Origin of the sequence: Burkholderia sp. Bp8984 (genome assembly GCF_003853755.1) — a bacterium.
In the GTDB taxonomy this organism is placed as follows: Bacteria; Pseudomonadota; Gammaproteobacteria; order Burkholderiales; family Burkholderiaceae; genus Burkholderia.
Map to the genome: position 1 here is coordinate 1 of NZ_QTQN01000019.1, position 56245 is coordinate 56245.

The window sequence follows — 56245 nt, forward strand, 5'->3', positions numbered from 1 at the left end:
AAGATGAACGACATCGGCCGCGTCGCGCTGACGCTGCAGAAGCCGATCGTCTGCGACACCTACGATGCGCACCCGGGCACGGGCGCGTTCGTGCTGATCGACGAGGCGACGCACCACACGGTCGCCGCCGGCATGATTCGGGCGTTCTCGGCGTAACGGGCTTAACCGGCGGTCAGCGCCGCCCTCGCGGCGGCGCGGGCCGGCCGGCCGTCCGCACGAGCAGGACCCCAAGCGAAGCGACAAACATGGGCAAGGTATATCTGATCGGAGCAGGGCCGGGCGCCGCGGACCTCATCACGGTGCGCGGCATGCGACTGCTCGAGCAAGCCGACGTCGTGCTGCACGACGCGCTCGTCGAGCCGGCGATGCTCGACTACGCACCGAACGCGCGCAAGATCGCGGTCGGCAAGCGTTGCGGGCAGCGTTCGACCGCACAGCATTTCATCAACAAGCAGATCGTCGACGCGGCGCGCGAGCACGCGTGCGTGGTGCGCCTGAAGGGCGGCGACCCGATGCTGTTCGGTCGCGCCGAAGAGGAAATGCGCGCGCTCGAAGCGGCGGGCATCGATTTCGAGGTCGTGCCGGGCATCACCGCGGCGCTGGCCGGCGCGGCGACGCTGAAGCGCTCGCTGACGTTGCGCGGCGTGTCGCGCAGCGTCGCGTTCGCGACGCACAGCCGCGCACCGGGCAGCGACGAGATTCGCGAGGCCGCGCGCGCCGATTCGATCGTCTACTACATGGGCCGCGACAGTGCGCCGGGCATCGCGCAGGAACTGATCGACGCGGGCCGTGCGAGCGCGACGCCGGTGGCGATCGTCGAGGCTTGCAGCACCGCGCGCGAGCGCACGCTGACGCTGACGCTCGGGCAGATGGCGGCGGGCGGCGCGCAGGCGTGGCTCGACCCGGCGGAGCCGAGCCTGCTGATGATCGGCGATGCGTTCGCCGAACGCGTGCGGCACGCGAAAGAGGGCGCTGCGTTGCAGGATGCGGCCTGAGTCGAACGTGCGATCCGCAGGCAAAAAAAGCGCCGGCTTCCGAAGCCGGCGCTTTTTCGTTTGGGCTCGCCGCTTCGATCAGCGATTCGCTTACGCGTCGCGGCCGAGCTGGTCGATGCAGTAGCGCGCGATCGCATCGAGCACGCCGTCGTCTTCCCCGACAGCCGTCGCGCAACGGATCTCGACGCCCGGATGCGTGGCGCGGCACGCGTCGACGAGCTGCGGCAGGTCGCGGCGGACGTGCCCGCCCTGACCGAAGAACACGGGCACCACGGTGATGCGCGTGCAGCCGGCCGCGACTTGCGCGGCGACGGCCGTATCGAGCGACGGCGTCATCAGTTCGAGAAACGCGAGCGACACGTGCGGAGCAGGGGAGCCGGCCCCGCGCAGCCGCGCGGCGAGCCGCTCGAACGGCTCGGCCCAGCGCGGATCGCGTGCGCCGTGGCCGAACAGGACGATGCCGTGCGAACTCATGTCGAAGCCTCCGTCGTGACCGCGCTCAGTGCCGGTCGACCCACTTGAGCGCGAACAGGCCGAGCGCGAGATAGATGAGGCCCGGCGTCGCCGCGGTCAGCGGCGCGGGCCACGTGTTCAGCGTGCCGATGTGCGAGAACAGCGTGTTGAGCAGCTGGAAGCTCATGCCGAGCATGATGCCGCCGAACACCTTCACGCCGACCACGCCGGCACGCGTGTGCAGGTACGCGAACGGCAGCGACAGCACGAGCATCACGAACACCGCGAACGGGTAGAGCAGCTTGCGCCACAGCGCGATGTCGTAGCGCTGCGTGTCCTGCTGGTTTTCGCGCAAGTGCTGGATGTAGCGGAACAGGTTGATGAGCGACATCCGTTCCGGCGACACGAGCAGCACCGACAGGATCTGCGGCGTCAGGTCCGAGCGCAGCCGGTATTCGGGCAGCGTCACCTGCTGCGACCGGTACACGGGGTTCAGCGCGTCGGCCGGTTCGCCGCCGATTGGCTTGATCGGCGTCAGTTCGGTTTCCGTGACGCCCTTGAGCAGCCAGTGGCCGGGCGGCTCGTAGCGGCCCGTCTGCGCGATCCGCACGTTCTGCAGCTGGAATTTCGAGTCGAACTCGTAGATGCGCACGTTGCTGATCGTCGAGTCGGGCGACAGGCTGCCGACGTTCACGAAGCGCGTGACCTGCTCGCCGTTCTCGCGGGCCGCGAGCGTGTCCTTCACCCACACGCCCGACTGGAAGTTCGACGACACCGACGCGCCGAGCGCCTGCAGCCGCACGCGTTCGGACAGCTGGTCGGCGTACGGGCCGACGAACTCGCCGATCAGGTAGGTGATGATCACGAGCGGGACGCCGATCTTCAGCAGCGAGCGCAGCGCCTGGTTGGTCGCGAGGCCCGACACGCGGAAGATCGTGAATTCCGAGTTCGCGGCCATCTGCGCGAACACGTAGATCGCGCTGATCAGCGCGGCGACCGGGATGATCTCGTAGAAGCGCGACGGGGTCTGCAGCGCGACGCGCAGCACCGCGTAGCCGAACTTGTAGTTGCCGTGCCCGACCGAGTTCAGTTCGCTGATCAGGTCGAAGAAGAAGAACAGGCCCGAGAACGCGAACAGGATGAAGATGAACGTGACGTAGATCTGCCGCGCGAAGTATTTTTCATAGAGCCGCATCGATCATGCTCCCGAGCGGCCGAACAGCGCGCGTGTAAACAGCGGACGATTGCGCACGCGCAACCAGAAGATGAACGCGACGATCGCCGCGACGACCAGGTGCAGGCCGACGAGGCCGACGCCGAACGACATCTTGCCCTGCTCGATCTGTGCCTGCACGACGTTCAGCAGGTTCGAGTACGTCAGGTAGATCAGCACGGCCATCACGAGGTTGATCGTGCGGCTGCGGCGCGGGTTCTGGTACGACAGCGGAATGCCGAGCACCATCAGGTTGATCGCGATCAGCGGCAGCCCCGCGCGCCACGCGAATTCCGCGAGGTTGTCGCGCGTCGGGTTGCGCAGCAGGTCCGGTGTCGGCGTGCTGTTGGTGGTCGGCACGTTGGTGACCGGCGTGCTCGTGATCTTCACGCCGTAGCGCTGGAACTCCATGATCTTGAAGTTCGGCTGGCCGGGCGTGCCGTCGTAGCGGCGGCCGTCTTCCAGTACGACGAAGCGATCTCCGTCCTTCGTTTCGGTATGGCCGGTGTGCGACACGACGACGTTGACCTTGCCGTTCTCGGTCGACGTGACGAACACGTTCTGCACCTTGCTCTGGTCCGGCGACATCTTCTCGATGAAGAACACGCGATGGTTCGAGGCCGATTCGCGGAACTGGCCCGGCGCGAGCAGCGAGATCTCGTCGCGCTGCTGGAAGCGCGCCTTGATCATCTTGCTCTGCTGGTTCGACCACGGCCAGCCGACGAACGCGAAGAACGCGATCAGCAGGACGATCGGCGTGGCGAACACGCCGATCGGCTTGATCAGGCGCGTGAGGCTCACGCCGGATGCAAGCCAGACCACCATTTCGGAGTCCCGGTACCACCGGGTCAGCACGAACAGGATCGACACGAACAGCGTGACGACGAGCATCACGGCGAGGTAGCCGATCACGGTCAGGCCGATCAGCACGAGCACGTCGCGCGGATCGATTTCGCCGGACGCGGCATAGCCGACGATGCGGATCATCATCGTCGTGAGCATGATCGTGAGCAGCACCATGAACACGGCGCCAGCCGTATACGCAAGCTCGCGCTGGAGGGAGCGTTCGAAGATCATTCTTGATGAGAAGAGGGCGGGAGGCTGCGCACGCGTGGTGGAGCGCTCGCGCCGCCACGGGAAAAATAGCGGATAATTGCGGCTTTCATCCTTAGCCCAGATTTTATCCGAGGACAAGCGCGATGGACTTTAGCATAAAAGGCTGTGATTGGAGCAAAGGCGAGGCCAAGGGGTTCCTGACCGGGAAGTCCGACTGCATCGTGCTCGGCATCTTCGAGGCGCAGACTCTCTCGGGCGCGGCGCTCGACATCGACACGGCCACCAAGGGGCTGATCTCGCGCGTGGTGAAGGCCGGCGACATGGACGGCAAGCGCGGCAAGACGCTGTTCCTGCACGAAGTGTCGGGCATCGGCGCATCGCGCGTGCTGCTCGTCGGCCTCGGCAAGCAGGATGCTTTCAATCAGAAAGCCTACAACGACGCAGTGACGGCCGCATGGCGCGCGCTGCTCGCGACCAAGGTCGGCCAGGTCACGTTCTCGCTCGCGCAACTGCCGGTCGACGAGCGCGGCTCCGACTGGGGTGTGCGGGCGGCGATTCTCGCGCTGCGCAACGAGACCTACCGCTTCACGCAGATGAAGAGCAAGCCGGAACCGGCGTCGCACACGCTCAAGCGCGTCGTGTTCAGCGTCGATCCGGCCGATGAGAAGGCCGCCAAGCTGGCGGTCAAGCAGGCCGTCGCGCTGGCGAACGGGATGGATCTCACGCGCGACCTCGGCAACCTGCCGGGCAACGTGTGCACGCCGACCTATCTCGGCAACACCGCGAAGAAGATCGCGAAGGATTGGGGTCTGAAGGTCGAGGTGCTCGGCCTGAAGCAGATCCAGGCGCTCAAGATGGGCTCGTTCCTGTCGGTCGCGCGCGCGTCGGTCGAGCCGCCGCAGTTCATCGTGCTGCACTACCAGGGCGCCGCCGCGAAGGCCGCGCCGGTCGTGCTGGTCGGCAAGGGCATCACGTTCGACACGGGCGGCATCTCGCTGAAGCCGGGCGAGGGCATGGACGAGATGAAGTACGACATGTGCGGCGCGGGTTCGGTGCTCGGCACGATGCGTGCGGTCGCCGAAATGGGCCTGAAGATCAACGTCGTCGCGATCGTGCCGACCTGCGAGAACATGCCGGGCGGCAACGCGACCAAGCCGGGCGACATCGTCACCAGCATGAAGGGGCTGACGATCGAGGTGCTCAACACCGACGCCGAGGGCCGCCTGATCCTGTGCGACGCGCTCACTTATGCGGAGCGCTTCAAGCCGGCCGCGGTGATCGACGTGGCGACGCTCACGGGCGCCTGCGTGATCGCGCTCGGCGCCCACAACAGCGGCCTGTTCTCGAAGGACGACGCACTCGCTGGCGAACTGCTCGACGCATCGCGCGAAGCGAACGATCCGGCATGGCGCATGCCGCTCGACGACGAGTACCAGGATCAGCTGAAGTCGAATTTCGCGGACATCGCGAACATCGGCGGGCGTCCGGCCGGTGCCGTGACGGCGGCGTGCTTCCTGTCGCGCTTCACCGACAGCTATCCGTGGGCGCACCTGGACATCGCCGGCACCGCATGGAAGGGTGGCGCGGCGAAGGGCGCGACCGGCCGTCCGGTGCCGCTGCTCGCGCAGTTCCTGATCGACCGCGCCGGCCAGTGATGGCAGGTCTCACGACGATGCGGGTACGCGGGCAATGACGCGAATCGATTTCCATTCGAACGTCGGCGATTCGCTCGCATACGCATGCCGGCTGCTGCGCAAGGCCTACCAGGCCGGGCAGCCGGTCGTCGTGCTCGCGGAGCCCGCGCGCCTGCGTGCGCTCGACGAGCGGCTCTGGACGTTCTCGCCGCTCGATTTCATTCCGCACTGCGGCGTCGACAGCGCGCACGCGGCCGGCACGCCGATCGTGCTGGCCGCCGATCTCGACCAGGCGCCGCATCATCATGTGCTGCTGAACCTCGGCGCGGCCGTACCCGCGCAGTTCGCCCGCTTCGAGCGCCTGCTCGAAGTGGTCGGCAATGCGCCGGACGAACTGGCCGCGGGCCGCGACCGCTACCGCTTCTATCGCGATCGCGGCTACGCGCTGAACAACTACAAGCAGGGCAGTTAGCCGAAACCGTCGACGGAGCGTTCCCGTGACACAAGCCGAATCCTCTTCGATCCCGACGCTGACCGACGTGCTGGTGCCGGGCAAGCCGGTGCCGGCGCGTTCGTCCGCGGCCGATGAGCTGCCGCACGACGTTGCCGCCGTGCCGGTGCTGACCGACGTGCTGGTATCAGGCCATCCGGCCCGGGCGTCCGCCGCGCCGGAGCAGCCGCGCACCGACCCCGAATTCGTGGTGGTCGAGCCGGTGCCGACGCCGGACATCCCGACCGTCGAATTGCCGGGCGACAGCGATGCGCCGGCGCAACCCGGTGCCGCCGGGCACGTCGTCGCCGAGGAGTCGGCCGCGGCGCAGGCGCCGCTGCGCTCCGCGCTGGCCGCCGACGACGCGCAGCAGGCCGGCGTTGCCGCGATGCCGCGCGATGCTGGCGAAGCGATGCTGTCCCACGCGATTGCACCGGCTGCCGGCGGGCTGGCTACCGCTCAACTCACCGGCGCGCATCCGGACGCGCATGTAGCCGCCGCGCTGACGGTGGAGGACACGCAGCATATCGCCGAGCGTCTGCGCAATCGGCTGACGAATTATCTGACCGGGGAAGGGCGCGAGGCCATCGAGGCCCGCTGTCGCGACGCGTTGCACGACCATACGGCCTGGCTCGTCGGCCAGATCACGCGCGAAGTGGCGCTGGCGCTCGAAACCGAAGTGATGGAGTGGGTTCGCGACGCGGTCGATGCGGAGATCGCCCGCCGCCGGACCGGTCATTCAGGCTGAGCCCGCCGCACGTTTCGTGCGCAGGGGCCGCGGGCGCGGCTCCAGTCATCGTCGCTGACGATTGCCGGCCGGTTGCAACGACAAGCGCGGAACGCTGCCGGGCGCAAGGCGCGGCGCGCGGTGCACGCATCCGGTCATCCGGTTCAGCGCAGCGACAGCACCCATTGCGAGAGCGTGTGCGCTTCTGCGCTCGTCAACTGCGTATTGGCGGGCATCGGCACGCCACCCCACACCCCGACGCTGCCTTTCACGATCGATTGCGCGAGGTAATCGACGGCGTCGGTGCGCGCCACGTACTTGCCGGCGATGTCGTGGAACGACGGGCCCATCAGCGGCTTGCCGACCGCATGGCAGGCCATGCAGTTCTTGCGCTGCGCGAGCGCGAACCCGTCGCCGGCCGAGTCGGCGTGTGCCGCCGCCGCGCTGCCGGTCAGCAGCGCCACGAGCAGCGCGCGCAATATCGTCTGTTTCATGCGGTTCTCCGCCGGCGGAGACGGCCGGCTTCACGGTCCGCGCATTATAAAAGCAAAGGGAAAGCGCGTTTTGCGCGTTTCCCCGGCGGCCGTTCGCAATGGGGTCGCATGCCCCGCGCGCCGCATCAGCCGGTGACGGCGCCCTGGTTCGCCGGACGCGCGAGCGCCGCGAACTTGGCGAGCACGCCGCGCGTGTAGCGCGGCGCCGGCTGCTTCCACGCGGCGCGCCGGCGCGCGAGTTCCGCATCGTCGACGTTCAGCTGCAGCACCAGCCGGTGCGCGTCGATCGTGATCGAGTCGCCTTCCTGCACGAGCGCGATCGTGCCGCCGACGAACGCTTCGGGCGCGACGTGCCCGACCACCATCCCCCAGGTGCCGCCCGAGAAGCGGCCGTCGGTGATGAAGCCGACCGATTCGCCGAGCCCCTTGCCGATGATTGCCGACGTCGGCGCGAGCATTTCCGGCATGCCGGGGCCGCCTTGTGGGCCGAGATAGCGCAGCACCAGCACGTCGCCCGCGCGGATCCGGTCGCCGAGGATCGCGTCCATCGCGCTTTGCTCGTCGTCGAACACGCGCGCCGGGCCCGTGATCACCGGGTTCTTCAGGCCGGTGATCTTCGCCACCGCGCCGTCTTCCGCGAGATTGCCCTTCAGGATCGCGAGATGGCCTTCCCTGTACAGCGCGCGATCGATCGGGAAGATCACCTTCTGGTCCGCGCGCGGCACGCCCGGCACGTCCTTCAGCTCCTCGGCGATCGTGCGGCCGGTGATCGTCATGCAGTCGCCGTGCAGCAGCCCCGCATCGAGCAGGATCCGCAGCACCTGCGGGATGCCGCCGGCCTGGTGCAGGTCGGTCGCGACGTACTGGCCCGACGGTTTCAGGTCGCAGATCACCGGCACGCGCTTGCGGATGCGCTCGAAGTCGTCGATCGTCCAGTCGACCTCGGCCGCGTGCGCGATCGCGAGATAGTGCAGCACCGCATTGGTCGAGCCGCCGGTCGCCATGATCAGCGATACCGCGTTCTCGATCGACGCCTTGGTGATGATGTCGCGCGGCTTCAGGTCGCGCTTCACGGCCTCGACCAGCACGCGTGCCGATTCGGCGGCCGAATCGACCTTCTCCTGATCGGGGTTCGCCATCGTCGACGAGTACATCAGCGACATGCCGAGCGCCTCGAACGACGAGCTCATCGTGTTCGCGGTGTACATCCCGCCGCACGAGCCCGACGTCGGGCACGCGTTCTTCTCGACCCCTTCGAAATCTTCCTGCGACATCCGGCCCGCGGTGAACTCGCCGACCGCCTCGAACGACGACACGATCGTCAGGTCGCGGCCCTTCCAGTGGCCGGGGCGGATCGTGCCGCCGTACACGTAGATGCCCGGCACGTTCAGGCGCGCGAGCGCGATCATCCCGCCCGGCATGTTCTTGTCGCAGCCGCCGACCACCACCACGCCGTCCATCCACTGGCCCTGTACGCAGGTCTCGATGCAGTCGGCGATCACCTCGCGCGACACCAGCGAGTACTTCATCCCCTCGGTGCCCATCGACATGCCGTCCGAGATCGTCGGCGTGCCGAAGATCTGCGGGTTGGCATCGGCCGCCTTCACCGCCGCGACGGCGGCATCGGACAGCCGCTGCAGGCCCGAGTTGCACGGCGTGATCGTCGAGTGGCCGTTCGCGATGCCGATCATCGGCTTGTCGAAATCGTCCTTCTGGTAGCCGAGGGCGTAATACATCGAGCGGTTCGGCGAACGGGCCACGCCTTGCGTGATGTGCTTCGAGCGACGGTTGTACGGCATGGGGGACTCCATCGTTGTATTGGCGACGCCCGCGATCGGCGCACCGGTTCGGATCAATCAAGCATGGAGTTTCCGGTTTGGGATGTCCAATATATTATTTGTCGCTTATTAAGTCGTTTTACGAATGAGTGAGACATGGCCGAACCGACGCCGGACCTGCGCCAGTGGCGCTATTTCGTGACCGTGGCCGACGAGCGCCATTTCGGCCGCGCGGCCGAGCGCCTGTCGATGACGCAGCCGCCGCTGTCGCAGGCGATCCGGGCGCTGGAGGACACGCTCGGCGTCGCGCTGTTCGCGCGCACCAAGCGCTCGGTCGCGCTGACGGCGGTCGGTGCGGCGCTGTTGCCCGACGTGCGCCGGCTGCTCGCGTCGGCCGACGCGCTGCCGCCGCTCGCACGGCGCCTCGCGCGCGGCGAAGCCGGTTCGCTGTCGCTCGCGTTCGTGTCGACCGCCGATTACGGGCTGCTGCCGTCGCTGCTGCGCGCGTTCGGCGCGCGTTATCCGCAAGTGCGGCTGCAGCTCGCGGAGGCGACGAGCGACGTGCAGATCGACGAACTCGTCGCGGGCCGCATCGACGCGGGGCTCGTGATTCCGCCGGTGCCGCCGCGCCACGCGGCCGGGCTGTCGTACCTGCCGGTCGTGCGCGAGCCGCTGGTGGTCGCGATGCCGGCGGCCGCGGCGCACGGCGTGTCCGAAGACGAACCCGTGCATCTGGCCGACCTGGCCGCGCTGCCGCTCGTGATCTTCCCGCGTCGTTTGGCGCCCGGCTTTTATGACATCATTACGGGCTGCTACGGCGCGGCGGGGGAAACCCCGCGCATCGGCCAGGAGGCGATCCAGATGCAGACGATCGTCAGCCTCGTGTCGGCCGGCATGGGTGTCGCACTGGTGCCGCAGTCGCTGCGTAACCTGCGGCGCACCGGCGTGGTCTACCGCCCGCTCGCCGGCGATGCGCCGGTCGTCGAAACCGGCCTCGTGTGGCGCACGGGCGACGTCAGCCCCGTGCTCGCCGGCTTCATCGACGTCGTGCGCGCGCAGGGGCTGGCCACGTGACGCGAACGATGGCGCGCCGGCGCCGTCCAATGCGCGGTGCGGCGCCGGTGCGAGCGCCGTACCGCATTCGAAAACTTCATCGCTAACCCATGATCATTCACCCGAATTTCGACCCCGTAGCGATCCACCTCGGGCCGCTGGCCGTGCGCTGGTACGGCCTCATGTATCTCGTCGGCTTCATCGCGGCGATCGTCGTCGGCCGGATCCGCCTGAAGCTGCCGCACGTCGCGGCGCAGGGCTGGACCGCGAAGGACATCGACGACATGATGTTCTACGGCGTGCTCGGCACCGTGCTCGGCGGCCGGCTCGGCTACGTGCTGTTCTACAAGGCCGACTTCTACTTCTCGCATCCGCTCGACGTGTTCAAGGTGTGGGAAGGCGGGATGTCGTTCCACGGCGGCTTCCTCGGCGTGACGCTCGCGATGGCGCTGTTCGCATGGCAGCGCAAGCGCCACTGGCTGCAGGTCACCGACTTCGTCGCGCCGATGGTGCCGACCGGGCTCGCGGCCGGGCGGCTCGGCAACTTCATCAACGGCGAGCTGTGGGGCCGCGTGACCGATCCGAACGCGCCGTGGGCGATGCTGTTCCCGGGCGCGATGCGCGATGACGCGGCATGGCTGCCGAAGCATCCGGCGCTCGTCGAGAAGTGGCATCTGGCCGACGTGTTCATGCAGTACCAGATGCTGCCGCGCCATCCTTCGCAGCTCTACGAAATCGCGCTCGAAGGCATTGCGCTGTTCTTCGTGCTGTTCTTCTTCTCGCGCAAGCCGCGGCCGATGGGTGCGATCTCCGCGCTGTTCCTGATCGGCTACGGGCTCGCGCGTTTCACGGTCGAATTCGCGCGCGAACCGGACGACTTCCTCGGCCTGCTCGCGCTCGGCCTGTCGATGGGGCAGTGGCTGTCGCTGCCGATGATCCTCGCGGGCGTCGCGTTGCTGGTGTGGGCGTATCGCCGTCGCGCGGCGAATGCGGTCGCGTGATGTCGCGGCGTGATGCGGTTGCGTCACGCGCGAGTCGTGTGATGCATGGCACGTGATGCGTGATGCCTGATGCGATGCGGACGCGCACGATCGGCGTGCGCGTCGATCGCAGGATCGCAAACGAAAAACGCCGGCCCGAGGGCCGGCGTTTTCACATCTGCCGCGTGTTGCGCAATGCGCGTTACTTCATCTGCACCGAGCCGTTGACCGTGACCGACACGGTCGCCTTGCCGCCTTCGACCGAAATCGGCGCGCTCATCTTCGCGCTGTCCATCGGTGCGGCGGCCATCGCCATCATGCGCGGGTACGGCTGCACGTTGCGGCTGCCGCCGACGTTCACGTCGCGAATCGAGTAGCTGTTGTAGCCGAACGCCTTCGCGGCTTCGTCCGCGCGTGCGCGGAACGACTTGATCGCTTCGGTCGTGAGCTTCTGCTCGGCCGCGCGCTGCGCTTCGGGTGACAACGAGAACTCGACGTTCGCGATCTGCATCTGGTTCGACAACTGGCCCGCGAGCTTCGACGCCGCCGCGAAATCGCGCGATTCGAGCACGACTTCGGTACGACCGCGCCATGCGGAGATCTTCCCGTCGCGATCGGTGCTCGGATAGACGGAGAACGCGCCGGTGTGCGCGGTGACGCCCGACACGCCCTTCGCCTGCGCCAGCGCCGCGTCGGCGCGCTGGTTCAGCGCCGACGTCAGGCTGCCCGGGTCTTTCGCCTGCTGTTCGTAGAACAGCGTGATGTGGATGATGTCCTGCGGCACGTCGGCGCTGGCCTGCGACGACAGCGACAGCACGCCCGCCGGCTCCGGGAAGTGCGGGTTCGCGGTCTGCGCATGCGCGGCGGGCGACGCGAGCGTCAGCGCGACGGGCACGACGGCGGCGAGGGCGAGCGACAGCGCGAGTGCGGATTTCTTGGTCATTGTTGGACTCCTTGTGCGAGGGCGCGCACGCGGATCACGCGTGCGCGACGCGGGCGTACCGCGCGACGAAAAACGGCCGCCGCCCGATCGCGGCGACAGCGGTTGCTTAGGCTGCGCGAACGCGCCGCGAGTTCCGTGGCGGTGGCGCGTGTTGACCGGATTTGACCTTTGGCGTGTGCTTGCTGCGTACGCCTACTTCATCAGCTTTTCGGTGATGAAGCGCCACTCGGCACGCGTGACGGGCGTGATCGACAGCCGGTTGCCGCGTGCGAGCACGCGCATGTCGGCGAGTTCGTCGTGTTCGCGCAGCGCGGCGAGCGGCACGAGCGGCGACTTCTTCACGAAGCGCACGTCGACGAGCAGCCAGCGCGGTGCCTCCTGCGTCGACTTCGGATCGTAATACGGGCTTGCCGGATCGAACTGGGTGGGGTCGGGGTAGGGCGTCGACGAGACTTCGGCGAGGCCCGCGATGCCCGGTTCCGGGCAGCTCGAATGATAGAAGAGCACGCCGTCGCCGATCTTCATCGTGTCGCGCATGAAATTGCGCGCCTGATAGTTGCGCACACCGGTCCACGGCAGCGAGTGCTGCGGCGCGTGCGCGAGATCGTCGATGCTTGCTTCGTCCGGTTCGGACTTCATCAGCCAGTATTGCATGGATCGTGATCGACGCAGAAAGGGCTGCTGCAAAAGGAAACGGCATCGGGACTTCCCGATGCCGTTGAATAGGCCCCCGCCTTGGCCGCTAGGCCGGCATCCTGAACCTGGGGTTCAGAATTGGTCGCAGTTAGCAGCACTTCGGGTACATCAGACAGAGTGACGCGCGCGCCCGTGCTACAAATTTCCGCAACCGTGCACATGGCATTGGTTCAAGGAATATATGACCTTGGCGAACCAGGCAGGGAAGCTGACTGAACTGTGTTTCGTTGCGCCAATTTGACCACCGTTGATCGCCGAGATCAAGGGGAATCGACGCATCGATCAAACGTTACTGCGTCTCGTGCTGTGCGAGCACCGCGCCGAGTTGTTCGTTCATCTGGTGCATTGTACGACGGATTTCTTCCGCCGGAAATGCTTCACCGTGACGCACGCTCGTTTGCAGCCGCAGCAATTCGGACGCGAGCGACAGCGCGGCCATGACCGCGATGCGGTCGGTGCCGCGCACCGAACTGTTCGCGCGGATCTTCGACATTTCTGCGTCGACGCGTGCGACGGCCTCGAGCAGCGCCGCTTCGGTCTCGGCCGAACAGGCGAGCCGATAGGGCTGACCGAGAATCGAGACTTCGATCTGCTTGGTGCTCATGCATGTTCTCCGTGGCTGGCCGCGTCGTCGCTGTCCGTGCGCGCCTGCGCATCCAGCAGGTCGAGCTGGTTGTCGGCTTGCTCCGCGCTCTTCGTGCGCGGCAGCTTTTCGAGAATCGCATTCAGTTTGACCTGGGCGTCGTCGATCTTTGCCGACAGCGTGTCGCGCTCGGCCGCGAGCGCATTGCGTTCGTCGCGCAGTTGCGCGAGTTCCGCGCGGACCGTGTCCGCTTCCGCGCGCAATTGCGCGACCTGCTCCTCGAGCGCGAGCCGTTCCGAGTGATAGCGCTTGTTCAGCGAGATCAGACGGCCAATATTTTGAGATAAAGTTTCGAGTTCGTTGAGCATTTGCTGCGTCCTCTAAAGACCCAGCATTTTAGCGCGGAATAACGCGCATTCCGACATCTGTAACGTTTCCAGTCGTAACACCCCCGCTTCTTGCCGCGAATACACGGGTCCGGCACGTGTTCCGCATGCGTCCGGACGCCTCCTTGACGCTCGCGCGGCCCGCTCCTAAACTGGCGCCGCCTCGGTGCTCGCGCGTGCGTCGCGCGGTTAAACGGGAAGCAGGGCGCGTGCTCCGCCCGGAGTTCGCCAACCTGCGCTGCCCCCGCAACGGTAAGCGGCCGCGTCGCATGACGCAGGCCGGCTCGGGCGCGTTTCGCGTGCAGGTCGCACGCTGGCGCGGGCCACTGCGCGTGATACGCGCGGGAAGGCGAGCCGGTACGCCGCCAGCCCGGATACCGGCCGAGGCGAGGAGCCTGCACGGCTTCATGACGCACGGCCCGCGGGGAAGCGGGGCGCGCAGTGCTTCACGGGACTTGTCTTCGATGCTGACCCCAATCGTCCGCACGGCGTGCGGCGCACGCTGCGCAATGTCGCCTGCCGCCATCGCGCGGAGCGCAGCGCACGCCGATTCGTCCGGATCGGCGACGACGCCGGTCGTCGCGGCACCGCGCCCGGTCGCGTGGCGCGACGCTGTCCCCTTGCTGCCGGCCGCCGTGGTTGCCGCACCGAGCGTGCCTGACGGTGACGCAAGCGCGATGCCGATCGACCCGCTGCGGCGGCTTCCACTATATTGCGCAGAACGTGGGCCGCGCGAGGATGCGGCTCGACGGATCGCGCGCGTGTCACGTTGGTGCGACCGGCACGCGCGGCCGCCGCATCGCGGGTCCCGGGCGACGAAATGCGGAATCCGGGTGCCGATCGTCGCGCGCGGTATGGGGCGTCGCCGGCCGTGAATCATGCGTCATGCCGCGCATGGCATCCTGACCGTGCGTGCGATGACATCACCGGGCACGGTTCGTCCGTGCACGCATCAACAACCTGTTCGACGAGGATGACGAGCTTGCGTATGCCTACGACACGCCGGAGCGCGACGCCGGTGCCGCGCCCGGCCGGCCATGACGGTCAGCGAAAGCGTCACGCGTCATGCGCGATGCCGTGCGGCGCATGAGCGCCGCGCGTGCCGCCGCGATCTGGGTTGCGCTCGCGGCCGTGGTCGCGTTGCTGTTCGTCGCGTCGCTGTCGATCGGCAGCGTGCCGATGTCGCCGTGGCAGGCGCTCGCGTCGCTCGTGCCGCACGGCGGCGACGCACTGCTCGCCGACATCGTGCGCACGTTGCGGCTGCCGCGTGCGCTCGCGGGCTTCGCGTGCGGCGCGCTGCTCGCGCTGGCCGGTGCGCTGCTGCAGGTGCTGTTGCGCAATCCGCTCGCGGAGCCGTACGTGCTCGGCGTGTCGGGCGGCGCGGCCGGCTTCGCGCTCGTCGCGATGATCGCGGGCGCCGCGTGGTGGCTCGTCGATGCGGCCGCGTTCGCCGGCGCGCTCGTGTCGGTCGCGCTCGTGCTCAGGCTTGCGCGCCGCGAACTGTGGCGCGGCGATGCGCGCGACGCGTCGCCGCGGCTGCTGCTCACGGGGGTCGTGATCGCGGCCGGGTGGGGCGCGCTCGTCACGCTGCTGCTGTCGCTCGCGCCCGACGCGCGGCTGCGCGGCATCATCTTCTGGCTGACGGGCGATCTGAACGGCGTGACGGCGCCCTGGTTCGCATGGGGCGCGCTGCTGCTGGCCGCCTGCGTCGCGCTGCCGGCCGCGCCGCAACTCAACGTGCTGCTGCGCGGCGACGCGACCGCGCTCGCGCTCGGCGTGCCGGTCGCGCGGCTGCGCATGCGGATCTACCTCGTCGCGTCGCTGGCCGCCGCGGCCGCGGTGACGACGGCCGGCACGATCGGTTTCGTCGGCCTCGTCGTGCCGCACGCGCTGCGGCTCGCATTCGGCAACGACCAGCGCATGCTGCTGCCCGCCGCGATGCTCGCGGGCGGCGGCGGCGTGATGGCGGCCGACCTGCTCGCGCGCACCGCCATCGCGCCCGCGCAATTGCCGGTCGGCGTGATGACCGCGTTGATCGGTGTGCCGGTGTTCCTGTGGATGTTGCTGAGGAGACCGATGCGATGACGCATGCCGCACCGCACACCGCCGGCGACGTGACCTATGCGGCGCTCGACCTCACGCTGAGGGCCGGCGCACGGACCCTGCTCGACGGCTTCACGCAGGTGTTCCGGCCCGGCGAGATCTGGTGCGTCGCGGGGCCGAACGGCGCCGGCAAGACGACGCTGCTCGCGACGCTCGCGGGCCTGCAGCGGCCGGCCGGCGGGCAGGTCGAGATCGACGGCCGGCCGCTCGCCGCCTGGCCGCCCGAACGGCTCGCACGGCGCCGCGCGCTGATGCCGCAGCAACTGCACGACGCTTTCAGCGCGACGGTATTCGACACTGTGCTGCTCAACCGCTTTCCGTATCTCGGCGGCTGGGGCTGGGAGCGCGAGGCAGACCGCGCGGCCGCGCGCGACGCGCTCGCGACGTTCGGGCTGAGCGCGCTCGCGTCGCGCGACGTGCTGTCGCTGTCGGGCGGCGAGCGGCAGCGTGTCGCGCTGGCCGCGACGCTGTGCCAGGACGCGCCGCTGATGCTGCTCGACGAACCGCTCGCCCATCTCGACCTGCATCACCAGATCGACGGCCTGACCGCGTTGGCCGCGTGGCTCGACGCGGGCCCGCGCACGGTGCTGTTCTCGTGTCACGACCTGAATCTTGCGCGGCGTTTCGCGACGCACGCGCTGTTGCTCGACGGCCGCGGCCACGCGTGGGCGGGCCCCGTGCTCGACGTGCTGACGCCGGCGCGCGCGAGCGACGCGTTCGGCTATCCGCTCGTGCTGATCCGCGAGAACGGTCGCGATGCGCTGCTGCCCGCGTGGCCCGAGCGACGATGAACTTCCTTCTTTCGATGCGCGGCAGCGGCCGCACCAACGAGGCAACCTTCCGATGACGAACCCGACCGACTTCCCGCCCGCGATCGCGCCGCTCGACGACACGCTGCGCAAGCGTCTGCAGCATGTGATCGATCACAAGACCAAGCCGCCCGGCAGCCTCGGCCAGCTCGAGGCGCTCGCGCTGCAGATCGGCCTGATCCAGCGCACCGAGCGGCCGCACGTGCAGCGTCCCGTGACGATCGTGTTCGCCGGCGACCACGGGATCGCGGCCGAGGGCGTGAGCCCGTATCCGCAGTCGGTCACCGCGCAGATGGTCGCGAACTTCCTGGCCGGCGGCGCGGCGATCAATGCGTTCTCGGGCGTCGCGCAGAGCGTGCTCGAGATCGTCGATGCGGGCGTCGCGTCGCCGCTGCCGGTGTCCGATCGGCTCGTGTCGCTGCCGGTCGCGCGCGGCACGCGCAATTTCGCGGTCGAACCCGCGATGACGCACGACGAGGCGAAGACGGCGCTCGCCGCGGGTGCCGCGCGCGTGCGCGTGCACGCGTCGCTCGGCACGAACGTGATCGGCTTCGGCGAAATGGGGATCGCGAACACGTCGTCGGCCGCGTGCCTGATGAGCCGTCTGCTCGACGTGCCGATCGACGCGTGCGTCGGGCGCGGCACGGGTCTCGACGACCAGGGGCTCGCGCACAAGCGCGCGGTGCTCGGCCGCGCGCTCGTCCGGCATTCGCATGCGATCGCGCCGCTCGACGTGCTCGCGACGTTCGGCGGCTTCGAGATCGCGATGATGACGGGCGCGTATCTCGCGGCCGCGAGCGAGCGGATGACGATCCTCGTCGACGGCTTCATCGCGACGGCCGCGTTGCTCGTCGCCGAGCGCATCGCGCCCGGCGTGCGCGACTACTGCGTGTTCTCGCATGCGTCGCACGAGGCCGGGCACCGGCGCATGCTCGAGCATTTCGGCGCGAAGCCGCTGCTCGCGCTCGACCTGCGGCTCGGCGAAGGCACGGGCGCCGCGCTCGCGCTGCCGCTGGTGCGCGCGGCGGCCGCGTTCCTCACCGAGATGGCGAGCTTCGAATCCGCGGGCGTCGACAATCGTGACGCCTGAACGCGCGCAGGGCGTACGCGCCGAACTGCGCTACTTCTTCGTCGCGCTCGGCTATTTCACGCGCGTGCCGGTGCCGCGCGCGATCGGCTACGCGGCCGGCGATCTCGATCAGGCCGCACGCTACTTCCCGCTGGTCGGTGCGTGCGTCGGCGCATGGGGCGCGCTCGTCTATCTCGCGGCGCTGCGCGTGCTGCCGGCGTCGATCGCGGTCGGGCTGTCGATGGCCGCGACGCTGCTCGCGACCGGCGCATTCCACGAGGATGGCCTGGCCGACAGCTGCGATGCGTTCGGCGGTGGCTACGCGCGCGACGACGTGCTGCGGATCATGCACGATTCGCGCATCGGCACGTTCGGCGCGGCCGCGCTCGTGATCGCGCTCGGCCTGAAATGGCAGGCGCTCGCGGCCATGCCGCCGCTGCGCGCCGCGTGGACGATGATCGCCGCGCATGCGGCGAGCCGCGCGGCGGCCGTGAGCCTGCTGATGTCGCTCGACTACGTCCGGCCGGAAGGCAAGGCAAAACCGGTTGCACAGCGCATGGGCGCGCGCGCGGCCTGCGTCGTGGCCGCATTCGGGTTGCCGTGGCTGTTCTGGCCGGACTGGCGCGCGGGCGTCGCGGCCGTCGTCGCGCTCGTGCTCGTGCGCGCATGGGCGGCCCGCTATTTCGTGAAGCGGATCGGCGGTTATACGGGCGACTGCCTCGGCTTCGCGCAGCAGTTGAGCGAGCTGGCGATCTATCTCGTGGTGCTCGGATGGATCTCGTCCTGATTCGCCATCCGGCCGTCGCTGTCGAGCAGGGCGTGTGCTACGGACGCAGCGACGTGCCGCTCGCCGCACCGGCCGAGGCGGGGGCGCGGACCATGCGCGAGCGTCTGGCGGCGCTCGGGGCGCCGTTGCCCGCGCAGGTCTGGACGAGTCCGCTCACGCGTTGCGCGTCGGTCGCCGAGCGGCTTGCGCACGCGTTCGACGTGCCGCTGCGGCGCGACGCGGGCTGGCAGGAAATGGACTTCGGCGCGTGGGAACTGCAGCGCTGGGACGACATCGACCGCGCCGCGCTCGATGCGTGGGCGGCCGACCTGATGCATGCGTGCGCGCATGGCGGCGAGAGTGTCGCGCAGTTCGTCGAGCGCGTGGCGCGCGTGGCCGGCGAGGTCGCACAGGCCGACGCGCCGCAATGGGCGATCACGCACGCGGGCGTTATTCGCGCCTTCGCATCGCATGCGCTGCGCGTGCCGCTCGATACGCTGCTGTCACGACCGGTGCCGACGGGCGGCGTCGTCTGGTTGCGCATGGAGGATGCCGCCCGCACGTGGGAAGTCGTCCACTGGGACGCGTAGGCAGTCGCGTGCTCGTCTGACGCGGGCTAGCGCATCAAGGCCCGAAATCAGCGCGCCGGCCGCCGCGTCCGCGCCGCGTCGAGATCCTCGCACAGCGCGGCCGCGCCTTGCGCGATCCGCGGCGACGGCCGCGTCAGCAGATCGCCGTCGATCGCGAACAGGTTGTTGCGCGCCACGGCCGTCAGCGCGGGCCATGCACGCCAGCGCGCGAGGCTCGGCAGCGGCGCGTCCGAGCGTGTCGCGCCGGCGCTCGTCGTCACGATCGCTTCCGGATTCGCCGCAAGCACGGCCTCGTCGGTGACGGTCGGCGCGAGCGGCTTCAGCGCCGCGAACACGTTACGGCCGCCGCACAGCGTGACGACGTCGTTGAACAGATGCGCGCCGTTGAGCGTCGTCAGCGGCCGGTCCCATACCTGGAAGAACATCGTGACGGGCGGGCGCGCCGCGTAACGCGCGCGCAGCGCCGCGATGTTGCGCGAAAACGATGCCGCGGCCGCGTCGGCGACCGGTTCCGTGCCGAGCAGCGTGCCGAGACGGCGCAGCGACGTCGCGACGTCGTCGAGATGCTTCGGTTCGCTGAAGAACAGCGGAATGTGCAGCGCACGCAGCGCATCGGTCTGCCGCTCGGCATTGCCGTGCCGCCAGACGACGATCAGGTCGGGCTTCAGTGCGGCGATCCGCTCGAGGTCGAGCGCCTTGTTGTCGCCGACGCGCGGCACGGCCTGCGCGGCGGGCGGGTAGTCGCTGTACGTGACCGTGCCGACCAGCTTCGTGCCGCCGCCGGCCGCATAGACCAGTTCGGTCGCATGCGGCGCGAGGCTGATCACGCGTTGCGCCGGTGCGGGCAGCGTGACGGCATTGCCTGCATCGTCGCGGGTCGTGATGTCGGCGTGAGCGAAGGGCGCGAGCGCGACCAGCATCGCGAGCGCCGGCAACCGGCGCAACGGGCGGGCGTTCATGCGGATGCCCGTTGCAGCGTCGGCACGCACTGCGCGAGCGCGTCGGCGACGCGCAGCCATTCGGCTTCGTTGCCCGGCAGGCCGACGCGCACGCTCGACGGTTGCGCGAAGTGCCGCGTCCAGATTCCGTGCGTGGCGAGTGCCGTATGCAGCGCGGCGGCGCGCGGGTCGTCTGTCCAGCTGAACAGCGGCGTCGCGTGCACCGCGAAGCCGTGTGTGCGCAGCAGCGCGGCGAGGCGTGCGCCGTCGGCCGCGAGCCGCTCGCGCGCGGCGGCCTGCCATGCGCGGTCGGCGAACGCGGCGGCGACCGCGTGACGCGCGGGGCCGCTGACGGTCCACGCGCCGAGCATGTCGCGCAGCGCGGCGATCAGCTCGGGACGCGCGAGCACGAAGCCCGCGCGAATGCCGGCGAGCCCGAAGAACTTGCCGACCGAGCGCAACACGACGAGGCCCGGACGATCGGCGTACTGCGCGAGCGATGGCGTGGCGCCCGTATCCGCGAAGGCCTCGTCGACGATCAGCGTGCCGCCGCGTGCCGACAGTTGCGCATGCCAGCCGAGCAGCCGTTCGGTCGGAACGAACTCGGCAGTCGGATTGTTCGGATTCCCGACGATGACGTGACGCAGCGTCGCAGGCAACGCGTCCGAGGCGATGTCGAGCGGGACGACACGATGGCCGTGGCGCGCGAAGGCAGGCGCGTATTCGCCGTACGCGAGCGGCGCGACGCCGGCGTCGCCGGCCGGCAGCAGCGCGGGCAACGCGCGGATCGCGGCCTGGCTGCCGGCGACCGGCAGCACGTGCGCGGCATCGGGTGCGCCGTAGTAGCGGGCCGCGCATGCGGCGAGCGTGTCGCCGTCGTCGGGCAGCCGGCGCCATGCGTCGGCCGGGACCGGCGGCACCGGATAGCCGACCGGATTGATGCCGGTCGACAGGTCGAGCCAGGCGTCATACGGAATGCCGTGGCGGCGCGCGGCTTCGTGCAGGTTGCCGCCGTGCGGGATGCGTGCGTCAGACATGATGGGTTGCGAGGATGAGTGCGCCGCTCGCGACGAGCAGTGCGAGCCACAGCGCGAGCGTGCGCGTGACGAGCGACAGCGCGGCGACGACGTGCGCGGCCGTCGCCGGTGCGCCGGTGCCGAGCGCGGGACGGTCTTCGATTTCGCCGTGATAGACGGCCGGGCCGCCGAGCTGCACGTTCAGGCTGCCGGCGCCCGCGGCCATCACGGGGCCCGCGTTCGGGCTGTCCCAGTGGCGCGCCTGCGTGCGCCAGCAGCGCCACGCGGCGGCCGTGTCGCCGAGCAGCGCGTAGCTCGCGGCGGTGAGGCGTGCGGGAATCCAGTTGAGCGCGTCGTCGAGTCGCGCGGCGGCCCAGCCGAAGGTCAGGAAGCGCGGCGTGCGATAGCCCCACATCGCGTCGAGCGTGTTCGCGAGCCGGAACAGCAGCGCGCCGGGGCCGCCGGCGACGACGAACCAGAAGAGCGCGCCGAAGATCGCGTCGTTGCCGTTCTCGAGGGCCGATTCGACGGCCGCGCGCGACAGCGCGCCTTCGTCGGCTGCGCTCGTGTCGCGCGACACGATCCGTGCGGTCAGCGCGCGTGCGGCATCGAGATCGTGCCGCAGCAGCGCGGCGGCGATCGGCGCGACATGGTCGGCGAGGCTCTTCGCGCCGAGCGCGAACCACAGCAGCGCGACGTGCAGCGCGGCCGCGAGCGGCCAGGGCAGCACGGCCGCGAGCCACGCGGCGACGGCCACCGGCGGCACCACGGCCGCGACCCATGCGGCGACGCCGACCACGCGGCCGCGCCGGCCCGTGTTCAGCGCGCCTTCGATGCGCGCGGCAAGCCGGCCGAACGCGACGAGCGGATGCCAGCCGGCCGGTTCGCCGATCACACGATCGACGATCGCGGCCGCGACCGCGAGCATCGCGACGAGCGGCAGCGACAGCATCAGCATGACGGCGCTCCGGCCTTGAGTTCGAGCGGCAGCCCGGCGACCAGCAGCGTCACGCGCGTCGCGAGCGCGGCGACGCGCTGGTTCAGGCGCCCGAGTTCGTCGACGTAGCGGCGCGTGACCGACCCGAGCGGCACGACGCCGAGCCCGATTTCGTTGCTGACGACGATCACCTTCGCACGCGCGCCGCGCAATGCGTGCTCGAGCCGCCCGACCTGCGCCGCGTACTGCGCATCGTCGAGCGGTTCGCCGTCGAGCGGGCACAGCAGGTTCGTGAGCCACAGCGTCAGGCAGTCGACGAGCAGGCACGCGTGCGGATCGTCGAGCCGCGCGAGCGTGCCGGCGAGGTCGACGGGCGCGTCGGCGAAACCCCAGTCGGCCGGCCGGCGCGCGCGGTGATGCGCGATGCGCCGTTCGAATTCGGCGTCGGCGGCCGTCGCGGCCGCGGTCGCGATGTAGGTGACGGGGCGGCCGCTGTCGGCGGCGAGCCGCTCGGCGTGCGCGCTCTTGCCCGAGCGCGCGCCGCCGAGGACGAAGGTGAGGTCGTGCGGAATCATCGCGTGATTGTAACGGCGCGGGCGGCCGCACGCGGGCGATAATGCGCGTTTGCTTCGCCACGACTTTGCACACGATGAACGCACCCGAACCGCAGCCGCACGGCACGTTGATGATCCAGGGCACGACGTCCGACGCGGGCAAGAGCACGCTCGTCGCGGGCCTGTGCCGCCTCGCGCGCCGTGCGGGCGCGCGGGTCGCGCCGTTCAAGCCGCAGAACATGGCACTGAACAGCGCGGTGACGGCCGACGGCGGCGAGATCGGCCGCGCGCAGGCGCTGCAGGCGCTGGCCGCCGGCGTCGCGCCGCATACGGATTTCAATCCGGTGCTGCTGAAGCCGACCAGCGACCGCGGCGCGCAGGTGATCATTCACGGCAAGGCGCGCATGAACCTCGACGCGCGTGCTTACCACGACTACAAGCCGGTCGCGTTCGACGCGGTGCTCGAGTCCTACGCGCGGCTGCGCGCCGGCTACGACACGGTGCTCGTCGAAGGCGCGGGCAGCCCGGCCGAAATCAACCTGCGCGAAGGCGACATCGCGAACATGGGCTTCGCCGAGCGCGTCGACTGCCCGGTCGTGCTGGTGGCCGACATCGACCGCGGCGGCGTGTTCGCGCACCTGGTCGGCACGCTCGCGTGCCTGTCGGACAGCGAGCGCGCGCGCGTGCGCGGCTTCGTCATCAACCGCTTTCGCGGCGACATCAGGCTGCTCGAACCGGGCCTCGACTGGCTGCGCGCGCAGACGGGCAAGCCGGTATTCGGCGTGCTGCCGTACCTGCACGGGCTGATGCTCGATGCCGAGGACATGCTGCCGTCGCAGGCGCGCAGCGCCGCCGCGCGCGGCGATGCCGGCGTGCTGCGCGTGGTGGTGCCCGCCTTGCCGCGGATCAGCAACCATACCGATTTCGACCCGCTGCGTGCGCATCCGCAGGTCGAGTTCACGTACTGGAAGAGCGGCCCGGTGCCGGACGCCGACCTGCTGATCCTGCCCGGCTCGAAGAGCGTGCAGCGCGATCTCGCGTGGCTGCGCGACGCGGGCTGGGACGCGGTGATCCGCCGGCACCTGCGCTATGGCGGCAAGGTGATCGGCATCTGCGGCGGGATGCAGATGCTCGGCCGCACGCTGGACGATCCGCTCGGCCTCGAAGGGGCGCCCGGCAGCGTGGCGGGGCTCGGGTTGCTCGATTTCGACACGACGCTGCAGCCGGACAAGACGCTGAAGAACGTGACCGGGCAGCTCGCGCTGCCGGGCGCTGCCGCGGTGCACGGCTACGAGATCCACATGGGCGACACGCGCGGGCCCGCGCTCGCGGCGCCCGCGCTGGAACTGGCGGCGGGCGACGCACCGGGCGGCGTGCGCCCGGACGGCGCACGGTCGGCCGACGGGCAGATCCTCGCGACCTACGTGCACGGGCTGTTCGACGCGCCCGACGCGTGCGCGGCACTGCTCGCATGGGCGGGGCTCGACGGCGCGGAACGCATCGACTATCCGGCGCTGCGCGAGGCGTCGCTGGAGCGGCTGGCCGATTCGTTCGCCGAGCATCTCGACCTGCGCGCGCTGTACGCCGAGTTCCGCTGACGCATGGCGTGCCGGCCTGGCATTTTGCGGCGGATCGCGTACAACTCAGATGGGCGGAGGTCCGCCCGAAGGAGCGCGACGATGAAGGCTCGATGGTGGTTGAGTGTGCTGCTCGCGGTGCTGCTGGGCGCGTCGGCGCTTGCGCACGCGTGCGATTCGTATGCGCCGGGCGGCGGGCCGGCCGGCTCGGGCGACGCCGCCCAGGGCAAGAGCGGCGGCTGAGGTTCGCGGCGGGGTGCTGGCATCGGGGCATGATCGGTCATGCCCTTTTTCATGATCCGATTCGTTCCATTCAGGAATCAGTTAAAGCCGAAATGCATGTTTATTGGTCGAAACGATTCGAATAGAGTGCGATCCATTCCCATCCACTCACGAAGGAATTCGCCATGAACCCCAATCGCCTGAACGATCTCGGCGCGACGCTGCTGCGTGTCGCACTCGGCGTGCTGTACCTCGCGCACGTCGCGCAGAAGGTGTTCGTCTTCACGCTGCCCGGCACCGCGCAGTTTTTCGCGTCGATCGGCCTGCCGGGCTGGCTCGCGTATGTCACCACCGTCGTCGAACTGGCCGGCGGCCTCGCGCTGCTCGCGGGCTTCCGCGTGCGGATCGCCGCACTCGTGCTGCTGCCGTTCATGCTCGGCGCGGTGTCCGCGCATCTGCCGAACGGCTGGAGCTTCGCGTCGCCGAACGGCGGCTGGGAATACCCGGCGTTCTGGGCCGTCACGCTGGCCGTGCAGGCGCTGCTGGGCGGCGGTGCGTTCGCGCTCGGCGCACCGCGCGCCGCGACGCGGACCGCATAAACGGGGCGGGCTTCGGCGCAACCCGTTCCGGTGACACCCCGTTTGCCGATATCATCGCTCCCTGTATCCGCAATCGAGCGGCGCCTGCCAGGGCGGCAGGCGCCGCACGGCTTTTTCGGGGGAATTCATGACGGTCATCGTGGTGGCGAATCCGAAGGGCGGCGTGGGGAAGAGCACGCTGTCCACCAATCTTGCCGGCTATTTCGCGGCGCAGGGCGCATGGGTCGCGCTCGCCGATCTGGACCGGCAGCAGTCCGCGCATGCGTGGCTCGACCTGCGGCCGGCCGGCCTGCCGCCGATCGAGGCGTGGGAGCTCGACCCGGATGCGCCGTCGAAGCCGCCGCGCGGCCTCGAATACGCGGTGATCGACACGCCGGCCGGGCTGCACGGCAACCGGCTCAACGTCGCGCTGCAGCTCGCCGACAAGGTGATCGTGCCGCTGCAGCCGTCGATGTTCGATATTCTCGCGACCCAGCAGTTTCTGGAGCGCCTCGCCGGCGAGAAGGCCGTGCGCAAGGGCAGCGTCGAGGTCGGGATCGTCGGGATGCGGGTCGACGCGCGCACGCGCTCGTCCGACCAGCTGCACCGTTTCGTCGAAGGGCTCGGGCTGCCGGTGCTCGGCTACGTGCGCGACACGCAGAACTACGTGCAGATCGCCGCGCACGGCCTGACGCTGTGGGACGTCGCGAAGAGCCGCGTCGAGAAGGACCTCGAGCAGTGGCGGCCGATCGTCGAATGGGCCGAGCGCCGTGCACCGAAAGCGGAGAAGGTCGCGAAGGCGTCCTGAGCGCGCGAGGCGGATGCGCGAGGCGAACCCGCGCGGCGCAGCCGGTCGAATTCGGTCGGTTCCCGCTCCAATGAAGAAGGGCCTGATGCGGCAGCGTGCCGGATCAGGCCCTTCGTACGTATGCGGCTGCGCGGCTTCGGCCGCCCCGGCGCGCGGGGCGCCGCGGCAGCGATCCGGCGCGCCGCGATACGCCGGCCGGCCGCGTGAATCAGGTCCAGTTCTGCGTCGGCACGTGGTCGCGGTGGCCCTTGATCTTGTTGCCTTCGTCGATGAACACGAGCTTCGGCTTCCAGCCGGCCTGCAGCTCGGCTTCGTCGACCATCGCGAACGCCGCGATGATCACGAGGTCGCCGAGTTGCGCGCGGCGCGCGGCCGAGCCGTTCAGCGAGATCATCCCGCTGCCGCGCTCGCCCTTGATCGCGTAGGTCGAGAAGCGCTCGCCATTGTTGATGTTCCAGATGTCGATCCGTTCGTTTTCGATCAGGCCCGCCGCTTCGAGCAGGTCTTCGTCGATCGCGCACGAGCCTTCGTAATGCAGCTCGCAGTGCGTGACGGCCGCGCGGTGGATCTTCGATTTGAGCATGTGGCGCTGCATGGTATCTCCGTGATGCGTGTGAGGCGAGGGCGGGCGGCCCGTCAGATTTCCAGGTTGTCGATCAGGCGCGTCGCGCCGAGCTTCGCGGCCGCGAGCACGACGAGCGGCTCGCCGGCTTCGAGCTCGGCGGCGCTCGGCGCGATCAGGTTCGCGCGGCGGCGGATCGCGATGTAGTCGGGCGCCCAGCCGCGCTCGGCCAGATGCGTGCGCGCGTGCTGCTCGAGCGTGCCGAGGTCGCGCTCGCCGCCGAGCACGCTCTCGCGCACGCGTTGCAGCGTCTTCGCGAGCTCGGGCGCTTCCTTGCGCTCGTCGGTCGTCAGGTAGCGGTTGCGCGACGACAGCGCGAGGCCGTCCTCGTCGCGCACGGTCTCGGCCGCGATGATCTCGACCGGCAGCGCGAGCTGCTGGCACATGCGGCGCACGATCATCAGCTGCTGGTAATCCTTCTTGCCGAACACGGCGACGCGCGGCTGCACGCAGGACATCAGCTTGGTGACGACCGTGCACACGCCGGCGAAGAAGCCGGGGCGGAACTCGCCCTCGAGAATCCCGCCGAGGTCGTCGGGCGGCAGCACGCGGTACTCCTGCGGCTCCGGATACATGTCGCGCTCGGTCGGCGCGAACAGCACGTAGACGTTTTCCTTCTGCAGCTTCTCGATATCGTCCTGCAGCGTGCGCGGATATTTGTCGAAATCCTCGTTCGGGCCGAACTGCAGCCGGTTGACGAAGATGCTCGCCACGACCGGGTCGCCGTGCTGGCGCGCGAGGCGCATCAGCGACAGGTGACCTTCGTGCAGGTTGCCCATCGTCGGCACGAACGCCGTGCGGTTCTGTCCGCGCAACTGGTCGCGCAGTTCCTGGATCGAGCTGATGACTTTCATGATCGGGTAGCGGGTTCCTCGCGCAGGCGCGCGTTGGCGCCGCAACAGCGGCGTCGGGGTCGAAGCGGAGAACGCCGGCGCGCGGGCGGCGCATCGGGCGTCGGCGGATTGTAGAGGATTTGGCCGCCGGACGCATCGAAAAAAGTACGATCGTTCACTTTTTACGCGGGCGCGCCGCAGGCAGCCCGCGCGGGCGGGCCCGGCGGCGGGATGCGGCGTGTTTCGGTGTGCGGGGTGAGGCGGGGGCGGCGGGCGCCTTACGCGGGCAGGTACGCGAGGCGCACGTAGATCGGCGCGAACGGTTCGGGCTGCGTGATCTCGACGAGCGATTCGCGCGCGAGTTCGAGCATCGCGATGAAGTTCACGACCACGACCGGCACGCCGCGCGACGTGTCGAACAGGTCGGCGAACTCCATGAAGCGCGCGTTCTGCAGCTTGCGCAGGATCAGGCTCATGTGTTCGCGCACCGACAACTCCTCGCGGGAGATCTTGTGGTGCTGGACGAGCTTCGCGCGCTTGAGCACGTCGGCCCACGCGGCGCGCAGGTCGTCCGAGTTCACGTCGGGAAAGCGCGGCGTGATGCTCTGCTCGATGTAGACCTCGGCGCGCAGGAAGTCGCGGCCGAGCTGCGGCAACTGGTCGAGACGTTGCGCGGCGAGCTTCATCTGCTCGTATTCGAGCAGGCGGCGCACGAGTTCCGCGCGCGGGTCCTCGGCTTCCTCGCCCGTGTCGGCCTTCTTGACCGGCAACAGCATCCGCGACTTGATCTCGATCAGCATCGCGGCCATCAGCAGGTATTCGGCGGCCAGCTCGAGGTTCGACGTGCGGATCTGGTCGACGTAACCCAGATATTGCGCGGTGACCTGCGCCATCGGGATGTCGAGCACGTTGAAGTTCTGCTTGCGGATCAGGTACAGCAGCAGGTCGAGCGGGCCTTCGAACGTCTCGAGGAACACCTCGAGCGCATCGGGCGGGATGTAGAGGTCCTGCGGCAGCTTGAAGAGCGGCTCGCCGTACAGGCGTGCGAACGCCGCGACACCGTCGACCGTGTCGGGCGTCGAATCGGCGCCCGCGGGCGCGGCGATCGCGTCGTCCTGCCGGGCGGCGCTGGCCTCGTCGGCGGCGCTCACGTCGTCAGAAGTTCTGGTAGTAGACGTAGGACGTTTGCTTCACGCGCGATTCCTGCTGCTCGGCACGCTCGTCGAGGTCGATCGGCTGCTTGTCCCACAGCAGGGAGCGGCCCTTGCGCTGCTCTTCTTCGAGCGTCGGCTTCTGTTGCTTGAGCTGGTTCAGGAATTGCGTGACGTCGGACTGGTACGGCATGGCTTGGCTTTCCGTTTCGGGCGGCGCACGATGCGCCGGATTCGCGATGGCGGGATTTTACCGCATCGCGGGGAACAGCCGGCGGCAATCGCGCGTCGAATCCGCTGGCCGGTGCCCGCGGCGCGACCGGCCGGGCCCGTGCGCGCGTCGTTGCGCGCAAGCGTCAAAGCGGGGCCCGCGCGGGCAGGGCCGCCGCCTTGTGGTCAAATACAGGGTTTTCCACGGAATCACGACAACCGAGGGTGAGGTCATATTTGGCGGGTCACGCGAACCAGCAAGCACACACGACGCATGAGACGAGCCCGCGCGCGGCCCGACACCCCGGTCGTCGCGCACGGCGCGGCGCCGGTGCGGCGGCCCGGGCAGCCCTCGTCGGCTGTCTCGCCGCGTTCGTCGTGCTGCCGGCCTACGCGAAGTACGACGTCGACATCGACGCGCCGCGCTCGATCCGCAAGCTACTCAAGACCCATCTCGACATCGCGCGCTTCGCGAAGCGCGACGACATCAGCGACGACCAGTTCGACTTCCTCGTGACCGCGACACCGCAGCAGGTGCGCGACCTGACCGCGACGGCCGGCTATTTTTCGCCGGTCGTGCGCACCGACGTGCGCACGCGCGACGGCAAGCGTGACGTGCGCGTCGCCGTCGATCCGGGGCCGCAGACCGTCGTGTCGACGGTCGACCTGACGTTCAAGGGCCCGGTCGGCACCGAGGATCCGAAGCAGGAGGCCGCGACCCGCTTCGCGTTTTCGCTGAAGCCGGGCGACCCGTTCACGCAATCGGACTGGGACGTCGCGAAGGGCGCGGCGCTCAGGCAATTGCAGGCGCGCCGCTACCTGGGCGCGAAGATCGCGTCGTCGGAGGCGCGCATCGACTCGCGCACGCAGCGCGCGACGCTGGCCGTCACGTTCGACAGCGGCCCGACATTCACGATCGGCAAGGTCGATGTCGATGGCGTGCGCCGCTACCCGGAGAAGATCGTCACGAACGTCAATCCGCTGTCGGAAGGCGAGATCTACGACGTGCAGCGGATCACCGAGCTGCAGCGGCAACTGCAGAACACGCCGTACTACGCGAGCGTCGCGATCGACGTCGGCGACGATACGTCGAAGCCCGAGCGTACGCCCGTGCACGTGAAGGTCAGCGAGTTCCCGTACAACAACATTCGCGGCGGCGTCGGCTACGCGACCGATACGGGCCCGCACGTGCAGGGCTCCTACACGTATCTCGACACGTTCGGCGCCGCGTGGCCGTTCACCGTGTCGGGCCGGCTCGACCAGATCCAGCAGTACGGCCAGGTCCAGCTGTCGATGCCGCCCGGCGCGAAAGGGTGGACCAACAGCGTGCTCGCGTCGTACACGAACACCAACGTGTCGGACACGCGCATCTACAGCGCGCGGGTCGGCGTGCAGCGCACGCGCACCGGCCAGTTCATCGACTACGCGTACTCGCTGATGTTCTACCAGGACCGGCTCGACCAGAACGGCGCCGGCCCGACCACGAGCCGCGCGCTGGTGCCGCAGTGGGCATGGACGCGCCGCAACGTCGACGATCCGCTGTTCCCGCGCTCGGGCAACCTGATCCACGCGGAGGCCGGCTTCGCGATCAAGGGCGTGTTGACCGACCAGACCTTCATCCGCGGTTACGCGCGCGGCCAGCAGTACGTGCCGATCGGCAAGCGCGACCTGTTCGTGTTCCGCGCGGAGCTCGGCGGCGTGTTCACGAGCGGCAGCTCGACCGGCGTGCCGGCATCGCTGCTGTTCCGCGCGGGCGGCTCGAACTCGGTGCGCGGCTACGGTTACCAGAGCATCGGCAACAGCGTCGCCGGCTCCGTGCTGCCGACCAAGTACCTGATGACGGGCACCGCCGAATACCAGCACTGGTTCAACCGCGACTGGGGCGCCGCGACCTTCTTCGACATCGGCACCGCGACCGATGCGTGGGGCGAGCGCGTGTTCTACCCGGGCGTCGGCATCGGCGCGCGCTGGCGCAGCCCCGTCGGCCCGATCAACGTCGACGTCGCGTACGGACTGCGTAACCACAGCGTGCGCCCGTACCTGACGCTCGGCATCGCCTTCTGACCTTGTTGCACGAGCCACGAACCGCATGACGAAGGACCCGAACGACACGCCGCCGCCGAACGATCCGGACTCGCCCGAGCGCGCGCCCGGTGCGCCGCCGCGCGGGCCGCGGCGTGTGCGTGCGGGCCGGATCGTCGCGTGGACGCTCGTGACGGCCGTGCTGCTCGTCGTGCTGGCGGCCGGGCTCGTGCTGGCCGCGGCGACGACCGAGCGCGGCACGCGGCTCGCGTGGCAGACGGCCGTGCGCGTACTCGGCGGCCGGCTGGCGGGCACGCTGGACGGCGGCGCGCTCGCGACCGGCGTGCGGCTGCGCGGCTTCGCGTGGACGAGCCCCGGCGGCACGAGCACCGAAGTGCGGATCGACCGGCTCGACGGCCGCTGGGTGCTGACCCGCGCGCCGTGGCGGCTGTCGGTCGCTTACCTGCGCGCGGGCACGGTCGACGTGCGGATCGTGCCGGGGCCATCGAAGCCGGCCGCGACGCCGCAGGACCTGAGCCTGCCGCTGCAGTTGCGGATCGACGACCTGCGTGTCGACCACCTGGCGATCCACGAAGGCGGCTCGACGACGCAGCTCGACCATCTCGCGCTGAACGGCCGCAGCGACGGCCGTCACCATGAACTCGCGCTCGATGGCGTCGACACGCCGTACGGCGCGCTGACCGCGCGCGCTAAGCTCGACGGCGTGAAGCCGTTCGCGCTGACGGGCAACGCGACCTACGTGGGCAAGCTCGCCGACGAAGCGGTCAACGCGAGCGCGAACGTATCGGGTTCGCTCGAAGCGCTCGTCGCCGACGTGACCGCGAGCGGGATGAAACTGAACGGCCGCGCGCACGTCGAGGCCGCGCCGTTCGGCACGGTGCCGCTCACGCGCGCGTCGCTCGCGTTCGATCACGTGAACCCGCAGGCGCTCGCGCCGGGCGCGCCGGCCGCCGATCTCGCAGTGCGCGCGGAGCTGGCGCCCGTGACCGCGCCGGCCGGCACTGCCCCGGCGAAGGGGTTCGCGGTGACCGGCCCCGTGTCGATCGTCAACGCGAAGCCCGGCACGCTCGGCGAGCACCTGCTGCCGGTCGTCGACGCGCATGCGACCGTCCATCTCGACGCGCACGCGCAGCGAATCGACGGCCTCGCGCTGAAACTGATCCGCGACGGCAGCGTGACCGGCAACGGCACGCTGACGGGCGGCAAGGGCCGCTTCGACCTGAAGGTCGCGAATCTCGACCTGAACGCCTTCATTGCCGAGTTGCGGCCGATGCGCCTGGGCGGGCCGCTCGGCGTGACGCTCGCCGGCGACGTGACGACCGTCGATTTCGACCTGAACGATCCGAAGCTCGCGCTCGGCGCGCGTGCGAAGGTCGCCCTGACGCCGCAGCAGACGGTGCTGACCGATGCACGCGTGACGGCGGGCAAGGGCCGTATCGACCTGACCGGCGTGTTCCGTCACGATGCGCATTCGAGCTACGACGCGAAGGCGACGCTGACCGCGTTCGATCCGCTGCTGCTCGCGGCGATGGGCGCGCCGAAGGCCGGTAGCGGCAAGCCGGCGGCAAAAGTGGCCAAAACAGCGACCAAAACAGCGACCAAAACCGCCGCCGCGGCCAAGGCGCCGGCCAGGCGCGGCGAGACGCGCGTATCGGGCACGCTGACGGCATCCGGCGCGTTCGCGCCGCAGGTGTCGACGAAGGCGACCTTCAAGCTCGGCGACAGCCTGTACGACGGCGTGCCGCTGACCGGCGCGGGCGTCGTGCAGTTCGCCGGCTCGCGGATCCTGCCGAGCAATGCGACGCTGTCGATCGCGGGCAACCACGTCGACCTGCGCGGCAGTTTCGGCGCGCCGGGCGACCGGCTGCGCTTCGTCGTCGACGCGCCGGAACTCGACCGGCTCGGCTTCGGCGTGCAGGGGCTCGTGCAGGCGCAGGGCGAGCTGACCGGCAGCTTCGCGCATCCGAACGTGACGGCCACCTACAAGGCCCAGCACGTCGTGGTCGGCTCGAACCGGATCGGTGCCGCGCAGGGTCGCGCCGACATCCGCGACGGCGCGCACGGCGCGCTCGTGTTCACGGCCGACGCGACCGACATCGCACTCGGCTCGCTGCAACTGAAATCGCTGCGCGCGAACCTCGACGGCACGCGCGCGAAGCACACGCTCGACGCGTCGGCGATGGGGACGGCCGGCGGCCGCGTGATCGACCTGACGCTCGCGGCGAACGGCGGCGTGGTCGAGAGCCGCGACGGAACGCGCTGGGACGGCACCGTCACGCGCCTCGCGAACCGCGGCACGCCGGCGGTGGCGCTGCAGGCGCCGCTTGCGGTGTCGGCCGGCGCCGGCCGCGTGACGCTCGGCGCGACGCGGCTCACGCTCGAAGGCGCGGCGATCGACCTGAAGTCGTTCGTGTTCGACCACGGCCAGATGCGCTCGGCAGGTGCCGTGCGCGATGCATCGGTCGCCCGTTTCCTCGAGATCCGCCAGGAACTGACGGGCCAGCGGCCGCCGGTGCGCACCGACGTCGTGCTCGATGCCGACTGGGATTTCTCGCTCGGCGCGAACGCGACGGGCTACGTGCAGGTGAAGCGGCGCGGCGGCGACGTGACGATCGAGACCGGGCGCGGTATTGCGTCGCTCGGGCTGACCGACCTGTCCGCGCGCGCGAGCTTTGCACCCGGCAACCGGCTCAACGTGGTGGCGCTCGCGAAGGCGAACCGGGTCGGCACGCTCGACGCGAACGTCACCGTGCCGTTCGCGCTGCGCGACGGCGTGTTCGGCGTCGTCGACGACGGCCCGCTGTCGGGCCGCATCGACGCCGACATTCCGTCGCTGAAGGCGACCGGCAACCTGTTCGGGCCGAGCTACCTGCTCGGCGGGCGCGCGGCGTTGAAGCTGACGGTCGCGGGCACGCCGGTGAAGCCGAACGTGTCGGGGATGCTGACCGGCGACGACCTGTCCGCGACGCTCGTCGATCAGGGCGTGCAGCTGAAGGACGGCATCGTGCGCGTGAAGCTCGCGGAGAACCTCGTCGAATTCCAGCAGGTCGAGTTCCACGGCGGCGACGGAACGCTGCGCGCGATCGGCCGCGTGCGTCTCGACGGCGAGGCGCCCGACCTGACCGCGAGCATCGTCGCGGACAAGCTCGAGCTGTTCGCGGCGCCGGATCGCAAGCTGTCGCTGTCGGGCAAGGCGACCGTCGCGAACGACGGGCCGCGCGGCGCACTGTCGATCGACGGCAAGTTCGTCGTCGACCGCGCGCTGTTCGACCTGCCGGAGGAGTCGGCGCCGCACCTGTCCGACGACGTCGTGATCGTGCGCCCGGACGGCACGGTGCGCGGCGACGTGCAGACCGGTACGGCGGTCGCGAAGCCGCAGAAGGTCGAGGACAAGCCGGCGCCGTCGCTCGCGCCGCGCGCGAACATCGACATCGGGCTCGGCAACAACTTCCGCTTCAAGGGGCACGGCGCGGATCTCGGCCTGCGCGGCACGATCACCGTGATGAGCGCGCCCGGCGTGCCGCTGCGCGCGGTCGGCAACGTGCGCGTGACGGAAGGCTCGACGTATACGTCGTTCGGCCGCAAGCTCGCGGTCGAGAACGGCTTCTTCACGTTCAACGGCCCGGTGTCGAATCCGGGCGTGAACATCCTCGCGATGCGGCGCAACCAGGAGGTCGAGGCTGGCGTGCAGGTCACCGGCACGATCCAGTCGCCGACGGTCAAGCTCGTGTCCGAGCCGAACGTCACCGACAACGAAAAGCTGTCGTGGCTGCTGTTCGGGCACGGCACCGACCAGGGCAACAACGTCGGCCAGCAGAACGCGATGACGGCCGCGCTCGGGCTGCTTGGCAGCGCGACCGGCAAGCGCGTCGCGCAGAGCATCGGTCTCGACGAATTCTCGATCGGCCGCAGCGACGTCGGCCTGACCGATGCGCAGGTCGTGCAGATCTCGAAGGCGATCAACGAGCGCTTCGTGCTCGGTTACGAGCAAGGGCTGCAATCGGCGAGCAATGCGTTCAAGGCGACGATCAACCTGACGCGCTTCTGGTCGGTGTCCGCGTATGGCGGCACGTTCCAGGGCGTCGACCTGAACTACACGCGGCGTTTCGATCGCTGGTTCGGCCAGCGGTGACGAAGCGGGCGCCTGGCCGGTCGGCCACGCGCGCCGGCGCTCCGGTTCGCGCGTGCGCACGCGCCGAAGCCTGCCCGCGTAGCGGCGAGCGTCACGCCGACCTGCAACCACCGGCCGCGGCGCCGCTCGCGGCCGCCCATGAAAAAGCCCCGCACGTGGTGCGGGGCTTCTTGTGCAAGCAGCGGCGCGTGCGGCTTACTTCACGCGCATGCCGGGCTTCGCGCCGCTGTGCGGCTCGAGGATGTAGAGGCCCGGCTCGGCCTTCTCGTCGGCCGCCGACGCGGCGAGCACCATCCCTTCGGACAGCCCGAACTTCATCTTGCGCGGCGCGAGGTTCGCGACCATCACCGTCAGCTTGCCGACGAGCTGCTCGGGCTGGTACGCGGACTTGATGCCCGAGAACACGTTGCGGGTCTTTTCCTCGCCGACGTCGAGCGTGAGCTGCAGCAGCTTGTCGGAGCCCTCGACGGCCTGACACGCGACGATCTTCGCGATGCGCAGGTCGATCTTCGCGAAATCGTCGATCGAGATCGGGCCGTCGTCTTCACCGTTCGCCGCAGCCACCTTCGCGTTCGCCTTCGCGTTTTTCGCGTCCTTCGCGGCGTTGGCGGCGGTTGCCCCCGCGGCAGCGGCGCCGGCGGCCTCGGCCTGCAGCGAATCGCGGTTCGCGGCGAGCAGCGCGTCGATCTGCTTCGGATCGACCCGCGTCATCAGGTGCTGGTACGCCTTGATCGGCTGCGCGGACGACAGCGGCTTCGCGGCGTCGGCCCACGTGAGCGGCGCGATCCCGAAGAAGGCCTCGACGGCTTCGGCCACGCGCGGCATCACCGGCTTCAGCGCGAGCGACAGCAGGCGGAACGCCTCGAGGCTCACGCTGCAGGTTTCGTGCAGCGCGACCGCGTTGGCCGGATCCTTCGCGAGTTCCCACGGCTTCGCGCCGTCGACGTACGCGTTCACTTCGTCCGCGAGCTCCATCGTCTGGCGCAGCGCGCGGCTGTATTCGCGCGCTTCGTAGTGCGCGGCGATCGCCGGAATCGCGTCGCGCAGCGTCGCGACGAGCGGATGGTTCATCGCGCTGTCCTGCACGCGGCCGTCGAAACGCTTGAGCAGGAAGCCGGCCGCGCGGCTCGCGATGTTCACGTACTTGCCGACGAGGTCGCTGTTCACGCGCGCCTGGAAATCGTCGAGGTTCAGGTCGATGTCTTCCATCGTCGCGTTCAGCTTCGCGGCGAAGTAGTAGCGCAGCCATTCCGGGTTCAGGCCCGTGTCGATGTAGCTCTGCGCGGTGATGAACGTGCCGCGCGACTTCGACATCTTCGCGCCGTCGACCGTCAGGAAGCCGTGCGCGAACACGTTGGTCGGCGTGCGATGGCCCGAGAACTCGAGCATCGCCGGCCAGAACAGCGTGTGGAAATACAGGATGTCCTTGCCGATGAAGTGGTACTGCTCGGCCTTCGTGCCCGGGCGGATCCACGCATCGAAGTCGATGCCGTTGCGGTCGCACAGGTTCTTGAAGCTCGCGTAGTAGCCGACCGGCGCGTCGAGCCACACGTAGAAGTACTTGCCGGGCGCGCCCGGGATCTCGAAGCCGAAGTACGGCGCGTCACGCGAGATGTCCCAGTCGGCGAGCCTGGCCTCGCCGGCGTCGCCGAGCCATTCACGCATCTTGTTGGTCGCTTCGGGCTGTGCGAGGCCGCTGACCCATTCGCGCAGGAACGACTCGCAGCGCGGATCGGACAGGCGGAAGAAGTAGTGCGTCGACGTCTTGCGCACCGGCGTCGCACCGGACACGACCGAGTACGGGTTCAGCAGTTCGGTCGGCAGGTAGGTCGAACCGCACACTTCGCAGTTGTCGCCGTACTGGTCCTTCGCGTGGCACTTCGGGCATTCGCCCTTGATGAAGCGGTCCGGCAGGAACATTTCCTTGACCGGGTCGTACGCCTGTTCGATCTCGCGCTCGGCGATCAGGTCGTTTTCCTTCAGCGCGAGGTAGATCTTCTCGCTCAGCACGCGGTTCTCGTCCGAGTCGGTCGAGTAGAAGTTGTCGAACGACACGCCGAAGCTGTCGAAGTCGCGCTTGTGCTCGGTCCACACGCGCTCGATCAGCTGCTTCGGCGTCAGGCCTTCCTTCTCCGCGCGCAGCATGACCGGCGTGCCGTGCGTGTCGTCGGCGCCGATGTAGTAGACCTCGTGACCGTGCATTCGCAGCGTCCGCACCCAGATGTCGGTCTGGATGTACTCGACCAGGTGGCCGATGTGGATCTGGCCGTTGGCATAGGGCAGTGCGGACGTAACGAGGATCTGGCGGCTGCCTTGCGGCGCCGCAGCCTGCACGGAAGTGAGGTCGGATGCGGACATAGGGTCTGTAGAAGAACGGCGGAAACGACGGAAACTGCGATTCTAGCAGGGGCGCGGGCAGGTCAGCCGGCGCGGGCGCCGTGGATCGGGCGCCGGAAGGGGCGGGGCCGCGGCGGCTGCGTGCCAGGCGGTGCGATGCTGCGATGCAGCAGGCGAATTCCGGGCAAAAAAAACCGGGGCGAATTCGGCCCCGGAGCAACAACGACAAGAGGAGAATGGTGACGCGCCGGCAGCGCCAGCCGCGTACCGTAAAGAGAGACCGCGGGTCGCGACAGAAGTTCGAAATTTTTTTCGATTTGTTACGGAGCCCGCTGAAAGCCTTGTGCGGCGGGGGCGCGCGCCCGGCGCGCGACCCCGTTTCCTCTCGCGACGATGCTTACTGCTGGGCTGCGCGCAGGTAGATCTCGACGCGGCGGTTTTGTGCGCGGCCGGCTTCGGTCGCGTTGTCCGCGATCGGGTTCGACGGGCCCATGCCCTGTGCCGACAGGCGGCCGCCGGCGACGCCGCGCTGGACCAGCGCGTTGACGACGCTCTGCGCACGGTTCTGCGACAGCGTCTGGTTCAGCTGCTGCGAACCCGTGCTGTCCGTGTAGCCGACGATCGACGCCGTCACTTGCGGGTTCTGGTTCAGCGTCGTCGCCAGGTCGTTCAGCAGCGGCGTGAAGGCCGGCGTGATCGCGTACTGGTTGGTCGCGAACGTCACCGAGCTCGGCACGTTCAGCTTCAGCGAGCCGTCCGGCTGCTCGGTCACCTGCGTGCCCGTCTTGGCTGCCGACGGCGCGAGCTTGTTCTTGATCGCCTGCCAGTTGTAACCCGTCACGCCGCCGACCAGTGCGCCGACGCCCGCGCCGATCGCCGCGCCCTTGCCGCCGCCGGCCAGCGCGCCGATGCCTGCGCCGAGCGCCGCGCCCGTGCCGGTCCCGACGGCCGTGTTGTTGCCTTGCTGCGTGGCGCAGCCTGCCAGCAGTGCGCCGGCCAAGGCGAAGACGGACAGGCGAGTCGCGATTTTCATGTTCATCTTGAATTCCTCTCTTGGTTGAACGAGTCGACAACGACGACAAACAACAGTTACGGCTCCCGGCACGGACGCCCGAAAAAGGTGGGCCGGCCCGTGCCCGCGGCAGCCGCCGAGGCGGCTGCATGCCCTGTTCGCCAGCGTGGCTGTTCCGGACAGGGTGATGCGTCAGCCTCTACAATATAGGCGGTTCGTGGCCGATTTGGCCCCATAGCATGCCGCACGCGAAGATTGCTCCGCCGCGCGCGTTCGCGCAATGGCGTGCAACAGATTCTTTCACTTTTCCCGATTTTCGCAGCGTTATTTGATATTTCTTGACGTTTGCGCGAGAGAAAAACGTTTTCACGGAGTTTCGATGAGCATTGACCGGGCACAAGTCGACGCCGCATTGGCGGCTGTCGTCGACCCCAATACGGGCCGTCCTTACGCGGCGAACAAGGGCGTGCGCAACGTCGCGATCGACGGCGACGCCGTGGCGGTCGACGTGGTGCTCGGCTATCCCGCGCGCAGCCAGCACGACGACGTGCGCGCGCGCATCGCCGCTGCGCTGAAGGCCGTGCCGGGCGTGCGCGACGCACGCGTCGCCGTGTCGCAGGAGATCGTCGCGCACACGGTGCAGCGCGGCGTGAAGCTGCTGCCGAACGTGAAGAACATCGTCGCGGTCGCGTCGGGCAAGGGCGGCGTCGGCAAGAGCACGACGGCCGTCAACCTCGCGCTCGCGCTCGCCGCGGAAGGCGCGTCGGTCGGCATTCTCGACGCCGACATCTACGGTCCGTCGCTGCCGACCATGCTCGGCATTCACGGCCAGCGGCCCGAGTCGCCCGACAACCAGTCGATGAACCCGCTGGTCGGCCACGGGCTGCAGGCGAACTCGATCGGCTTCCTGATCGAGGAAGACAACCCGATGGTGTGGCGCGGCCCGATGGCGACGTCGGCGCTCGAGCAACTGCTGCGGCAGACCAACTGGCGCGAGCTCGACTACCTGATCGTCGACATGCCGCCGGGCACGGGCGACATCCAGCTCACGCTCGCGCAGCGCGTGCCGGTGACCGGCGCCGTGATCGTGACGACCCCGCAGGACATCGCGCTGCTCGACGCGAAGAAGGGCCTGAAGATGTTCGAGAAGGTCGGGATTCCGATCCTCGGTATCGTCGAGAACATGAGCATCCACGTGTGCTCGAACTGCGGCCACGAAGAGCACATCTTCGGCGCGGGCGGTGCCGAGCGGATGGCGCAGGACTACGGCGTGACCGTGCTCGGCAGCCTGCCGCTCGACATCGCGATCCGCGAGCGCGCCGACAGCGGCACGCCGACGGTCGCGGCCGAACCGGACGGCGCGCTGGCGCGGCGCTATCGCGACATCGCGCGCGGGGTCGCGCTGGCGATCGCCGAGCGCGCACGCGACATGACGTCGAAGTTCCCGTCGATCGTTGTTCAAAATACGTAAAACCCTTGCGGGGCGGGGCCTCACGCTGTTTACGGCGCCGCGAGGCGCGGTATCATGGCGACTTTTCCCGGGTCCCTTTACCCGCCCGGCATGGCCGCCGTGTCAAATGGCCGCCAGCCGGCATGAGGATCGAATGAACCAACGACATCACGGCGTGCGCGCCGGCCGCGCGCGGCGCGCGCTGCTGGCCGCCGCCGCGCTGGGCCTGCTGGCCGGCTGTACCTCTTTTTCCTCGTCGCACGAAAAGCGTGCCGACGCGCAGTTGCAGCCGACCGTCGGCTCGCAGGCGCGCGGCGCGGTGACGTTCGTCGAACGCCCGGATGGCGTCCAGGTCACGTACAACCTGGCCGGCCTGCCGCCGAACAGCGATCACGCGCTGCAGGTGCACGAGCGCGGCGACTGCAACGCGGGCGACGGCTCGAGCGCCGGCCAGGTGTTCGCGCCGGCCGCCGACCGGCTGCGCGCGGGCGCGCGGGTCGCCGGCGATCTCGGCAACATCCATGCGGATGCGAACGGCGTCGCGGCCGGTTTCATCGTCGCGCCCGATCTGGCCCTCGACGGCGTGCGCTCCGCGCTGAACCGCGCGGCGCTGGTCCACCGCGACCCGAGCGATCCGGCGTTTCCGCAGCATGGCGCGGGACCCGCGCTCGCCTGTGGCGTGATCCGTTGACGGCTGCCGCGTACGCGAGCCGATGATCGCGTAAAATGTGCGCCTTTCCGGGTCGCCGCGTCGCGAGCGACCCTTCCTGACTGTCACGCAGCGTTTCCTGGCGCCCCGATATGAAACGACCCCAACGCTCACTTCGTCCGCTGTCCCCCGCGGGGACGGCCAGCCTTCTTGGGACGGCCCGGCGGAGGCTGGCATGAGCATCAAGTCCGACAAGTGGATTCGGCGCATGGCCGAAGAACACAAGATGATCGAGCCGTTCGTGCCCGATCAGGTCCGCGCGTCCGAGGACGGCCGCCGGATCGTCAGCTACGGCACGTCGAGCTACGGCTACGACATCCGCTGCGCGGACGAATTCAAGATCTTCACGAACATCAACTCGACGATCGTCGATCCGAAGAACTTCGACGAGGGTTCGTTTGTCGATTTCAAGGGCGACGTGTGCATCATCCCGCCGAACTCGTTCGCGCTGGCCCGCACCGTCGAATATTTCCGCATCCCGCGCACCGTGCTGACCGTCTGCCTCGGCAAGTCGACGTACGCGCGCTGCGGGATCATCGTCAACGTGACGCCGTTCGAACCCGAGTGGGAAGGCTACGTCACGCTGGAATTCTCGAATACCACGCCGCTGCCCGCGAAGATCTACGCGAACGAAGGTGTCGCGCAGGTGCTGTTCTTCGAAAGCGACGAAGTGTGCGACGTGTCGTACGCCGATCGCGGCGGCAAGTATCAGGGTCAGCGCGGTGTCACGCTGCCGAAAACCTGATCTGGTTGCATAACGTCTCACCAGTTTCCGGGTGACCGCTGCGCGTGACGCGCCGCGGTCGTTCTTTTTGGAGAATCGCCCATGAAGTTTCGTTTCCCCGTCGTCATCATCGACGAAGATTTCCGCTCCGAGAACATCTCGGGCTCCGGCATCCGGGCGTTGGCCGAAGCGATCGAGAAGGAGGGCGTCGAAGTCCTCGGCCTCACGAGCTACGGCGATCTGACGTCGTTCGCGCAGCAATCGAGCCGCGCGTCGTGCTTCATCCTGTCGATCGACGACGACGAACTCATGCTCGGCGAAACGGGCCCGGACGGCGAACTGCCCGAGCTCGCGACCGCGATCATCGAGCTGCGCGCGTTCGTCACCGAAGTGCGCCGCCGCAACGCGGACATCCCGATCTTCCTGTACGGCGAGACGCGCACGTCGCGGCATCTGCCGAACGACATCCTGCGCGAACTGCACGGCTTCATCCACATGTTCGAGGACACGCCGGAGTTCGTCGCGCGCCACATCATCCGCGAGGCGAAGGTCTATCTCGACTCGCTCGCGCCGCCGTTCTTCAAGGAACTGGTGAAGTACGCGGACGAAGGCTCGTACTCGTGGCACTGCCCGGGCCACTCGGGCGGCGTCGCGTTCCTGAAGAACCCGCTCGGCCAGATGTTCCACCAGTTCTTCGGCGAGAACATGCTGCGCGCCGACGTCTGCAACGCGGTCGACGAACTCGGCCAGCTGCTCGATCACACGGGCCCGGTCGCGGCGTCCGAGCGCAATGCGGCGCGCATCTTCAGCGCGGACCACCTGTTCTTCGTGACCAACGGCACGTCGACGTCGAACAAGATCGTCTGGCACGCGACGGTCGCTCCCGGCGACATCGTGCTGGTCGACCGCAACTGCCACAAGTCGATCCTGCACGCGATCACGATGACGGGCGCGATTCCCGTGTTCCTCACGCCGACGCGCAACCACTTCGGCATCATCGGGCCGATCCCGCGCGACGAATTCAAGCCGGAGAACATCCGCCGGAAGATCGAGGCGAACCCGTTCGCGCGCGAGGCGATGCGCCAGAACCCGGACATGAAGCCGCGCATCCTGACGATCACGCAGAGCACGTACGACGGCGTCGTCTACAACGTCGAGATGATCAAGGACCTGCTCGGCGACCTGCTCGACACGCTGCACTTCGACGAAGCGTGGCTGCCGCACGCGACGTTCCACGACTTCTACCGCGACATGCACGCGATCGGCGACGGCCGCCCGCGCACGGGCGCGCTCGTGTTCGCGACGCACTCGACGCACAAGCTGCTCGCCGGCATCTCGCAGGCGTCGCAGATCGTCGTGCAGGATTCGGAGAACCGCACGTTCGACAAGCATCGCTTCAACGAGGCGTACCTGATGCACACGTCGACGAGCCCGCAGTACGCGATCATCGCGTCGTGCGACGTCGCGGCCGCGATGATGGAGCCGCCGGGCGGCACCGCGCTCGTCGAGGAATCGATCGCCGAGGCGATCGACTTCCGCCGCGCGATGCGCAAGGTCGACGCCGAGTACGGCGACGACTGGTTCTTCAGCGTGTGGGGTCCGGACGACCTGTCGGAAGAAGGCATCGGCTCGCGCGACGACTGGATGCTGAAGCCGAACGACCACTGGCACGGCTTCGGCCCGCTGGCGGAAGGCTTCAACATGCTCGACCCGATCAAGGCGACGATCATCACGCCGGGGCTCGACGTCGACGGCGAGTTCGGCGAGACGGGCATTCCGGCCGCGATCGTCACGAAGTACCTGGCCGAGCACGGCATCATCGTCGAGAAGACGGGCCTGTACTCGTTCTTCATCATGTTCACGATCGGCATCACGAAGGGCCGCTGGAACTCGATGGTGACCGAGCTGCAGCAGTTCAAGGACGACTACGACAACAACCAGCCGCTGTGGCGCGTGCTGCCGGAATTCGTCGCGCAGCACCCGCGCTACGAGCGCGTCGGCCTGCGCGACCTGTGCACGCAGATCCACGACGTGTACCGCGCGAACGACATCGCTCGCCTGACGACGGAGATGTACCTGTCGGACATGGAGCCGGCGATGAAGCCGTCGGACGCGTTCGCGAAGCTCGCGCACCGCAAGATCGACCGCGTGCCGCTCGACGAGCTCGAAGGCCGCGTGACGAGCATCCTGCTGACGCCGTACCCGCCGGGCATTCCGCTCCTGATCCCGGGCGAGCGCTTCAACAAGACGATCGTGAACTACCTGCGGTTCGCGCGCGACTTCAACGAACGCTTCCCGGGCTTCCACACCGACATCCACGGCCTCGTCGCGGAAGAGGTGAACGGGCGCGTCGAGTACTTCGTCGACTGCGTGCGCGACTGATGGCGACGCAGGGACGAATCCGGACGATACGCGCGGCGCTGGCCGCGCTCGTCGCCTGGGCGAGCTGGTCGGCAGGGCCGGCGGGGCTGAGCGTCGCGCATGCGGAAGTGGCGGCGGCCGACCCGATCGACGTCGCGATGCGGCAGTGTCTCGCGCGGCGCGACCGGTCGTCGACGGCCGGCCAGATCCAGTGCATGGGCGAAGCGCAGCAGCAGTGGCAGGCGGTGATGGACGGCGCGTACCAGCGCCTGTCGAACGACGCGCCGGCCGACGCGAAGCGCGGCTGGCAGGACAGCCAGCGCCGCTGGGTCACGTGGCGCAAGGATGAAATTCATCTGCTGAAGGCCGTGTACGACACGACGCGCGGCACGTCGTACGCGATGTCGAGCGCCGACATGCAGCTGCAGCCGGTGCGCGATCGCGCGTTGGCGCTGCGCGCGGCGGCCGACCGTTATGCACCGCCGCCTGCCGCCGTGCCGGTGGCGGCCACGAGCGGTGCGCAGGGCGGTACCCGCGGCGCGGCGGTCGCGGCGCCAAGCGCCGCCGCGGCAGCCGGCGGCAAGCCGGCGAACGCGCCGCGCGATCCGGCGATCCGCCGCGTGCGGCCGTGCGTGCAGGATGCCGTATGCGAGCACGCGCTGTTCGACTTGAACCGCTATTACCAGAAGCTGCGTCGCAAGATGCCTGCGCATTCGGCCGCGACGCTCGTGCGCGCGCAACGCGCGTGGGAGGCGTTCCGCGATTCGACTGCGCCGCTCGTCGGCGAGGACGGCCGCGTCGACCTGATCGGCGCGCGCATCGCGACGATGAAGCGGCTGTCGGAGACGGCCGGCAACGACTGAGGATCGCCGCGATGCCGGTCATCCGGCGCGGCAACGCAAAACGGGCACCCGCGGGTGCCCGTTTGCATGTGGCGCGCCGCGTGGCGCTTACGCGGGCTGCTGCGTGTCCAGCCGGCCGAACCACGACGGCACGAGCGCAACCGCATCGTCGAGCGACGCGAGCACGTGCAGGCTCAGCGCGACGATCTCGGGCGTCGGCGCCTTCAGGTCGGGCACGGTGACGACCGATGCGCCGGCGCCGGCGGCCGATTGCGCGCCGAAATCGCTGTCCTCGAACGCGACGCACGCGTGCGCCGGCACGCCGAGGCGTTCGGCCGCGAGCCGGTACACGGCCGGGTCGGGCTTGCCGCGCGCGACCTCGTCGCCACCCGCGATCGCGCGGAAGAACGGCAGCACGCCGACCGCGTCGAGCCGCGCACGAATCACGTCGCGCGCAGACGACGATGCGACCGCGCACGGAATGCCGGCCTGCGCGAGCGTCTCGAGCAACGCCAGCGCGCCGGACTTCAGCGGAAACTTCGGATGAGGTTCGGGCGCGGCGAGTTGCTCGCGCACGCGGATGCGCACGGCGTCGAACGTGTCGGCGTGGCCGATCAGCCGCGCGAGAATCACCTGGCCTTCGGCGAACGAGCGGCCGACGATCTGCAGGTAGTCGATCTCGGTCAGCACGACGCCGTGCGCGTTCGACACGTCGATCCACGTGTTCATGATGGTCCGCTCGGAATCGACGAGCAGGCCGTCCATGTCGAAGAGCGCGGCGGAGAAGGTCATCGGCGGTGTCCGGAAACGGGAAAACGGAACAGCGGGGAAGGCGTCGGGCGGCGCGACGGCCGCCCGAATGAAGAACGGACGCCGAAGGCGTCCGCTCGTGACAGCGTGCTTACTTGCCGAGCGCGGCGCGGGCAGCCTTGACCGCCGCACGCACCTGATCGGGTGCGGTGCCGCCCGGGTGGTTGCGGCTCGCGACCGACCCTTCGAGCGTCAGGTAGCCGAACACGTCGTCGCCGATCAGGTGCGCGACGTTCGGCAGCTCCTGCTTCATTTCGTCGAGCGTCAGGTCGGCGAGATCGATCCCGCGGTCGTCGCAGATCTTCACCGCGTGCGCGACGGCTTCGTGCGCATCGCGGAACGGCAGGCCGCGCTTCACCAGGTAGTCGGCGAGGTCGGTGGCGGTTGAGAAGCCCTGCAGCGCGGCCGCGCGCATCGCGTCCGGCTTCACGGTGATGCCCGCGACCATCTCGGCGAAGATCCGCAGCGTGTCGGCGACGGTGTCGACCGTGTCGAACAGCGGTTCCTTGTCTTCCTGGTTGTCCTTGTTGTACGCGAGCGGCTGGCCCTTCATCAGCGTGAGGAGCGCCATCAGGTGGCCGTTCACGCGGCCCGTCTTGCCGCGCGCGAGCTCGGGCACGTCCGGGTTCTTCTTCTGCGGCATGATCGAGCTGCCGGTGCAGAAGCGGTCGGCGATGTCGATGAAGCCGACGCGCGGGCTCATCCACAGCACGAGTTCCTCGGAGAAGCGCGACACGTGCGTCATCACGAGCGCGGATGCCGCCGTGAATTCGATCGCGAAGTCGCGATCCGACACCGCGTCGAGCGAGTTAGCGCAGATGCCGTCGAAGCCGAGCGTCTTCGCGACCGCGTAGCGGTCGATCGGATAGCTGGTGCCGGCGAGCGCGGCCGCGCCGAGCGGCAGGCGGTTCACGCGGGTGCGGCAGTCGCGCATGCGCTCGGCGTCGCGCGTGAACATCTCGACGTACGCGAGCAGGTGGTGGCCGAACGTGACCGGTTGCGCGACCTGCAGGTGCGTGAAGCCCGGCATGATCGTGTCCGCGTTCTGCTCCGCGAGGTCGATCAGCGCGCCGCGCAGGTCGTTCAGGAGGCCGCCGATGCGGTCGATCTCGCCGCGCAGCCACAGACGGATGTCGGTCGCGACCTGGTCGTTGCGCGAGCGGCCCGTGTGCAGGCGCTTGCCGGCGTCGCCGATCAGCGCGGTGAGGCGCGCCTCGATGTTCAGGTGGACGTCCTCGAGATCCAGCTGCCATTCGAATTCGCCGCGCTCGATCTCGCCCTTGATCTGCGTCATCCCGCGTTCGATCGCGGCGAGGTCGTCGGCGCTGATGATCTTCTGCGCCGCGAGCATGCTCGCGTGCGCGAGCGAGCCGGCGATGTCGACGAGCGCGAGGCGCTTGTCGAAAAACACCGACGACGTGTAGCGCTTGACCAGCTCCGACATCGGTTCCGAGAAGCGGGCCGACCAGGCCTCGCCCTTTTTGTGCAGTTGGGACGTCATGGCGATTCTTCGAAGGGGAGTTGGGCGGCGTGCGCCGCCGAGGGAATCCCGCAATTCTAGCATTCGTGGGGCGGGCGGCCGACGCGTGCGCCGGCCGCGAACGGGCGCGGCTCACGGGGGGCTGCACGTCAGCGGTCCGATCCGCGGCAGCGTGCCGTCGTCCGGGCGCCGATACGCGAATGCGACGGCGCAGCCGCGGCTGTCGCCGGAGATTTCGAGGTGATTGTTCGCGACGAGGCCGTCGACGAAGGTCAGGCCGTCATAGCCGACGATCGTGCGCTGGCCGCTTTCGACGTGGCGAACCTCGAGCCCGGGCGGCAGCGGCGTGCCGTCCGGCGCGCGCAGCGCGATCGACGCGGCGCTGTAGCGGGTCACCGCGAAGTGCGCGAGCACGCCGGAGCGCGCCTGCGGCACGACGTCGAGCGTCGTGTCGGCGATCCGTGCGTCGGCGGGCAGCGCGGTGCCGTCGATCGCGACGCGATTGCTCTGATAGGCATTCAGGTCGGGCACGAGCAGGTAGCCGGCCCGGTCCGTCTCGCCGATCAGCCGGTTCTGGTGCAGCACGGGGACGCGCCCGGTGTCGGTCGAGACGAGCGCGAAACCGTCGTCGACGCGGCGCGCCGTCATCAGCCGGCCGTCCATCAGCACGAGCGCGCCCGTGACGTCGACCGACGCGTTGCCGCGCCCGTCGAACGATTGCGCGAGCAGCGCGACCTGGCCGGCGCGGCCGAGATACTGCAGTTGCCCCTGCGCGTAGCGGACGCCCGCGTTGGCGCCCGCCTGCACGTTCCAGCCGACGCCGCCGCCGTAGTCGGGCGGCCGTGTCGCGTTCAGCGTGTAAGTCGAATCGCCGTTCTGCCGTCCGGCGTTCGTCGAGACCGACGTGTTGCCGTCGAGCCCGACGCTCAGGCTCACGAAGAAGCCGCGTGCGTCGTGCTGCCGGAAGTCCTGGAAGCCGCTGAACGTGATCGATGTCAGCCCGCCGAGATTGACCAGGTATGCGATCGAGCCGATGCGCGACGCGGCGACGCCCGGATACTTGAGGGCGAGATAGCTGAACGACAGGGTCTGCGCGCGCAGGAACGGGAACGAAATCGTGACGCGGTCGGTGACGCGCGAGACCGGCACGCCTTCGCGGCTGCCGAGGTCGCTGTAGTCGCCGAAGGCGCGCAGCGTCTGCGCATCGATCGAGAAGCGCGGCGTCACGTACTGGTAGCCGACGCCGGCCTGCACGCCCGCGCGGCCCGGGGCGCTGACCGCGAGCGACGCATTCGCCACGCCGCGTTCGCCGAGGCGCGCGAGCGCGCCGGCACCTGCGTTGTAGACGCCGGCCGTCGCTTCCGCATGCGCCTCGACGGTCAGCCGCTCGCTGATGCCGTAGCGCAGCGAGCCGCTCGCCGCCGGTGTGCGCGCATAGTCGAACGAATCGTCGCCATAGGCGCGGCGCAGGAACCCGGCTTCCGCCGAATAGCTGGCGAGGCCGGGCGCGAGCAGGCGCGTATCGACGTACAGCGGAATGGACGTCGCGATCGAGCGGCCGAGCGCGTCGCGCGTGACGACCGTCGCGTTGCCTGCGCCGGTGATCCCGGGCACGCTGTTGATCACGAACGGCCCGCTCGGCACGTCGCCGCTGAACTGGCGCACGTTGTTCACGTACAGGTCGACCGAGGTCGGCACGACCGCGCTCCCGGACAGCGCAGGTACCGGAAACGTGACGAGGTCGGGGCGCAGGCCGAAGTTGCTGCGCCACTGCACGCCGCCGAGGCGCAGCGAGCGCGTCCATGACAACGACGACGAAATCGTGTCGCCGATCTGGGTCGTCGTGAGCGTGCCGGGGTTCGAGTGGCTCCACGACGTGTCGTAGCGCACGTAGCGCCGGCGGTCGTCGTACAGGTACGCGATGCCGGTGCTGCTGAATACGCCGGCCGGATCGAAATAGCGCGCCTCGCTCCAGACCGCGAGCGGCGCATGGGCGACGGTCTGCGCGTAGGCGTCGTAGTTCAGCACGAAGCCGCGGCCGGAGGTGGCGGGCGGCGCGGCCGCGAGCGCGCGCGTATCGAACGTGTGCGGGATGCGCAGCGCGTCGGGCACCCGCAGGTCGAGCGTCTGCCGGCCCGCGTCGTAGTCGTAGCGCAGCCCCGCGAGCGTGTCGAGCGCGACGGGCGTGTTCGACGGCGCGGTCGCCCGGTCGCCGGTCGCGATGCCCAGGTCGTTCAGGTCGGCGGACGCCGCGTACAGCCGGCCGTCGATTTGCTGGAAGCGTGCGATCCGGTGCGTCGGTTCACCGTTGAGCGACACGTCGAGAAACAGTGTGTCCTGAGCAGGCGCGGGGGCGGCTGCCGCTGCCGCCTGCGGCGCCGTCTGTGCGCATCCGGCGCCTGCGTGCACGGCCAGCGCGAGTGCCAGTGAAAACGCCAGCGAAAGCGCAGCAGCGGCGGGCCGGGCATGTCGCGCGGGGCAGGCAGCCCGGAGGGCCGTGCTCGTCGTCGGAACGGGCAACGTCGTGCGATCCTCCGGCGTGGATCAGGGCGATGTCAGCCGGGCCTCGACCGGCTGCGCGTTGACGGTCGCCTGGATCCTGACGAATCCCGCCGCGCCCGCATCCAGCTTGAGCGGCCAGCGTCGCGTGCTGCCCGCGAGCGCGTAGCCGAGCAGGCCGCGCGTGACGTCGTGCACGGTGCCGCGCGCGTCGACGAGCCGAACCGCGGCAATCTGCGCACGGTGTTCGCCGCGGTTGGCGACCGCGAGCCGCGTGCCGGATCCGTCGCGCTCGACGCGCCAGTCGAGGCGCGGCGCTGCCCGGGCGCCTTCGGGCTCGACGAATACGGGCACGGAATAGCGCAGCCGGATCGTGATGCCGTTCTCGACCGGCGTACCGGGCGACGGCAGTTCGTCGATCAATACGCGATAGCTTTCCTCGGCGGCCGGCGCGCCGCGCCCCGTGCGCACGAGCCGGATCAACTGCTCGGCGTTCGCGCCGATTTGCAACAGCGGCGGCGAGGCGGCGAGCGCATCGGTCGGCGTCATCACGTCGTCGCCGTTTTCCTGCGTCCAGCGATAGGCGCGGACCTGGCCGTAGATCGGCTGTCCGCCAGGATTGCTGAGCGTCATGCTCGCCGCGGCGGCCGAGGGCGGCAGCTCGATCGTCACGGGCATGATCTGCAGCGTGGCGGCGGATGCGGCCGCGCACGCCGACGCGACGCACAGCGCGACCAGGGCGCGCGGGAACGATGCCACGGCGCGTCAGAAGTAGACGGTGGCGGTGACGGCGGCCTGATAGGTGTCCGGCTTCGGCGTCGCTTGCGTCGGCACCTGGCCGTACACGCTCAGTATCTGCGCGGAGCCGTTGCCGGTGCCGCCGACCGTATCGGTGCCCTGCGTGTTGCCCCAGATCGTCGTGTGGCCCGAGTCCTGGTAGAGCTGGTAGCCGACCGTCGTGCCGGTATTGCCGCTCGTCGTCCCGCCCATCAGCCGGCTGGCGACCGTCGAGCCGCTGACCGAGCCGGCGTCGAGTCCGATGTTGTATGGCGTCGAGTTCGAGCAGGTGACGGAGACCGTGGTCTGCTGGTTGAGTGCCGACGTGAGCACGCCGGACGTGCCGAATGCAAGCGGGTTCGCGGCGATTGCGCAGTTGGCCTGGATCGTGAGCGTGACGTTGAACTGGGCGGTGGCGTTGCCGTTCGAATAGACTGCGGCAACGGTGACGGGCTGCAGCGCGGGCGCGAATGCGAAGGTGGCCGCGAGCATGGCTGAAAGAACACGACGTCGGGAATCGTTCATTATGATTGTCTCCTGCCGTTTAATGGGGTCGCCCGGCCGCGGAGTGCCTGCCGCGTGGTCTGTCGCCGGTCGCCGTTACCGCTCTGTCGTTGGTGCAAGACTACTCCACGGACTCGGTCGCGCGCATTGGAGAAAACGCCGATCCGGAGCGCATTGTCCGCGGTTCCTCGCGGAATGCCATCGGCGCTTTTGACATGGATCAAGCAACAATGCGAATGATCGCTGCGCGGACGGATACCATGGGGGCGCTGCCCGGGCTGGAAGCCGGGTCGAACGGGCGGGCAATTTCGGGGGAGTGCATGGCGGATCAAGGAGTCGACACGGCGCGCCGCTGGATGCGCGCGCTATCGTGCCTGTTGCTGGCCGCGCTGCTCGGCATGCCGTGGCTGCCGGCTCGCGCGGACACGTGTTCGGTGACGCCGCCGGTGCCGAGCTTCGGCTCGGTCAGCCCGATTACGCAGCAGGCCTATACGACCAACAGCACGATGACCGTGAGTTGCACGTGGGACGTGCTGAGCCTGAACACCGGCGTGCTTGTATGCGTGAATCTCGGCGGCACGAGCCCGCGCTACCTGAGCAACGGGGCGAACCAGATGCAGTACGACCTGTATCAGGACGCGGGCTATTCGCAGCCCTGGGGCGCCGTCAGCACCGGCACGACGCCGATATCCGTCTCGTTGACGAAGCCGCTGCTCGGCACGTCCGCCAGTACGAACGTGACCATCTATGGCCGCATTGCGTCGAACCAGCCCACCGTGCCGACCGTGAACAATGCCAGCACGGTCTATGCGCAGAGTTTCAGCGGCAACCAGGCCGCCTACAGCTACAGTTTTTCGCTGCTCGGCGTGCTGCCGACGCCGTGCGCGTCGCAGTCGACGGCCGGCACGATGACCGTTACGGCCACGGCCACCGTCATCAACAACTGCATCATCAGCGCGACCGGCGTTGCGTTTCCGGCGTCGGGCGTGCTGGCGTCGGCGCTGACCGCGAGCGGCTCGATCAGTGCGCGGTGCACGAACGGCGATGCATTCCAGATCGCGTTGAACGGCGGCGCCAGCGGCAGTGTCACCGCTCGGACGATGCAGCGCACGGGCGGCGGCTCGGTCGCCTATCAGCTCTATCAGGACAGCGGCCACACGCAGCCGTGGGGCGACGGCACCGGCGGCACGACGATGGCGACCGGAACCGGCAGCGGATTCGCGCAGGCGATCGCGATATACGGCCGCGTACCTGCACAGGCGACACCGGCACCCGGCAACTACAGCGACACCATCACCGCGACGATCAGCTTCTGAGCCGCGTCAATCGCGCACGAGCACGACCAGCTTCAGGTCCTCGCGGTGCGCGGGTTTCAGCGTGATCTGCTGGTACACGAGGCGGCCGTCGGCCGGATGGTCGAATTCGCGCAGGCCGCCTTCGCGCTCGAACACGTCCTGCGACGCCCAGTACTGCGCGAAGGCATCGCTGCCGGCCATCAGCGCGTCGATCAGCGCGCGGGTCGGCGCGTCGGCGAGGTGGCGGATCGAGTCGGCGCGGAATTCGGCCGCGAGCCGGCGCGCGCGGGTTTCCCAGTCGACGATCAGCGTGCGCGCGGCCGGCGCCATGAACGTGAAGCGCAGCAGGTTGCGGTCGTGCTCGTCGTCGAGCCAGCCCGTGAACAGCGCGGCGGCCGGCGCGTTCCATGCGAGCGCGTTCCATTGCCGGTCGAGCACGTACGCCGGCGTGGCGATCGCGGCGACGGTGGCGGCGAGCGTCGGCGGCAAGTCGCCGGCCGCGACGTCGGGCTCGGCCGGATCGCGCTGTGCGGCCAGTTCGAACAGGTACGCGCGTTCGGCTTTCGACAACTGCAGTGCGACGGCGATCCGCGCGAGCGCGTCGGCCGACGCCGACACCGGGCGGCCCTGCTCGATCCACGTGTACCAGGTCGGGCTGACGCCGCACAGCTGCGCGACTTCCTCGCGCCGCAGCCCCGGCGTGCGGCGGCGCGGGCCGGGCGGCAGGCCGACGGCCTGCGGCGACAGCCGCTCGCGGTGTGCGCGGATGAATTCGCCGAGCGCGCGGGCGGGCGTCGCATCGAGGGGCGGGGTGGGGGCGGACGACGGCTGGTTCATGCGGAAACGGCTGAAAAGGGGCGCTGAGTGCGCGGCAAGGATCAGGCAGGTGTAACAAATACCAGAATAACTGCTTAACTTGTACTGGTACAAGCGCGGCCCTATTGTAGCGATTCGCGCGCTGACAGGCAGCGCGCGCCCCACCCAAGGAAGGAGCGAACGATGAAACACCACGACCAGGTCGCCGACGCATTCGGCACGACGGCCGCCGCCTACCTGACGAGCACGGTCCACGCGACGGGTGCCGATCTGCAGGCGCTGGCCGACGCCGTGCGCGCGACGCCCGAAGCGGCGGTGCTCGATCTCGGCTGCGGCGCCGGCCACGCGAGCTTCGCGGTTGCTCCGCACGTGCGCGACGTGGTCGCGTACGATCTCGCCGCGCCGATGCTCGCGACCGTCGATGCCGCCGCGCGCGCGCGCGGGCTCGCGAACATCCGCACGCAGCAGGGCCCGGCCGAGCAACTGCCGTTCGACGGGCGCACCTTCGACTGGGTGGTCAGCCGGATGAGCGCGCACCACTGGCACGACGTGCGCGCGGCGCTTGCCGAGGTGCGCCGCGTGCTGAAGCCCGGCGGCCGCGTGCTGATGATCGACATCGCGGGCAACGACCATCCGCTGCTCGACACGTATCTGCAGGCCGCGGAAGTACTGCGCGATGCGTCGCACGTGCGCGACTACCGTGCCGACGAATGGCTCGCGATGTTCCGCGGCGCCGGGTTCGACGCGCACGTGCAGAGCCGCTGGCGCCTGCCGATCGAATTCGCTACGTGGGTCGAGCGGATCCGCACGCCGGCCGACAGCGTCGCGGGCATTCGTGCGCTGTGGGCGCATGCGCCCGACGAGGTGCACGGCTACTACGCGGTGCAGCCTGACGGCTCGTTCGAGCACGACGCGTTGCTGATCGACGCGCAATGAGCGCGAGGGACGGCACGGCGGCCGGTGCCGTCGCGCCGTTCGATGAAAAAAGCCGCGATACGCGTGGTCGCGTATCGCGGCTTTCGTTTTGCGGCTTTCGTTTCGCGATGACGGCGCGGCGCGGGGCAGGCCCGCACCGTGCTCGGATCAGCCCGTGTTGCGCAGGCCGGCCGCGATCCCGTTGATGGTCAGGTGAATCCCGCGGCGCAGCCGCGCGTTCGAGTCGCCCGCGCGGTGACGCTTGATCAGCTCGACCTGCAGGTGGTTCAGCGGATCGAGATACGGGAAGCGGTTCTTGATCGAGCGCGCGAGCAGCGGGTTGGTCGCGAGGCGGCCTTCGTGCCCGGTGATTTCCGCGAGCGCCTGCGACGTGCGCTCCCATTCCGCGACGATCCGCTCGAACACGTGCTTGCGCAGCTTGCGGTCGGCGACCAGCTGCGCGTAGCGCGACGCGACCGCGAGATCGGTCTTCGCGAGCACCATGTCCATGTTCGACAGCAGGTTCGCGAAGAACGGCCAGGTCTTGTTCATCTTCCTGAGCAGCGCGACGCGCTTCGTGCGCTCGGCCGCGTCCTGCGCGCCGTCGAGATACGCGCTCACCGCGCTGCCGAAGCCGTACCAGCCCGTCAGCAGCAGCCGGCACTGGCCCCACGAGAAGCCCCACGGGATCGCGCGGAGATCCTCGATCCTGCGGTTCTTCGGATCCTGCAGCTTGCGCGAGGCCGGGCGGCTGCCGATGTTCAGCTCGGCGATCTCGGTGATCGGCGTCGACGAGAAGAAGTAGTCGGTGAAGCCGGGCGTTTCATAGACGAGCGCGCGATACGACGCCATCGCGGCGTCGGACAGCGTCTGCATCGCGGCTTCGAACGCGGGCAGTTGCGCGGGCGCGTTCGATTGCGGCAGCAGCGACGCCTCGAGCGTCGCGGCGACCACCGTCTCGAGGTTGCGCCGGCCGATCTCGGGATTCGCGAACTTGCTCGCGATCACCTCGCCCTGTTCGGTCAGGCGGATCTGGCCGTTCACGGTGCCCGGCGGCTGCGACAGGATCGCCTGGTAGGTCGGGCCGCCCCCGCGGCCGACCGTGCCGCCGCGGCCGTGGAACAGGCGCAGCGTGATCTTGCGTTCGCGGAACAGGTCGACGAGCGCGAGTTCCGCGCGATACAGCTCCCAGTTCGACGTGAGGAAGCCGCCGTCCTTGTTGCTGTCCGAGTAGCCGAGCATCACTTCCTGTTCGGCGCCCTGGTGCGCGATCAGCGCGTCGATGCCCGGCAGTGCGAAGTATTCGCGCATGATGCGCGCGGCGTCGCGCAGGTCGGGAATCGTCTCGAACAGCGGAATCACCATCAGGCCGTTCTTCGCATGGTGGCCGAGCGTGCCTTCGAGCAGGCCCGTTTCCTTCTGCAGCAGCAGCACCTCGACGAGGTCGCTGACGGTTTCCGTGTGCGAGATGATGTAGTTGCGCACCGCACGCGCGCCGAATTGCGCGCGTACCTCGCGGGCTTTCTCGAACACGCCGAGCTCGCTCTGCGCGAGCGCCGAGTATTCGAGGTACTGCGAGCGCAGCGGGCGGGGATCGGCAAGCGCGGCCAGCAGCACGCGCAGCTTGTCTTCCTCGGCGAGCGCCGCGTAGTCGGCTTCGACGCCGGCGCGCGCGAACAGCTCGGCGACCACGGCTTCGTGGATGTCGGAGCTCTGGCGCAGGTCGATGCTCGCGAGATGGAAGCCGAACACTTCGGCCGCGCGCACGAGCGGCGTAAGGCGCGGTGCGGCGAGCGACGCGCCGTGATGCTCGTCGAGCGAGGCGGTCAGCACCTTCAGGTCGGCGACGAAGGCTTCGGAATCGGCGTACGGCACCGCGCGCACCGGCGGCGCGCCGCGGCCGGCGCTGCGTACCGGCACCGTGCCTTCGCCGAGCCGCACGCGCGCGCTTGCGGCGAGCCGCGTGTAGATGCCGATCAGCGCACGGCGATACGGTTCGTCGACGCGATGCGGCGACTGGTCGGGCGACGCGGCCGCGAGCGCCTTCACCGCGTCGTTCGCGCCGACCAGCAGGTTCGATACCGACAGCTCGGCGCCGAGCTTGTGCACCTGTTCCAGATAGTGTTCGAGGATCACCGCGGATTGGCGGTTGATCGCTTCTTCGAGGGTCGGGGCGGTCACGTTCGGGTTGCCGTCGCGATCGCCGCCGATCCAGCTGCCCATCTGGAAGAACGCCGGCACGCGCGCGGACAGGCCGTGCTCGGCGAGCGCGGCCTCGATGTCGCCGTACAGCGCGGGCAGTTCGTCGAGGAACGTCGCGCGGTAGTACGACAGCGCGTTCTCGATCTCGTCGCCGACCGTCAAGCGCGCGTCGCGCAGCATGCGGGTCTGCCACAGCGCGGTCACGCGCGCGCGCAGCATCGATTCGTTGTACTGGCGCTCGCGCGCGGTCAGCTCCTGGTCGCGTTCGGCGAGCAGGCGCGCGATGTCGTGCTGCGCGTCGAGGATGCTCTTGCGCTGCACTTCGGTCGGGTGCGCGGTCAGCACCGGCACGATCAGCGCATCGTCGAAGAAGCGCTGCAGCAGGCGCTTCGACGCGTTGCCGGTCGTCTTCAGCTGCTCGAGCGCGTATGCGACGGTGCCGGGCTGCGGCGCGGAGCCGGCCAGCGCGTGGATGCGGCGGCGGCGGTTGTGGTGGCGGTCTTCCGCGATGTTCGCGAGGTGCGAGAAATAGCTGAACGCGCGCACGACGCTCACCGTCTGCTCAGGCGTCAGCTTGCGCAGCTTCTTCTCCAGCGTTTGCGCGGCCTCGCTGTCGTCCTCGCGGCGAAACTTCACCGCCGTCTGGCGAATGGTCTCGACGACGTCGAACACGGTGTCGCCTTCCTGTTCACGCACCACGTCGCCGAGCAGGCGGCCGAGGTAGCGGATGTCCTCGAACAGCGGACCGTCCTTGTCCTCGCGCGTGCGGGCGCCGGGCTTCGCCGCGCCGGCCTTGCGGGCGGCCGGGGCGGCGGATTTGATCGCGCGTTTTGTCTGACGTATCGGGTCTTTCGGTTTCGTTGCCGTTTTCGCACGGCCGTTCGCGGCGGTGGCGATGGTGCCCGTCGGGGCATCGGAGGAGGGCAGGGCAGCATTGCGGCGCGCCGTACGCGCCGATCCGGAAGACTTCACGATGGGTTTCCTTGGGAAAGCTCGAGTCAAAAGGGACTGCGGGGACTGCGGAAACTACGGGAACTGCGGTCAAGCAACCAGCTACGTGCGGCACATCCGCG

At 69.2% G+C, this 56245-nt stretch carries 51 protein-coding genes, 1 other RNA gene and 1 riboswitch; of the genes, 25 read left to right on the forward strand and 27 right to left on the reverse strand.

Annotation, left to right across the window (positions count from 1 at the left end; all coding sequences use genetic code 11):
- Window positions 1-156, forward strand: a 156-nt coding sequence (locus DID98_RS19690; RefSeq protein ID WP_409362342.1) for an elongation factor 1-alpha C-terminal domain-related protein, incomplete at its 5' end; no start/stop codon positions are given.
- An 89-nt stretch (window positions 157-245) separates the two neighbouring features.
- Window positions 246-995 carry a uroporphyrinogen-III C-methyltransferase gene (gene cobA, locus DID98_RS19695; RefSeq protein WP_044845622.1) on the forward strand — a complete coding sequence of 250 codons (750 nt, stop codon included), beginning with the start codon at window positions 246-248 and terminating at the stop codon, window positions 993-995.
- A gap of 90 nt (window positions 996-1085) precedes the next feature.
- Here cobA and DID98_RS19700 read toward each other — a convergent pair whose 3' ends face one another.
- Genes DID98_RS19700 through lptF form a run of 3 tightly spaced genes read right to left on the reverse strand, consistent with a single transcriptional unit; the run spans window position 1086 to window position 3738 of the window.
- Window positions 1086-1469, reverse strand: a complete 384-nt coding sequence (locus DID98_RS19700) for a sirohydrochlorin chelatase (protein ID WP_044845623.1) — start codon at window positions 1467-1469, stop codon at window positions 1086-1088.
- 25 nt (window positions 1470-1494) lie between these two features.
- Window positions 1495-2643, reverse strand: coding sequence for an LPS export ABC transporter permease LptG (gene lptG, locus DID98_RS19705; protein ID WP_124488472.1), 1149 nt, complete (start codon window positions 2641-2643; stop codon window positions 1495-1497).
- 3 nt (window positions 2644-2646) lie between these two features.
- Complete coding sequence (gene lptF, locus DID98_RS19710) at window positions 2647-3738, reverse strand: LPS export ABC transporter permease LptF (RefSeq protein ID WP_044845625.1); 1092 nt, start codon at window positions 3736-3738, stop codon at window positions 2647-2649.
- Window positions 3739-3860: 122 nt separating this feature from the next.
- Between lptF and DID98_RS19715 the strand changes: the two genes are divergently transcribed.
- From DID98_RS19715 to DID98_RS19725, 3 genes are read left to right on the forward strand one after another with little or no spacing between them, the layout of a single operon-like run.
- Entirely contained in the window at window positions 3861-5372 is a 1512-nt protein-coding gene (locus DID98_RS19715; protein ID WP_124521534.1) for a leucyl aminopeptidase, read from the forward strand.
- Window positions 5373-5406: 34 nt separating this feature from the next.
- On the forward strand, window positions 5407-5823 hold the full coding sequence (locus DID98_RS19720) for a DNA polymerase III subunit chi (protein ID WP_006757287.1): 417 nt from the start codon (window positions 5407-5409) through the stop codon (window positions 5821-5823).
- Between the two features lie 25 nt (window positions 5824-5848).
- Window positions 5849-6589 (forward strand): DUF2486 family protein, encoded by a 741-nt coding sequence (locus DID98_RS19725; RefSeq protein ID WP_124571264.1) that lies wholly within the window; start codon window positions 5849-5851, stop codon window positions 6587-6589.
- Window positions 6590-6732: 143 nt separating this feature from the next.
- Here DID98_RS19725 and DID98_RS19730 read toward each other — a convergent pair whose 3' ends face one another.
- Together DID98_RS19730 and ilvD are read right to left on the reverse strand one after the other, a co-directional pair.
- Window positions 6733-7062 carry a c-type cytochrome gene (locus DID98_RS19730; protein WP_124488469.1) on the reverse strand — a complete coding sequence of 110 codons (330 nt, stop codon included), beginning with the start codon at window positions 7060-7062 and terminating at the stop codon, window positions 6733-6735.
- Window positions 7063-7187: 125 nt separating this feature from the next.
- Window positions 7188-8861: a dihydroxy-acid dehydratase gene (gene ilvD, locus DID98_RS19735; protein ID WP_124488468.1), complete on the reverse strand. Its 1674-nt coding sequence runs from the start codon at window positions 8859-8861 to the stop codon at window positions 7188-7190.
- A 135-nt stretch (window positions 8862-8996) separates the two neighbouring features.
- Between ilvD and DID98_RS19740 the strand changes: the two genes are divergently transcribed.
- Window positions 8997-9914 (forward strand): LysR substrate-binding domain-containing protein, encoded by a 918-nt coding sequence (locus tag DID98_RS19740; protein WP_044845631.1) that lies wholly within the window; start codon window positions 8997-8999, stop codon window positions 9912-9914.
- Between the two features lie 89 nt (window positions 9915-10003).
- Complete coding sequence (gene lgt / locus DID98_RS19745) at window positions 10004-10894, forward strand: prolipoprotein diacylglyceryl transferase (RefSeq protein WP_044845632.1); 891 nt, start codon at window positions 10004-10006, stop codon at window positions 10892-10894.
- 181 nt (window positions 10895-11075) lie between these two features.
- Here lgt and DID98_RS19750 read toward each other — a convergent pair whose 3' ends face one another.
- The 5 genes from DID98_RS19750 to DID98_RS19770 all read right to left on the reverse strand — a co-directional run bounded on the left by DID98_RS19750 (window position 11076) and on the right by DID98_RS19770 (window position 13463).
- A complete protein-coding gene (locus DID98_RS19750) occupies window positions 11076-11816 on the reverse strand; it encodes an SIMPL domain-containing protein (protein WP_124571265.1) in 741 nt (246 codons plus the stop codon).
- A gap of 192 nt (window positions 11817-12008) precedes the next feature.
- Window positions 12009-12470 (reverse strand): EVE domain-containing protein, encoded by a 462-nt coding sequence (locus tag DID98_RS19755; RefSeq protein WP_044845634.1) that lies wholly within the window; start codon window positions 12468-12470, stop codon window positions 12009-12011.
- Between the two features lie 69 nt (window positions 12471-12539).
- Window positions 12540-12721: non-coding RNA, 6S RNA (gene ssrS, locus DID98_RS19760), on the reverse strand.
- Window positions 12722-12801: 80 nt separating this feature from the next.
- A complete protein-coding gene (locus tag DID98_RS19765) occupies window positions 12802-13116 on the reverse strand; it encodes a cell division protein ZapA (protein ID WP_011885730.1) in 315 nt (104 codons plus the stop codon).
- Window positions 13113-13463, reverse strand: a complete 351-nt coding sequence (locus tag DID98_RS19770; RefSeq protein ID WP_044845635.1) for an ATPase — start codon at window positions 13461-13463, stop codon at window positions 13113-13115. Before DID98_RS19770 ends, DID98_RS19765 begins: the two co-directional genes overlap by 4 nt.
- Before the next feature lie 165 nt (window positions 13464-13628).
- Window positions 13629-13882: riboswitch (cobalamin riboswitch) on the forward strand.
- A 685-nt stretch (window positions 13883-14567) separates the two neighbouring features.
- Between DID98_RS19770 and DID98_RS19775 the strand changes: the two genes are divergently transcribed.
- Genes DID98_RS19775 through cobC form a run of 5 tightly spaced genes read left to right on the forward strand, consistent with a single transcriptional unit; the run spans window position 14568 to window position 18818 of the window.
- Complete coding sequence (locus DID98_RS19775) at window positions 14568-15566, forward strand: iron ABC transporter permease (RefSeq protein WP_124571266.1); 999 nt, start codon at window positions 14568-14570, stop codon at window positions 15564-15566.
- Entirely contained in the window at window positions 15563-16375 is an 813-nt protein-coding gene (locus DID98_RS19780) for an ABC transporter ATP-binding protein (RefSeq protein WP_124488464.1), read from the forward strand. Before DID98_RS19775 ends, DID98_RS19780 begins: the two co-directional genes overlap by 4 nt.
- 52 nt (window positions 16376-16427) lie before the next feature.
- Window positions 16428-17483 carry a nicotinate-nucleotide--dimethylbenzimidazole phosphoribosyltransferase gene (gene cobT / locus DID98_RS19785; RefSeq protein ID WP_124488463.1) on the forward strand — a complete coding sequence of 352 codons (1056 nt, stop codon included), beginning with the start codon at window positions 16428-16430 and terminating at the stop codon, window positions 17481-17483.
- Window positions 17473-18249, forward strand: coding sequence for an adenosylcobinamide-GDP ribazoletransferase (locus tag DID98_RS19790; protein ID WP_124521541.1), 777 nt, complete (start codon window positions 17473-17475; stop codon window positions 18247-18249). Before cobT ends, DID98_RS19790 begins: the two co-directional genes overlap by 11 nt.
- Window positions 18234-18818: an alpha-ribazole phosphatase gene (gene cobC / locus DID98_RS19795; RefSeq protein WP_124571267.1), complete on the forward strand. Its 585-nt coding sequence runs from the start codon at window positions 18234-18236 to the stop codon at window positions 18816-18818. The genes DID98_RS19790 and cobC overlap by 16 nt, the downstream gene beginning before the upstream one ends.
- 47 nt (window positions 18819-18865) lie before the next feature.
- On the opposite strand, the gene DID98_RS19800 is transcribed toward cobC, so the two are convergent.
- From DID98_RS19800 to cobU, 4 genes are read right to left on the reverse strand one after another with little or no spacing between them, the layout of a single operon-like run.
- The gene (locus DID98_RS19800) at window positions 18866-19777 is read right to left on the reverse strand and encodes a cobalamin-binding protein (protein ID WP_124521545.1); all 912 of its coding nucleotides are present in this window, start codon (window positions 19775-19777) and stop codon (window positions 18866-18868) included.
- Window positions 19774-20793 (reverse strand): threonine-phosphate decarboxylase CobD, encoded by a 1020-nt coding sequence (gene cobD, locus DID98_RS19805; RefSeq protein ID WP_124488459.1) that lies wholly within the window; start codon window positions 20791-20793, stop codon window positions 19774-19776. Before cobD ends, DID98_RS19800 begins: the two co-directional genes overlap by 4 nt.
- On the reverse strand, window positions 20786-21730 hold the full coding sequence (gene cbiB / locus DID98_RS19810; protein WP_124488458.1) for an adenosylcobinamide-phosphate synthase CbiB: 945 nt from the start codon (window positions 21728-21730) through the stop codon (window positions 20786-20788). Before cbiB ends, cobD begins: the two co-directional genes overlap by 8 nt.
- Window positions 21724-22284, reverse strand: coding sequence for a bifunctional adenosylcobinamide kinase/adenosylcobinamide-phosphate guanylyltransferase (gene cobU / locus DID98_RS19815; RefSeq protein ID WP_124488457.1), 561 nt, complete (start codon window positions 22282-22284; stop codon window positions 21724-21726). The genes cbiB and cobU overlap by 7 nt, the downstream gene beginning before the upstream one ends.
- Before the next feature lie 74 nt (window positions 22285-22358).
- Here cobU and DID98_RS19820 point away from each other — a divergent pair, with 74 nt between their 5' ends.
- From DID98_RS19820 to DID98_RS19830, 4 genes are all read left to right on the forward strand, one after another.
- A complete protein-coding gene (locus tag DID98_RS19820; RefSeq protein WP_124571268.1) occupies window positions 22359-23861 on the forward strand; it encodes a cobyric acid synthase in 1503 nt (500 codons plus the stop codon).
- An 81-nt stretch (window positions 23862-23942) separates the two neighbouring features.
- Complete coding sequence (locus tag DID98_RS35885) at window positions 23943-24083, forward strand: hypothetical protein (RefSeq protein WP_185640879.1); 141 nt, start codon at window positions 23943-23945, stop codon at window positions 24081-24083.
- Window positions 24084-24247: 164 nt separating this feature from the next.
- Entirely contained in the window at window positions 24248-24661 is a 414-nt protein-coding gene (locus DID98_RS19825; RefSeq protein WP_044849223.1) for a DoxX family protein, read from the forward strand.
- A gap of 127 nt (window positions 24662-24788) precedes the next feature.
- Complete coding sequence (locus tag DID98_RS19830) at window positions 24789-25448, forward strand: ParA family protein (protein ID WP_044849222.1); 660 nt, start codon at window positions 24789-24791, stop codon at window positions 25446-25448.
- Window positions 25449-25656: 208 nt separating this feature from the next.
- Here DID98_RS19830 and panD read toward each other — a convergent pair whose 3' ends face one another.
- From panD to DID98_RS19850, 4 genes are all read right to left on the reverse strand, one after another.
- Entirely contained in the window at window positions 25657-26043 is a 387-nt protein-coding gene (gene panD, locus DID98_RS19835) for an aspartate 1-decarboxylase (protein ID WP_006484038.1), read from the reverse strand.
- A gap of 41 nt (window positions 26044-26084) precedes the next feature.
- Complete coding sequence (gene panC, locus DID98_RS19840; RefSeq protein WP_124521549.1) at window positions 26085-26924, reverse strand: pantoate--beta-alanine ligase; 840 nt, start codon at window positions 26922-26924, stop codon at window positions 26085-26087.
- A gap of 257 nt (window positions 26925-27181) precedes the next feature.
- Window positions 27182-28054, reverse strand: coding sequence for a ScpA family protein (locus tag DID98_RS19845; RefSeq protein ID WP_044849220.1), 873 nt, complete (start codon window positions 28052-28054; stop codon window positions 27182-27184).
- Window positions 28055-28058: 4 nt separating this feature from the next.
- Complete coding sequence (locus DID98_RS19850; RefSeq protein ID WP_044849219.1) at window positions 28059-28247, reverse strand: DUF3460 family protein; 189 nt, start codon at window positions 28245-28247, stop codon at window positions 28059-28061.
- 254 nt (window positions 28248-28501) lie between these two features.
- Between DID98_RS19850 and DID98_RS19855 the strand changes: the two genes are divergently transcribed.
- Window positions 28502-30328 (forward strand): autotransporter assembly complex family protein, encoded by a 1827-nt coding sequence (locus tag DID98_RS19855; RefSeq protein ID WP_124571310.1) that lies wholly within the window; start codon window positions 28502-28504, stop codon window positions 30326-30328.
- A gap of 25 nt (window positions 30329-30353) precedes the next feature.
- Window positions 30354-34439 carry a translocation/assembly module TamB domain-containing protein gene (locus tag DID98_RS19860; protein ID WP_124571269.1) on the forward strand — a complete coding sequence of 1362 codons (4086 nt, stop codon included), beginning with the start codon at window positions 30354-30356 and terminating at the stop codon, window positions 34437-34439.
- Between the two features lie 195 nt (window positions 34440-34634).
- Here DID98_RS19860 and metG read toward each other — a convergent pair whose 3' ends face one another.
- The gene (gene metG, locus DID98_RS19865; RefSeq protein WP_124571270.1) at window positions 34635-36797 is read right to left on the reverse strand and encodes a methionine--tRNA ligase; all 2163 of its coding nucleotides are present in this window, start codon (window positions 36795-36797) and stop codon (window positions 34635-34637) included.
- 376 nt (window positions 36798-37173) lie between these two features.
- A complete protein-coding gene (locus DID98_RS19875) occupies window positions 37174-37815 on the reverse strand; it encodes an OmpA family protein (protein WP_124488454.1) in 642 nt (213 codons plus the stop codon).
- A 352-nt stretch (window positions 37816-38167) separates the two neighbouring features.
- Here DID98_RS19875 and apbC point away from each other — a divergent pair, with 352 nt between their 5' ends.
- From apbC to DID98_RS19900, 5 genes are all read left to right on the forward strand, one after another.
- Window positions 38168-39259 carry an iron-sulfur cluster carrier protein ApbC gene (apbC, locus tag DID98_RS19880; protein ID WP_044847723.1) on the forward strand — a complete coding sequence of 364 codons (1092 nt, stop codon included), beginning with the start codon at window positions 38168-38170 and terminating at the stop codon, window positions 39257-39259.
- A gap of 133 nt (window positions 39260-39392) precedes the next feature.
- Window positions 39393-39929 (forward strand): superoxide dismutase [Cu-Zn], encoded by a 537-nt coding sequence (gene sodC / locus DID98_RS19885; protein WP_044847724.1) that lies wholly within the window; start codon window positions 39393-39395, stop codon window positions 39927-39929.
- A gap of 193 nt (window positions 39930-40122) precedes the next feature.
- Window positions 40123-40692 (forward strand): dCTP deaminase, encoded by a 570-nt coding sequence (gene dcd, locus DID98_RS19890; protein WP_006398615.1) that lies wholly within the window; start codon window positions 40123-40125, stop codon window positions 40690-40692.
- 81 nt (window positions 40693-40773) lie between these two features.
- The gene (locus DID98_RS19895; protein WP_044847725.1) at window positions 40774-43053 is read left to right on the forward strand and encodes an arginine/lysine/ornithine decarboxylase; all 2280 of its coding nucleotides are present in this window, start codon (window positions 40774-40776) and stop codon (window positions 43051-43053) included.
- Complete coding sequence (locus tag DID98_RS19900) at window positions 43053-43895, forward strand: lysozyme inhibitor LprI family protein (protein ID WP_124571271.1); 843 nt, start codon at window positions 43053-43055, stop codon at window positions 43893-43895. Before DID98_RS19895 ends, DID98_RS19900 begins: the two co-directional genes overlap by 1 nt.
- 87 nt (window positions 43896-43982) lie before the next feature.
- Here the strand turns inward: DID98_RS19900 and DID98_RS19905 are convergent, their stop codons facing one another.
- The 5 genes from DID98_RS19905 to DID98_RS19925 all read right to left on the reverse strand — a co-directional run bounded on the left by DID98_RS19905 (window position 43983) and on the right by DID98_RS19925 (window position 49965).
- A complete protein-coding gene (locus tag DID98_RS19905) occupies window positions 43983-44666 on the reverse strand; it encodes an HAD family phosphatase (RefSeq protein ID WP_044847727.1) in 684 nt (227 codons plus the stop codon).
- Window positions 44667-44775: 109 nt separating this feature from the next.
- Complete coding sequence (argH, locus tag DID98_RS19910) at window positions 44776-46185, reverse strand: argininosuccinate lyase (protein ID WP_124571272.1); 1410 nt, start codon at window positions 46183-46185, stop codon at window positions 44776-44778.
- A gap of 111 nt (window positions 46186-46296) precedes the next feature.
- Window positions 46297-48684 (reverse strand): fimbria/pilus outer membrane usher protein, encoded by a 2388-nt coding sequence (locus tag DID98_RS19915; RefSeq protein WP_124571273.1) that lies wholly within the window; start codon window positions 48682-48684, stop codon window positions 46297-46299.
- Window positions 48685-48708: 24 nt separating this feature from the next.
- Entirely contained in the window at window positions 48709-49422 is a 714-nt protein-coding gene (locus DID98_RS19920; RefSeq protein ID WP_124571274.1) for a molecular chaperone, read from the reverse strand.
- A gap of 6 nt (window positions 49423-49428) precedes the next feature.
- A complete protein-coding gene (locus DID98_RS19925) occupies window positions 49429-49965 on the reverse strand; it encodes a spore coat U domain-containing protein (RefSeq protein WP_124571275.1) in 537 nt (178 codons plus the stop codon).
- Between the two features lie 299 nt (window positions 49966-50264).
- On the opposite strand from DID98_RS19925, the gene DID98_RS19930 reads away from it, so the two are divergent.
- A complete protein-coding gene (locus DID98_RS19930; protein WP_124571276.1) occupies window positions 50265-51260 on the forward strand; it encodes a spore coat U domain-containing protein in 996 nt (331 codons plus the stop codon).
- A gap of 6 nt (window positions 51261-51266) precedes the next feature.
- Here DID98_RS19930 and DID98_RS19935 read toward each other — a convergent pair whose 3' ends face one another.
- Window positions 51267-52076, reverse strand: a complete 810-nt coding sequence (locus DID98_RS19935; RefSeq protein WP_044847729.1) for a helix-turn-helix transcriptional regulator — start codon at window positions 52074-52076, stop codon at window positions 51267-51269.
- 162 nt (window positions 52077-52238) lie between these two features.
- On the opposite strand from DID98_RS19935, the gene DID98_RS19940 reads away from it, so the two are divergent.
- Complete coding sequence (locus DID98_RS19940; protein ID WP_124571277.1) at window positions 52239-52991, forward strand: class I SAM-dependent methyltransferase; 753 nt, start codon at window positions 52239-52241, stop codon at window positions 52989-52991.
- A gap of 147 nt (window positions 52992-53138) precedes the next feature.
- Here the strand turns inward: DID98_RS19940 and ppc are convergent, their stop codons facing one another.
- Window positions 53139-56144 carry a phosphoenolpyruvate carboxylase gene (gene ppc, locus DID98_RS19945; protein ID WP_124571278.1) on the reverse strand — a complete coding sequence of 1002 codons (3006 nt, stop codon included), beginning with the start codon at window positions 56142-56144 and terminating at the stop codon, window positions 53139-53141.
- Between the last annotated feature and the right edge of the window lie 101 nt (window positions 56145-56245).

Excerpts from the sequence above, each read along its gene's own strand:
- panC (WP_124521549.1), bottom strand. The coding sequence starts at position 26,924 with ATGAAAGTCATCAGCTCGATCCAGGAACTGCGCGACCAGTTGCGCGGA.
- cobU (WP_124488457.1), bottom strand. The coding sequence starts at position 22,284 with ATGATTCCGCACGACCTCACCTTCGTCCTCGGCGGCGCGCGCTCGGGC.
- DID98_RS19720 (WP_006757287.1), top strand. The coding sequence starts at position 5,407 with ATGACGCGAATCGATTTCCATTCGAACGTCGGCGATTCGCTCGCATAC.
- DID98_RS19925 (WP_124571275.1), bottom strand. The coding sequence starts at position 49,965 with ATGAACGATTCCCGACGTCGTGTTCTTTCAGCCATGCTCGCGGCCACC.
- cobT (WP_124488463.1), top strand. The coding sequence starts at position 16,428 with ATGACGAACCCGACCGACTTCCCGCCCGCGATCGCGCCGCTCGACGAC.
- cbiB (WP_124488458.1), bottom strand. The coding sequence starts at position 21,730 with ATGCTGATGCTGTCGCTGCCGCTCGTCGCGATGCTCGCGGTCGCGGCC.
- cobA (WP_044845622.1), top strand. The coding sequence starts at position 246 with ATGGGCAAGGTATATCTGATCGGAGCAGGGCCGGGCGCCGCGGACCTC.
- apbC (WP_044847723.1), top strand. The coding sequence starts at position 38,168 with ATGAGCATTGACCGGGCACAAGTCGACGCCGCATTGGCGGCTGTCGTC.
- DID98_RS19700 (WP_044845623.1), bottom strand. The coding sequence starts at position 1,469 with ATGAGTTCGCACGGCATCGTCCTGTTCGGCCACGGCGCACGCGATCCG.
- DID98_RS19740 (WP_044845631.1), top strand. The coding sequence starts at position 8,997 with ATGGCCGAACCGACGCCGGACCTGCGCCAGTGGCGCTATTTCGTGACC.
- DID98_RS19715 (WP_124521534.1), top strand. The coding sequence starts at position 3,861 with ATGGACTTTAGCATAAAAGGCTGTGATTGGAGCAAAGGCGAGGCCAAG.
- DID98_RS19900 (WP_124571271.1), top strand. The coding sequence starts at position 43,053 with ATGGCGACGCAGGGACGAATCCGGACGATACGCGCGGCGCTGGCCGCG.
- DID98_RS19825 (WP_044849223.1), top strand. The coding sequence starts at position 24,248 with ATGAACCCCAATCGCCTGAACGATCTCGGCGCGACGCTGCTGCGTGTC.
- ilvD (WP_124488468.1), bottom strand. The coding sequence starts at position 8,861 with ATGCCGTACAACCGTCGCTCGAAGCACATCACGCAAGGCGTGGCCCGT.
- DID98_RS19930 (WP_124571276.1), top strand. The coding sequence starts at position 50,265 with ATGGCGGATCAAGGAGTCGACACGGCGCGCCGCTGGATGCGCGCGCTA.
- DID98_RS19820 (WP_124571268.1), top strand. The coding sequence starts at position 22,359 with ATGAACGCACCCGAACCGCAGCCGCACGGCACGTTGATGATCCAGGGC.
- DID98_RS19800 (WP_124521545.1), bottom strand. The coding sequence starts at position 19,777 with ATGAACGCCCGCCCGTTGCGCCGGTTGCCGGCGCTCGCGATGCTGGTC.
- DID98_RS19895 (WP_044847725.1), top strand. The coding sequence starts at position 40,774 with ATGAAGTTTCGTTTCCCCGTCGTCATCATCGACGAAGATTTCCGCTCC.
- panD (WP_006484038.1), bottom strand. The coding sequence starts at position 26,043 with ATGCAGCGCCACATGCTCAAATCGAAGATCCACCGCGCGGCCGTCACG.
- DID98_RS19755 (WP_044845634.1), bottom strand. The coding sequence starts at position 12,470 with ATGCAATACTGGCTGATGAAGTCCGAACCGGACGAAGCAAGCATCGAC.
- DID98_RS19780 (WP_124488464.1), top strand. The coding sequence starts at position 15,563 with ATGACGCATGCCGCACCGCACACCGCCGGCGACGTGACCTATGCGGCG.
- DID98_RS19935 (WP_044847729.1), bottom strand. The coding sequence starts at position 52,076 with ATGAACCAGCCGTCGTCCGCCCCCACCCCGCCCCTCGATGCGACGCCC.
- DID98_RS19850 (WP_044849219.1), bottom strand. The coding sequence starts at position 28,247 with ATGCCGTACCAGTCCGACGTCACGCAATTCCTGAACCAGCTCAAGCAA.
- dcd (WP_006398615.1), top strand. The coding sequence starts at position 40,123 with ATGAGCATCAAGTCCGACAAGTGGATTCGGCGCATGGCCGAAGAACAC.
- lptG (WP_124488472.1), bottom strand. The coding sequence starts at position 2,643 with ATGCGGCTCTATGAAAAATACTTCGCGCGGCAGATCTACGTCACGTTC.
- DID98_RS19905 (WP_044847727.1), bottom strand. The coding sequence starts at position 44,666 with ATGACCTTCTCCGCCGCGCTCTTCGACATGGACGGCCTGCTCGTCGAT.
- DID98_RS19860 (WP_124571269.1), top strand. The coding sequence starts at position 30,354 with ATGACGAAGGACCCGAACGACACGCCGCCGCCGAACGATCCGGACTCG.
- cobC (WP_124571267.1), top strand. The coding sequence starts at position 18,234 with ATGGATCTCGTCCTGATTCGCCATCCGGCCGTCGCTGTCGAGCAGGGC.
- DID98_RS19830 (WP_044849222.1), top strand. The coding sequence starts at position 24,789 with ATGACGGTCATCGTGGTGGCGAATCCGAAGGGCGGCGTGGGGAAGAGC.
- DID98_RS19730 (WP_124488469.1), bottom strand. The coding sequence starts at position 7,062 with ATGAAACAGACGATATTGCGCGCGCTGCTCGTGGCGCTGCTGACCGGC.
- DID98_RS19765 (WP_011885730.1), bottom strand. The coding sequence starts at position 13,116 with ATGAGCACCAAGCAGATCGAAGTCTCGATTCTCGGTCAGCCCTATCGG.
- sodC (WP_044847724.1), top strand. The coding sequence starts at position 39,393 with ATGAACCAACGACATCACGGCGTGCGCGCCGGCCGCGCGCGGCGCGCG.
- DID98_RS19875 (WP_124488454.1), bottom strand. The coding sequence starts at position 37,815 with ATGAACATGAAAATCGCGACTCGCCTGTCCGTCTTCGCCTTGGCCGGC.
- DID98_RS19775 (WP_124571266.1), top strand. The coding sequence starts at position 14,568 with ATGAGCGCCGCGCGTGCCGCCGCGATCTGGGTTGCGCTCGCGGCCGTG.
- lptF (WP_044845625.1), bottom strand. The coding sequence starts at position 3,738 with ATGATCTTCGAACGCTCCCTCCAGCGCGAGCTTGCGTATACGGCTGGC.
- metG (WP_124571270.1), bottom strand. The coding sequence starts at position 36,797 with ATGTCCGCATCCGACCTCACTTCCGTGCAGGCTGCGGCGCCGCAAGGC.
- DID98_RS19750 (WP_124571265.1), bottom strand. The coding sequence starts at position 11,816 with ATGACCAAGAAATCCGCACTCGCGCTGTCGCTCGCCCTCGCCGCCGTC.
- cobD (WP_124488459.1), bottom strand. The coding sequence starts at position 20,793 with ATGTCTGACGCACGCATCCCGCACGGCGGCAACCTGCACGAAGCCGCG.
- lgt (WP_044845632.1), top strand. The coding sequence starts at position 10,004 with ATGATCATTCACCCGAATTTCGACCCCGTAGCGATCCACCTCGGGCCG.
- argH (WP_124571272.1), bottom strand. The coding sequence starts at position 46,185 with ATGACGTCCCAACTGCACAAAAAGGGCGAGGCCTGGTCGGCCCGCTTC.
- DID98_RS19770 (WP_044845635.1), bottom strand. The coding sequence starts at position 13,463 with ATGCTCAACGAACTCGAAACTTTATCTCAAAATATTGGCCGTCTGATC.
- DID98_RS19940 (WP_124571277.1), top strand. The coding sequence starts at position 52,239 with ATGAAACACCACGACCAGGTCGCCGACGCATTCGGCACGACGGCCGCC.
- DID98_RS35885 (WP_185640879.1), top strand. The coding sequence starts at position 23,943 with ATGAAGGCTCGATGGTGGTTGAGTGTGCTGCTCGCGGTGCTGCTGGGC.